Genomic DNA, 57,671 nt, shown 5'->3' with positions numbered 1-57,671 from the left:
CCGCCCCGGGTCGGGCAGTTTGTAGTCGGGGGTGACCTTCGCGAGGACGAGCGCCTTCCACACGGCCAGCACGACGGCCACGGCCACGATGGGCGGCAGCACCTTCTGGACCAGCACCTCGACCGGTGAGACGCGCTTGGTCTGCACCGCGTCCAGGGCGTCCAGACCGGCCTCGAGACCCGCCAGGTCCTGGGCGTTCCCCGGACGCGGCTTCGCCGTGGACTTCTCGATGGGCCGCTCCCCGCCGTCGCCGCCGTCGGCTTCCTCGACCGCGGTGCCGCGGGTGGTCTCACTGCTGGCCATGGCGGCGGATCTCCCCACGCAGTTCTTCGGTGATCTCAACGGACAGGTCGGCGACGTCCGCGTCCTCGATACGGCGCGGCTGCGGAATGTCCACCGTCCATTCGCGGACGACCCGCCCCGGCCGGGAGGACAGCAGCACCACACGCTCGGCCAGCCGGACGGCCTCGCGGACGTTGTGGGTCACGAACAGCACCGAGACGCCGGTCTCGCTCCAGATCCGGGTCAGCTCCTCGTGCAGCACATCGCGGGTGATGGCGTCGAGCGCGGCGAACGGCTCGTCCATCAGCAGCACGCTGGAGTCCTGCGCCAGTGCGCGGGCCAGCGCCACGCGCTGCCGCATACCGCCCGAGAGCTCATGCACCCGCTTGCCGTAGGAGCCGCCGAGCCGTACCAGCTCCAGCAGCCGCTCGGCGTGCGGCCTGCGCTCGGCGCGCGGCACCCCGCGCAGCCGCAGCGCCAGCTCGATGTTCTTCCCCGCGGTCAGCCACGGGAACAGGGCGTGCTCCTGGAACATCAGGGCCGGCCGACCACCGGGGACCTCGATGGCCCCCGTGGTCGGCTTGTCCAGGTCGGCGATCAGATTGAGCAGCGTCGACTTGCCACAGCCGGACGCCCCCAGAATGCAGACGAACTCCCCGGGCCGCACCTGGAGGTTGATGTCCTCGAGAACGGGCTGGGCCGCCCCGGGACGGCCGAAGGACTTGTGCACATGGGCGATCGAGACGGATCCGGTGGCATCGGCGGGGCCGGGGGAGCCCGCCGCCGCGGCGCTCGCCCGGTCGTCCTTCTCGGTGGTCAGTGCCGGGGACATCCGGTCACCTCCTGATGGATGCGTACATGCGTACTCGCGTACCGTGCGTACGGGGACGGACAGGCGGCTACTTGGCGCCGAGACCCGCGTCGGAGACGGTCGGCTTGCCCTCGGCCTTGAGGACCTTGTTCAGCGGGGCCAGGTCGTAGATCCCCTTGAGATCGGGCTTCTCCAGCAGCCCCGCCCGGACCGCGTGGTCCGCCTCGGCGTCCAGCGTCGAGGCCAGCGGGTCGTCGGTGGCCTGGATGGACTTCCACGCCGGGTCGATCACCTCGGCGGGCAGCGGCTTGCCGGTCTCCTCCTTGAGCGTGGCGTTGGCCGCTTCCTTCGCCTGCTCGGGGTTGGCGTTGATGAAGGCGTTGGTCTTCACCGAGCCGCGCAGCACGGCCTCGACGACCTTCGGATGCTCCTTCAGGAACTGCTGCCGGACGATCACATTCGTGATCACGAACTTCTTGTCCGGCCACAGCGAGGACTCGTCGAGCAGCACCTTGGCACCCTCGGCGACCAGCTTGGACGCGGTCGGCTCGGGCACCCACGCGCCGTCGATGGCACCGGACTTGTACGCGTCCGGGGTGACCTTGTTGTCGGTGCGGACCACCGACACATCGCCCTTGCCGCTCTGCGCGTCGACCTTCCAGCCCTTGCTCGCGGCCCAGTTGAGGAAGGCCACGTCCTGGGTGTTGCCCAGCTGCGGGGTGGCGATCTTCTTGCCCTTGACATCGTTCAGCGTCTTGATCTTCTTGGGGTTGACCACCAGCTTGACGCCGCCTGAGACCGACCCGGAGATGATCCTCAGGCTGGAGCCGTGCGACTTCACATAGCCGTTGATGGCCGGTGACGGGCCGATCCAGCCGATGTCGATGGAGCCCGCGTTGAGCGCCTCGATCTCCGAAGGCCCGGCGTTGAAGACGAACGGCGACACCTTCGTGCCGTGCAGCTCCTGCTGGATCTGGCCGCCCTTGCGCAGCCCCACCAGCGCGGTGGCATGGGTGAGATTGGCGAAGTAGCCGACCTTCACCTTGTCCAGGCCGTCGATCTTGTCGCCGCCGGCCGCGGGAACGGCCGAGGACCCCTCGTCGTCGGACTTCTTCTCCGAGCCGTAGCCGCAGGCGCCCAGCGCGCCCATCAGCAGGGGGAGGACGGCGGCCGCCGCCAGGATCCGGGTGCGGCGGTGGGGGTGCTGGGCGGTGCGGCGGACGGCAGATGACACGGGGTGTTCCTCTCGACGGGCCGGGGCGGCGTCAGAGGACGCCCGGCAGATCAGACGGTTTTCGGCGGTGGTGGACAGGGGCGGACAGCGGTGTCAGCCCGCACATCGCCCGACCCCGCCCTGACCGCTGCCGAGCGCGCCGCTGCCAATGCGGCCACCCTCCTTGGCGAACGTCGAGAACACCTCACCGGCCATGGTCAGAAGTCCCATCCCTCGTCGTCCCGCGCGCCCTCGGCACCCTCGGCCGACGCCGCGAAGGAGTCCCCCGCCATCCCGGCGGTGAGCGTGGTGCCGTCGGCCGGGTCGATCAGCAGGAAGGAGCCGGTGCGGCGCGAGGCGTCGTACGCGTCAAGCGCCAGCGGCTCCGAGGTACGGAGCACGACCCGGCCGATGTCATTGGCGGCCAGCTCACCCGGCGCCGGGTGGTGCGACAGATCGGCCAGCGTCAGCCGGGACGGGATGTCCTTGATGATCGCCTTCACCGTGCGGGTGGTGTGCTTGAGCAGCACCCGGTCGCCGACGCGCAGCGGACGGTCGTGCAGATGGCAGACGGTGGCCTCGACGTCCTGGGTGGTCTCCGGGGTGTGGTCGCTCGGTGCGAGCAGATCCCCGCGCGAGATGTCCAGATCGTCGGCGAGGGTGACGGTCACCGACTGCGGGGCCCACGCCACGTCCACCATCGTGCCCAGCGCGTCGATCCCGGTGATGGTGGACGTCCGGCCGGACGGCAGCACGGTCACGGCATCGCCGGTGCGCAGCACACCGGAGGCGATCTGGCCCGCGTAGCCGCGGTAGTCGGGGTGCTCGGCGGTCTGCGGACGGATCACGTACTGCACCGGGAAACGCGCCGGGTCCTGGGACGGATCGGTGCCCACCGGCACGGTCTCCAGGTGCTCCAGCACGGTCGGGCCGCCGTACCAGTCCATGTTCGCCGACGGGGTCACCACATTGTCCCCGGCGAGCGCCGAGATCGGGATGGCGGTACACCAGTTTTCCTGGGGGTTCCCCCCAGACCCCCAGGCGGGTACGCCCAGCGAGGCCGCGTACGTGGTGAACTCCTCGGCGATGGCCGCGAAGACCGGCTCCGCGTAGTCCACCAGGTCCATCTTGTTGACGGCGAGGACCACATGCGGAACCCGCAGCAGGGCCGCGACCGCGGCATGCCGCCGGGTCTGCTCCACCACGCCGTTGCGCGCGTCCACCAGGACGACCGCGAGCTCGGCGGTGGAGGCGCCGGTGACCATGTTGCGGGTGTACTGCACATGGCCGGGGGTGTCGGCGAGGATGAACCGCCGCTTGGGCGTGGCGAAGTAGCGGTAGGCGACATCGATGGTGATGCCCTGCTCCCGCTCCGCACGCAGCCCGTCCGTCAGCAGCGCCAGGTCCGGGGCCTCCTGGCCACGGCTGCGCGAGGCGTGCGCCACGGCCTCCAACTGGTCGGCCAGCACCGACTTGGAGTCGTGCAGCAGCCGCCCGACCAGGGTGGACTTACCGTCGTCCACCGAGCCCGCGGTGGCGAACCGCAGCTGCGAGGTGGCCGCGGACCGCTCCACGGCGGCCGCCGCGGCCTGCTCCCCGGACGTCAGATTGCTCGTCATGGTTAGAAGTACCCCTCGCGCTTGCGGTCCTCCATCGCGGCCTCCGACAGCTTGTCGTCGGCGCGGGTCGCCCCCCGCTCGGTCAGCCGCGAGGCGGCTATCTCATCGATGACCTGCTCGATGGTCACCGCGTCGGACTCGACGGCGCCGGTGCAGGACATGTCGCCCACCGTGCGGTAGCGCACCATGCGCCGCTCCACGGTCTCGTCGTCTTTCGGACCGCCCCACTCACCGGGCGCCAGCCACATACCACCGCGGCGGAAGACCTCGCGCTCATGCGCGTAGTAGATCTCCGGCAGGTCGATCTTCTCCCGGGCGATGTACTGCCATACGTCCAGCTCGGTCCAGTTGGAGAGCGGGAAGACCCGGACGTGCTCACCGGGGGAGTGGCGGCCGTTGTAGAGCTGCCACAGCTCGGGGCGCTGCCGTCGCGGATCCCAGCCGCCGAACTCGTCCCGCAGGGAGAACACCCGCTCCTTGGCGCGGGCCTTCTCCTCGTCCCGGCGGCCACCGCCGAAGACCGCGTCGAAGCGGTTCTTGTCGATGGCGTCCAGCAGCGGCACGGTCTGGAGCGGATTGCGGGTGCCGTCCGGGCGCTCGCGCAGCCGGCCGTCGTCGATGAACTCCTGCACCGAGGCCACATGCAGCCGCAGCCCATGGCGGGCGACGGTGTTGTCCCGGTAGGTGAGGACCTCGGGAAAGTTATGGCCCGTGTCCACGTGCAGCAGTGCGAACGGGACCGGCGCCGGGGCGAACGCCTTGAGCGCGAGATGCAGCATGACGATGGAGTCCTTGCCGCCGGAGAACAGGATTACCGGCCGCTCGAACTCACCCGCCACCTCGCGGAAGATGTGCACCGCCTCGGACTCCAACGCGTCCAGGTGCGCGAGCGCGTACAGGCCCGCGCCCTCGCCCGCGTTGATCGCCGTCACGGTTGTCATGCCGCGCCCCTTTCGTTCGCTCGGCTGCGGTAGTAGCTTCCCGTCCTGTCGGCGGCCTCGCCGTGGGCACCGCCGGGCACTCGGCCCCCGGGTGCGGGGAGCGCCATGGCCCGCGATGCGGCGGCCGCGCGTACATGACTCACAGCAGTCCCCTTTCACTCAACAGCAACCGCACCTCGGCGGCCGACTCCTGCACGCTGTTCCTGTGGGTTTCGATGCGCAGATCCGGGTCGGCAGGGGCCTCGTAGGGGTCGTCAACACCGGTCAGACCCGAAATCTCGCCCGCGGCCTGCTTCGCGTACAGCCCCTTGACGTCCCGCTCCGAGCACACGTCGACGGGGGTGGCGACATGCACCTCCAGATACGCGGTGCCCTCCCGCTGGTGGCGCTTGCGCACCGCCTCGCGGCTGTCCTCGTAGGGGGCGATGACCGGCACCAGCACCGTGACCCCGTGGGAGGCCAGCACCTCGGCCACGAAGCCGATCCGCTGGACGTTGGTGTGCCGGTCCTCGCGGGAGAAGCCAAGCCCCGCGGAGAGGAACTCACGGATCTCGTCCCCGTCGAGCACCTCCACCCGTCGGCCCTCGCCGCGCAGCCGCTCGGCCAGCGCATAGGCGATCGTGGTCTTTCCCGCGCTCGGCAGCCCGGTCAGCCACACCGTGGCACCGGTGGTCGTGGGGGCGCTCATCTCGTTCTCCTGGTCGACAGCCATCAGCCGTGCAGCCCGCATTCGGTCTTGTTGCTCCCCGCCCAGCGGCCGGACCGTATGTCCTCGCCTTCCAGTACCCGACGGGTGCAGGGCGCGCAGCCTATCGACGGATAGCCGTCCATCAGCAGGGGGTTGGTCAGCACGCCGTGCTCGGCGACATAGGCTTCGACATCCGCCTGGGTCCAGCGGGCGATCGGGGAGATCTTCACCTTACGGCGCCGGGCGTCCCAGCCAACGACCGGGGTATCGGCGCGAGTTGGCGATTCGTCCCGACGCAGTCCGGTGGCCCAGGCGTCATACTCCCGCAACCCCTCCTCGAGCGGCCGCACCTTGCGCAGGGCGCAGCACAGATCGGGGTCGCGGTCATGCAGTTTGGGACCGTACTCGGCGTCCTGCTCGGCGACCGTCTGGCGCGGGGTCAGGGTGATGACATTGACGTCCATCACGGCGGCCACCGCGTCACGGGTGCCGATGGTCTCCGGGAAGTGGTAGCCGGTGTCGAGGAAGACCACATCGACACCGGGGAAGGCGCGGGAGGCCAGGTGCGCCACCACCGCGTCCTCCATCGAGGAGGTGACGCAGAAGCGCGATCCGAATGTGTCCGCCGCCCAGCGCAGGATCTCCAGCGCCGGGGCGTCCTCGAGTTCATGGCCCGCCTTTTCGGCGAGCCCTTCGAGATCGGTGTCCTCAAGCCGTGTCGTCATATCGCCGTGCCCCCTTCATCGACCGAGTCGTGCCGCAGGCCCTTGGCCAGCAGCCCGAGGAACGACAGGCGGAACGCGCGATTGCAGGACGCGCATTCCCACGCGCCATGGCCCTCCTCCGAAGGACGCAGATCCTCGTCGCCGCAGTAGGGGCAGTAGAACGGCGCCGCACGCTCGCTCATGTGAAGGCCCCCCTCCGTCTCCCGAAGCGCTCGCTCATGTGAGGGCCTCTTCCTCGGCCCGCGCCGCCCAGGTGGCGAAGCGCTCGCCGTCCTCGCGCTCCTCCTGGAAGCGGCGCAGCAGCCGCTCCACATAGTCGGGGAGCTCGGCGGCGGTGACCTTCAGCCCGCGCACCTTGCGGCCGAAACCGGGCTCGAGGCCCAGGGCGCCGCCCAGGTGCACCTGGTAGCCCTCGACCTGCCGGCCGTTGTCGTCCATGACCAGCTGGCCCTTGAGACCGATGTCCGCGACCTGGATACGGGCGCAGGCGTTCGGGCAGCCGTTGAGGTTGATGGTGATCGGCTCGTCGAACTCGGGCAGCCGGCGCTCCAGTTCGTCGATGAGCGAGGAGCCGCGCCCCTTGGTCTCGACGATCGCCAGCTTGCAGAACTCGATACCGGTGCAGGCCATCGTGCCGCGCCGGAACGGGGACGGCTTGACCTGGAGGTCCAGCGCCTCCAGCCCCGCGACCAGCGACTCCACCTGGTCCTCGGTCACATCGAGCACGATCATCTTCTGCTCGACGGTGGTGGTCAGCCGCCCGGAGCCATGCGCCTCCGCCAGATTGGCGATCTTGGTGAGGGTCGTGCCGTCCACCCGGCCGACACGCGGTGCGAAGCCCACGTAGTAGCGGCCGTCCTGCTGGCGGTGGACACCCACATGGTCCCGCCACCGCTGGACCGGCTGCTCGGGCGCCGGGCCGTCGATCAGCGGGCGCCGAAGGTACTCGTCCTCCAGCACCTGGCGGAACTTCGCCGGGCCCCAGTCGGCGACCAGGAACTTCAGCCGGGCGCGGGTGCGCAGCCGCCGGTAGCCGTAGTCGCGGAAGATGGAGGCGACCCCGGCCCAGACGTCCGGGACCTCCTCCAGCGGGACCCAGGCGCCGAGCCGGACGCCGATCTTGGGGTTGGTGGACAGCCCGCCGCCGACCCACAGATCGAAACCGGGGCCGTGCTCGGGGTGGCGGACGCCGACGAACGCGATGTCGTTGATCTCGTGGACGACATCGAGCACCGGGGATCCGGAGACCGCGGTCTTGAACTTGCGCGGCAGGTTGGAGAACTCCTTGCTGCCGATGTAGCGGCGGTGGATCTCGTCGATGGCGGAGGTGCCGTCGATGATCTCGTCCTCGGCGATCCCGGCCACCGGCGAACCGATGATCACGCGCGGGGTGTCACCGCACGCCTCGGTGGTGGACAGCCCGACGGCCTCCAGCCGACGCCAGATCTCCGGTACGTCCTCGATCCGGATCCAGTGGTACTGGATGTTCTGCCGGTCGGTGATGTCCGCGGTGCCGCGCGCGAACTCCTCCGAGATCTCGCCGACGACCCGCAGTTGCTCGGTGGTCAGCCGGCCGCCGTCCACCCGGACCCGCATCATGAAGTACTCGTCGTCCAGCTCCTCCGGCTCCAGGATCGCGGTCTTGCCGCCGTCGATCCCGGGCTTGCGCTGGGTGTACAGACCCCACCAGCGCATCCGGCCGCGCAGATCGGCGCCGTCGATGGAGTCGAAGCCGCGATGGGCGTAGATCGTCTCAATGCGTGTCCGCACATTGAGACCGTCATCGTCCTTCTTGGTCTGCTCATTGCCGTTGAGAGGGGTGAAGTGCCCCGCGGCCCACTGGCCTTCGCCGCGGTGGCGTCCGGCCTTGCGGCGGGGCGTTGCGCTTGCGCGTTCCGGGGTGGCAGCCATGGGGTGTATGTCCTTCTGAGCGGCTCTGGTGCGGCGGTTGATAGCTTGCGCACACCGTCTGACCTGCGCATGGGCAGGTGGGCAGAGTTGTGCGGCGGTGACCGGTGCGAAATGCGGCGGGGAGTGTCGAGGCATGCGCGCTCGCCCACGTCGTCGGGGGCGACGGAAGATGTGTTGGTGGTGCTGCCCGGGGCCGTCAGGGCCCTGTCGAGGTGCGGGTCAGCCCGCCGGACAGATCGCGCTGGACATGCGGCCGAGGTCGACGTGGCGTCGACTCACCAAGGCGATTCCAGCTCGAGACATGACGGAAGCGTCGCATGGGGGTCTCTGGCGAGTCCACCTTTATCCACTATGCGGACTGATCTGTCTCGCAGCGCAAGACGCTGTGGTGTTGGTCACCCCTCGTCCGACGTCTTGACGTCAAAGACCCGAAAGCCCCGGCGGCGGTAGTTCCCCAGCGCGTACGGCTCGTCCTTGCTGCATGTGTGCACCCACACCCGCTTGGTCGGCATACGGTCCGGCCAGCGGTCGGCCATGTCCCAGGCGCGGGCGGTCCCCCAGGTCAGCAGATGCCCGCCGATACGGCGGCCCCGGAAGGCGGGCACCAGCCCGAAGTACGCGATCTCCACCACGCCCCCGTCCTGGCCCTCCAGCTCGATATACCCGGCCGGGGTGCCGCGCTCGTACGCCACCCACGTCTCCACACCGGGCCGGTGCAGGTACCCCTCCCACGCCTCCCGTGACCACACCAGCCGGTCGGTCCACTCCACGTCCGAGCCCACCGCCGTATAGAGGAAGTGGCTGAACTCGGGGCTCGGCACCTCGGCCCGGACGATCCTCACCTCCGCCGCGGCGGGCGGCTCCTCCGCCGGGCTCAGATCCGACGGAGCGGTCTGCTCCAGGTGCCAGGTGGTCACGGTGATGCCCATGGTGGACAGATAACCATGGACGCCGTTGACTCGCCTTGACGGGTATCGCTCAAGCGGGGAGGGCGGGGGTCGGGGTGTCCGGGAACGGGGATGGGGACGGGAACCGGGATATGGGCGGGAACCGGGATGTGGAGGAGCTCGCCGAGCTGTTGCGCGAGCTCAAGGGGCGGACGAACCGCAGCTACGCGGCGCTGGCCGCCCGCAGCGGGGTGAGCGGCTCGGCACTGCACCGCTACTGCTCGGGGACGAGCGTGCCCGGCGACTACGAGGTGATCGGGCGGTTCGGCAAGGTGTGCGGGGCCGGCAGCGAGGAGCTGCTGGAGCTGCACCGGCGGTGGGTGCTGGCGGACGCGGAGCGGAAGCGGGCCGTCTCGCGGGCCCCGGCCGCGGTGTCGGCCACCGGGTCCGGTGGGCCCGGCTCGCCTGCCACTCCGGACGTCTCACGGGATGAGACGGAGGGTGGGCCGGATGGCGAGACGGCGGTGGGGACGGGGCCCGATGTGGTGGCGGAGGCAGAGGCAGGGCCCGATGTGGAGGCGGAGCCGGAGGCGGTGCCCGGTGTGGCGGCGGAGCCGGGGCCCTTGCGCTCGGCGCCCGCCCAGGGGCCCGGGGCCGCCGTGCCACCGCCGCACCGTCGGCCGCTGATCGCCGTGCTCGCGCTGGCCGTGGTCGCCGCGGCCGGGGTGGCGGCCGCGCTGTTGGGGAAGGTGTTCACGTCCTCGGGCGGCTCGGGCGGCTCCTCGGACGATCGGCTGCTGCTCTCCTCCCGCTGCCCGGTCGTGGTGAGCATGGGGCAGTCGGACGCGTGTGTGCATGAGCTCCAGTCGCTGCTCGCCCGCGCGGGCGGCAAGCTGGACATCGACGGGGCCTTCGGACCCGTCACCCAGATGCGTGTCGTGGTCTTCCAGCTCCGCAGCGGGCTGACGCCGAACGGATCGGTGGACGAGCGCACCAAACGGGCGCTGTACGAGAACGCGGGGAAGCCGCTCGGCACCTGGACGCCCGAGCGGGTCACCCGGCGTATCCGCGAGGTCTTCACCGAGGACCCCGAGCGCGCGGTCGGCATCGCGGACTGCGCCTCACTGCTCGATCCCCTCTATACCCTGCCCAATTCCAACGCCACCCGGAACTGGGGCGTCTTCCAGCTGTACGACGGCACGCTGCGCAAGCTGGGCGGCACCCGCGAGCAGGCGCTGGACCCGGACTGGAACATCCGGGCGGCCCATCGGCTGTGGGCGCTCACCCATGACTTCAGCGCCTGGCAAGCCTGCGACCGCGCCTACCGCGCCGGTTCGAAGGGGGATAAGGGGAGCTGACCACCACCCCCGCGCACCGCCCAGCATCCCACCTGGCGTCCCAGCGCCCGCCGTCCGCGCAGCTCAAAGGCGGTTTCCGATCCCGCTGTCCCGATTTCCCCGGTGGGTCGCCCGCCCGGCACGGAGGGCTGGGATCGTGCTGCCGCCGTCCTCGACGGTCCACCGATCCGCAGACGGACGGTCCACCGATCCGCAGACGGACGGTCCACCGATCCGCAGACGAAGGAGACGAAGACGACCATGGCTGTGACCAGCACCCGGATCAGACTCGGCGCCCTGCTGGGCGGCGCGGTCCTCGCGACCACCGGCGTTCTCACCGCCCAGAGCGCGGCGGCCGCCCCCAGCGCCCCCACGGCCGCCGAGGCCCCTTCCGCCGCCGCGGTGACCAAGCTCAGCCACTCCGACGCGGCGAACCGGCTGCGCGGCGCCGGGGTCTCCTGGACCTCCAGCGGGGGCTGCTCGGACCGCAACACCCCCACCTGTACGTCGTTCGAGCAGATCAACCTGACCACCGTGCAGGGTGCCATCACCCTGAAGGGGGCCACCGGCTGCGCGCTCACCATCACCGGCGGTACGGAGACCGGGCACGCCTCCGGTACGTACAGCCACTGGAACGGCTACAAGCTGGACTTCAGCCCCACCAGTTGCCTCAGCAACTACATCACCGGCACCTTCACCAACATCGGCCCGCGCCCGGGTGACGGCGCCCAGCAGTACAAGTCCGGCTCGGGCAACGTCTACGCCCGTGAGAGCAACCACTGGGACGTGACCTACTACAACTGCGGAGGCTGCTGACCCACGGCCCCACGGCCCCGCGGCCCCAGCGGCCCCAACGTTCCCGCCGACCGTCCGGACGGCCGCGACGCCACTGCAACGCGGCGCAACCTTTGCGCATGGCTGTATCCGGCACGGACAGTGGGCCCGGCGGGCGGAGGGTGGTGCCGAGTCGGCGCGGCATCCCCTCCGCCAACGCCTTTTGCGGCGATTCGGCCTGGTCACCGGGTGAGCGGCGGTGAAAACCCCCGATACGGTGAGAAGGTGCAGCCAGCAAATGAAACACCGAAGCCGCCCGGCCGGCTCCGCAAAGCCCGCGCCCTGTACCGCAATGTGTCCAAGCGCAGGACGGCCTGGCTGCTGCTCAAGGACACGGTCAATTCCTGTATGGAGTACCGGGTCACCGGGCTCGCCGCCGAAGCGGCCTTCTTCACCCTGCTGTCGCTGCCGCCGCTGCTGCTCGGCCTGATCGGGCTGCTCGGCTACTTCGACGCCTGGACCAGCACGGACACGGTGGCCACCATCCGGCAGAACATCCTCGACGCCTCCGCGACCGTGCTGTCCGACCGGGGCGTCAAGGAGATCGCCCGGCCCCTGCTGGACGACGTCATCAAGGGCGGCCGCCCCGATGTGATCTCGCTGGGCTTCGCCATCGCCCTGTGGTCCGGCTCCCGCGCGGTGAACGTGTTCGTGGACACCATCACGATCATGTACGGACTGGAGGGGCGGCGCGGGATCGTCAGGACCCGGCTGCTGTCCTTCCTGCTCTATCTGGTGGCGCTCCTGGTCGGGGCGGTGGCGCTGCCGCTGATGGTGGTCGGTCCGGAGGCCGTGGTGGGCCTGCTGCCGTCCAGCGGCGACCTCGTACGGGTGCTGTACTGGCCCGTGGTGATCGTGCTGTCCATCGCCTTCCTCACCACGCTCTACCACGTGTCCGTGCCGGTGCGCTCGCCGTGGCGGGAGGACATCCCCGGGGCGCTGGTGGCCCTCGCCATATGGGTGCTGGGCAGCTTTCTGCTCCGGATCTACCTGGTCCATACGGTCGAGGGGCCGACGATCTACGGCTCGCTTGCCGCGCCCGTCGCGGTGCTGCTGTGGATCGGCGTGTCCGCCTTCGCGGTGCTGGTCGGGGCTGCGGTCAACGCGGCGATCGACCGGGTCTGGCCCTCGGTGGCCACGGCCGCCGGGCGTGCGGAGCGCGCCGCCCTCGCCCGGGAGGAGGCGGCCCGGCTGCGGGCGAGGGAGCAGCGCACGGCGGACGACGGCGCGGCGGAGATCACCCCGCCGTCGGAGTTCCCCGAGCGCTGGGCCCAGTTCCTGCCGCACGGGGACATACGCTCCCGGCTGCACGCGAGGCGCGAGGCCGGGGAGAAGGCCGCCGGGAAGCCCACGGGGAAGCAGGGGAAGCCCGGGAAGCCGGGGGAGCAGGGGGATTCCGCGAAGCAGGGGGAGCGGTCGGCGGACGGGGGCCAGGGGAGGCCCCCGGGGACGTCGGCAGGGAACTCCGCTGGTCAGCCCGCGGGGAACTCCGGGAATGCCCAGCCCCCGGGGCAGGCGCGGCCCTCGGGGAAGGGTGCCGGGGAGCCCCGGACGCCCCGGCAGGGGCCGAGGCGTCCGGAGGTACGGTCCGCGGCGGACGGCGCGAGCGGCACCACGGACAGCACCGCCATCGACGACACCGCCACCGGGGCCACCGCCGCCGACGACACCGCGGCCCCGGACGATCCCGCCGTCAGGGACGACACCGCGGCGGACGACGACCACCGGGTGCGCTGACGCGCCCTACCCCGCCGGGGCGAACCGCACCGGCAGCCGCAGCAGGCCGCGCATCATGCTGGGGCGCCAGACCAGGGTGTCCGGATCGGTGTCCAGGGCCAGGTCCGGGCACCGCTCGAGCAGGGCCCGCAGCGCGATGGTGGCCTCCAGCCGGGCCAGCGGCGCGCCCAGACAGTGATGGACACCGTGGCTGAAGCCCAGGTGGCCCCGGGCGTCCCGGTGGATATCGAAGCGGTCGGGGTCGGTGAAGCGCTTCGGGTCGCGGTTGGCCGAGCCGAGCAGCACCAGCACGGGCTCACCGGCGGGGATCTTGGTGCCTGCGATCTCCATGGGTTCGGTGGTGAAGCGGTGCGCCGTGGACTGCGACGGGCCGTCGTAACGCAGCATCTCCTCGACGGCGCCGTCCAGCAGCGTCTGGTCGGCCCGGAGCGCGGCCAGCTGCTCGGGGGCGCGCAGCAGCGCACAGGTGCCGTTGGAGAGCAGGTTGACGGTTGTCTCATGCCCGGCGACCAGCAGCAGGAAGGCCATGCCGAGCATCTCCTCGGACGAGAGCCGGTCGCCGTCCTCGTCCATGGTGCGCACCAGGGCGGACAGCAGATCGTCGCCCTCCGCCTCCCGCTTGGCCTCGATGAGCCGGGCCAGATAGCCGGTCATGGCGGCCACGGCGGCGCCCGCGGCCTCCGGGCCGCTGGGGAAGACGATCTCGCTGGACCAGCCGCGGAAGTCGGCCCGGTCGGTCGCCGGAACGCCGAGCAGTTCGCAGATCACCGCCATTGGCAGCGGCATCGCGAACGACTCCACGAGATCGGCCCGGCCGAGCGGCAGCATGGCGTCCAGCAGCTCATCCGCGATCTGCCGGATGCGCGGCCGCAGCGCCTCGATGCGGCGGGCGGTGAACTCGCGCGCCACCAGCTTCCGCAGCCGGGTGTGGTCCGGCGGATCGGTCTGGAGCATGTTCAGGCCGATGGCATTGCCCCCGTCGTCCTTCCAGGACGAGGAGTGGCGGATGTCATTGCTCAGCCGGGGGTCGGTCAGCGCGGCGCGCGCCTCCTCATGGCCGACGATCAGCCAGACGTCGTCCGCGCCGTGGCTGGGCACCCGGTGCACGGGGCCCTGCTCCCGCAGCAGGGCGTAAAGCTGGTACGGGTCGGCGACGATGTCCGTACCGGGCGGGACGAGTCTTTCGAAGGCGGGCAGGGTCACGGCGTAGGTCCCTTCGTCGTCGGGTTTACGGGGTGTCCGGCGGGCTGTTCCCTCCCCGCCCCTCCCCGCGGCACCTATATGCGGTTCCGCCGCGTGGCAGGGGCTTCGCCCCTGGACCCCCGGGGTCTGGGGCGGAGCCCCAGTTGTGGGAAGGGGCGGGGCGGGGAACAGCCCGCCGCGGACGTGGTCGGTCACAGACCGCGTTCGGCGAGCCAGCCCTCGATGGCCTCGCTGGTCCGGGGGAGGTGGTGCTCCATGATCGTGAAGTGGTCTCCCGGGGTGGCCTTCGCGGTGTGCGGGAAGGGCCAGGACGCGCGCCACGCGTCGCCCTCGAACCCCTCGTCCTGGTGGGGCATGGGTTCTGCCGCGCTCAGGAAGAACGTCGGGCTCTCGACGGGCCGTAGCACGCACTCCTCCATCAGCAGGGCGTTGTAGCGCCCGCTCGCCGAGAGCTTCGCGCCGGTCAGCGCGAAGTCGCCCAACAGCTGCTCCCGGGAGTCCAGGCCCTCGTTCAGCGCGATATGGGTCTTCTCGGAGAACTGGTGGGCGGCCTCGAAGGTGTCGAGCAGCACGACCGCGCCGGGCGGCAGCCCCGCCCGCTCGGCGCGCTCCGCCAGGGCGTAGGCGAGCAGCCCGCCCATGGAGTGGCCGACCAGGACATAGCGCTCGGTGCCGATGGCCGCGCGCAGCTGGTGGAGGTGCAGCTCGATCAGGGCGTCGAAGCTGTCGGCCACCAACTCGCCTTCGAGATAACCGGGGTTGACCAGCGAGAGGACATCCCGCCTGCCCTCGAACATCTGCGCCATCATCCCGTACTGGATCGGCCCGGCGGTGGCGGTGATGGCGGGCAGACACACCAGCGTCGCCCGGGTGCCGTCGCCACCGGCCATCTTCACCGGCTGGAGGACGTGCCCAGCGGCGTCCTCGGCGGTGAAGGACGGCCGGAGCCGGCCCGCGGCCTGGATGAGCGCCATGCCCACCGACTGGGCCCGACCGCTGGCGTACGCCTGGTGGTAGAGGGTGGTGAGGCTGTCGTACGGGTCCGACGCCGGGGCCGCGGTGGCCTTCGCCAGCTCCAGCTCGACCGCGGACGGGGGTGCGGAGGCGTCGGGCGCGGTGTCCGGGGCCGTATCCGGGGAGGGCCCCGGGGCGGTCTCCGGGGTGGACCGCTCCGGCGCGGCTCGCTCCAAGGGCGCGGTGTCCTCCGCCGCGGGGGCGCTCGGCCGGGTGGCGGCCCGGCTGTCCAGCAGGGTGGCCAGATGCCCGGCGAGCCGGTCCACCGTCGAGTGCTCGAACGTCGCCGTGGCCGACAGCCGCAGCCCGAGCAGCGTGGCGAGCCGGTCGCGCAGATCGATCCCGCGCACCGAGTCCATGCCGAGCGCCAGGAACTCGGTGTCCGGGCCGAGGTCCGCGCCCGCCTCATGGTGGAGCACCGCGCGCAGCTGCTCCCGGACGAGGTCCGCCAGCAGCCGCTCCCGCTCCATGGGCGCGGCGTCCAGGACGCGTTGGGCGGCGGCGGTGTCCTGCGGCCGGGGGCGCGGCCGCCCGCGTCGTACGGGGCGGGCCACACGCTCCTCCGCGGCCGTCTGAAGCCGGTCTACGGACACCGGCCGCAGCGTCAACTCTTCGATATGCGCAAGCGGTTGGCCGTCAACGCCCGCGAGATGGACGTCGATGGCATCCGGGCCGACGGCGGACAGCCGCACCCGCACGGTGGCGGGCGAGGTGGCGGATGGAGTGGCTCCCGGGGTGACTCCCGGGGTGGAGTGCAGCCGGAGACCACTCCAGGAGAACGGCATCCGGATCCGCCCGCCCGCCGACTCCGCCGGGTCGAAGAACCCGCCGAGGCCGACCGCGTGCAGGGCGGCGTCGAGCAGCGCGGGATGCAGCGCGAAACCGTCCACCGGGCCGCTACCGGTCCCTTCGGGCCGCTCGTCCAGGGCCACTTCCGCGAAGACGTGCCCGTCGCGTCGCCACGCCGACCGCAGCCCCCGGAAGGCCGGGCCGTAGTCGAAGCCGTCGGCCGCCAGCCGGTCGTAGTGGCCCGTCAGGTCGACGGCGCGGGCACCGGGCGGCGGCCAGGCGGCCGCCAGCTCCGCGAACGCGGCCGCGCCGGAGCCGTGCTCGCCATTCACCGGGACACCCGCCGGGCCGCCGTCCGAGCCCACCGGATCCGGTGCCACGAGCGCCCGCACGTGGCAGGTCCAGCCCGTCGCCGTGTCCCCGGCCGCCGGCTCGGGGCGGGAGTGCGCGGTGAGCTCCCGGCGGCCCTCCGCATCGGGCCCGCCCACCTGGATCTGGAGCTGCGCCGCGTCGGTGGCGGACAGGAACAGCGGCTCCTGGAGGGTGAGTTCGGGCAGATACGGGCAGCCGACGGCACGGCCCGCGTACAGCGCCCAGTCGAGGAACACACTGCCGGGCAGCACCACACCGCCCAGCACCGCATGGTCGGCGAGCCAGCGGTGAGTGGTCTGCGAAAGCCGCGCCGTGAACAGCACCGTGTCGCCACCGGCCGGGGCCACCGCCCCCGCGAGCAGCGGATGGTCCACCGCCGTGAGCCCGGCGCCGCCCGCGTCCCCGGTGTGCTCGGGCGCGTCCAGCCAGTACCGCCGCGCGCGGAAGGCGTACGTCGGCAGATCCACCGGCCGCCCGCCCTCCAACGCGGTCGACCACTCCACCGCGCCCCCGGCCACGAACAGTTCGGCCAGCGCGGTGAGCAGCCGCTCCCGGCCGCCCTCGTCCCGGCGCAGCGTGCCCACCGCGACGGCGTCGCGGGCCGCCGAGGTGTTCCGCGGTGTCCGCTCGACCGTCTGCTCGATCCCCGGGATCAGCACGGGGTGCGGGCTCACCTCGATGAACACCGTGTGCCCGGCGTCGGCCAGGGCACGTGTCGCCTGCTCGAACCGCACGGTCTCACGGAGGTTCCGGTACCAGTACTCGGCGTCCGTGCTCGCGCCGTCGAGGAGGGCGCCGGTCACCGTCGAGTACATCGGCAGCCCGCCGGGGCGGGGCGCGATGGGCGCGGCCAGTTCGAGCAGCCGTGCACGGATCCGTTCGACCTGCGGAGTGTGCGAGGCGTAGTCCACCGGGACCCGGCGCGCCCGTACGCCGTCCCGTTCACACGCCGCCATCAGCTCGTCCAGCGCCGCCGCGTCCCCGGCGACCACGGTCGAGGCGGACCCGTTCACGGTGGCCACGCAGAGCCGCTCGCCCCAGGGCGCCACCAGGCTCTCCGCCTCGTCCACCGGCCGGGGCAGCGAGACCATGCCGCCCCGCCCGGCCAGTTCGCCGCCGATGAGGCGGCTGCGCAGGGCGACGAGACGGGCGGCGTCCTCCAGCGAGAGCACCCCCGCGACACACGCCGCCGCCAGTTCGCCCTGCGAATGCCCCACCACGGCGGCGGGTTCGACACCATGGGACCGCCACACCCGGGCCAGGGACACCATGACCGCCCAGAGCACCGGCTGCACCACATCGACCCGGTCCAGCGACGGCGCGCCCGGACGTCCGCGCACCACATCGAGCGGCGACCACTCGACATACGGGGCCAGCGCTTCGGCGCAGGCGGCGAAGGACTCGGCGAACACCGGTGAGGCGTCGAGGAGTTCGGCCGCCATCCCGGCCCACTGCGAGCCCTGTCCTGGGAAGACGAACACCGGCCCCGACCGGTCGGCGGACACGCCCCGCACCACACCGGTGGCAGGTTCGCCACGGCCGAGTGCCGCCAGCCGGTCCAGGAAGTCCTCCCGGGTGCGGCCGATCACCACGGCGCGATGGCCGAAGACGGCCCGGGACAGCAGCGAGCGGGCCACATCGACGGGCGCCAGGTCCGGGTCGGCGGCCAGCCGCTCCAGCAGCCGTCGAGCCTGGTCGCGCAGGCTGTCGGCGGTCTTCGCCGAGAGCGTCCACGGCACCGTCACCGCCACCGGCGTCGGTTCGTCGGGAGTGCCGTTGTCCGGTGCCTCCTCCAGGATCACATGGGCGTTGGTGCCGCTGATGCCGAACGACGACACCGCACCGCGGCGCGGCCCACCGGCCGTGGGCCAGGGCTCGCTCTCGGCGGCCAGCCGTAGCGCCCCGGCCGTCCAGTCCACCTGCTCGGTGGGGTGTTCGGTGTGCAGGGTGCGGGGCACGACGCCGTGGCGCAGGGCCAGCACCATCTTGATGACGCCCGCGACCCCGGCGGCGGCCTGGGTGTGGCCGATGTTGGACTTCACCGAGCCCAGCACCACCGGCCGGTCGGCGGGCCGGTCCCGGCCGTACGTGGCGAGCAGGGCCTGCGCCTCGATCGGGTCGCCCAGCGGTGTCCCGGTGCCGTGTGCCTCGACCACGTCCACATCGGCCGCCGTGAGGCCCGCGTTGCTCAACGCCTGCCGGATGACGCGCTGTTGGGCGGGGCCGCTGGGCGCGGTGAGGCCGTTGGACGCGCCGTCCTGGTTGAGCGCGGAGCCCCGGAGCAGTGCCAGCACCCGGTGGCCGTGGCGGCGGGCGTCGGACAGCCGCTCGACCACCAGCATGCCGACGCCCTCGGCGAAGCCCATCCCGTCGGCCTCGGCGGCGAACGCCTTGGAGCGGCCGTCGGGGGCGAGCCCGCCGACCCTGCTGAACTCGACGATCGGCCGCGGGGTCGACATGACCGTCACGCCACCGGCCACCGCGAGGCTGCATTCGCCCTGCCGGACCGCCCGCGCGGCCAGGTGCAGCGCCACCAGGGACGAGGAGCACGCGGTGTCCACGGTGATGGCCGGGCCTTCGAGCCCGAGGGCGTAGGCGACCCGGCCGGTGGCCACGCTGCCCGCGCTGCCGTTGCCGAGATAGCCCTCGAAGCCGTCGGCCAGCTGCTCGGGGAAGCGGGTGGCGTAGTCGTGGTAGATCAGCCCGGCGAAGATCCCGGTCGGGGTGGTACGCAGCGCGGTCGGGTCGATGCCCGCGTGTTCGAACGCCTCCCATGTGGTCTCCAGCAGCAGCCGCTGCTGCGGGTCCGTGGCCAGCGCCTCTCGGGGCGAGATACCGAAGAACTCGGCGTCGAAGTCGGCCGCGTCGTACAGAAAACCACCGGCCGGTGTGTAGTCCCCGGAGCCGCCGGAGCCGCCGGAGCCGCCGGAGCCGCCGGAGCCGCCGGAGCCGTCGGAGCCGCCGGGGCGGCCCAGCTCGGCGTGCCAGCCGCGGTCGTCGGGGAAGGGCCCGATGGCGTCCCGCCCCTCGGCGAGCAGCCGCCACAGCTCCTCGGGCGAGCGCACCCCGCCGGGGAAACGGCAGCTCATCCCGACGATCGCGATCGGGTCGTCGTCATGGGCGGCAGTGGCCACGCGGTCCGGGACGGCGGGTCGGGCCGCGGTGGCCTCTCCGTCCGGTACGAGCAGTCGCAGCAACTCGGCCACCAGCGCGGCCACGGTCGGATGGTCGAAGACGGTGGTCACCGGAAGCCGCAGCCCGGTGGCCGTGCCGAGCCGGTTGCGCAGCTCCACGGCCGTCAGCGAGTCGAAGCCCAGGTCCCGGAAGGAGCGGTCCCCGGCCACCGGGTCGCCGTCCGCGTGCCCCAGCACCACGGCGGCCTGGGTCCGTACGAGGTCGCTCAGCGTGCGCTCGCGGTCCGCCGGGGGCAGCGTGGCCAGCCGATCCCGCAGACCGCCCCCGCCCGTGGCGGTGTTGGCGGCGGCGCGCCGGACCGTCGTACGGACCAGCCCGCGCAGCAGTGGCGCGGGCTCGCCGTGGCGGCGCAGGGCTGCCATATCCAGCCGTACCGGGACGCTGAGCGCGCGGGGCGCCCGTATGGCCGCGTCGAAGAGCGCGAGGCCCTGCTCGGCCGTGAGCGGCCGCACACCGAGACGGCGCATCCGGTCGAGGTCGATGGCGCCCAGGCCACCGGTCATCCCGCCGCGTTCGCCCCACAGCCCCCAGGCGAGCGCGTGTGCGGGCAGGCCCTGGTCACGGCGGTGTCGGGCGAGGGCGTCCAGAAACGCGTTGGCGGCCGCGTAGTTGCCCTGGCCGGCGGAGCCCAGCACCCCGGCGGCGGACGAGAAGAGAACGAACAGCGCCAGATCCCGGTCCCAGGTCAGCTCATGCAGATACCAGGCCGCGTCCGCCTTGGGGCGCAGCACGGTGTTCAGCCGCTCGGGGGTCAGCGCGGAGACCACCCCGTCGTCCAGCGCCCCGGCCGCGTGCACCACACCGCGCAGCCGCGGCAGGCCGTCCAGCAGCGTGGCCAGCGCCGCACGGTCGGACACATCACATGCCACCACCCGGGCCGTGGCGCCCAACTCGGCCAGCTCGGCGATGAGTTCGGGCGCACCGGGAGCGTCCGGACCCCGGCGGCCGGCGAGGACGAGATCGGTGACGCCATGGCCGATGACCAGACGCCGCGCCACCGCCGAGCCGATGACCCCCGTACCACCGGTGATCAGCACGGTGCCGTCGATCGTCTCCCGGGGAGGGGTGAGCACCACCTTTCCGGTGTGGCGCGCCTGGCCGATGTGGCGGAACGCCTCCCGCGCCCGACGGGTGTCCCACGCCGTCACCGGCAGCGGCGACAGCACACCCGCCTCGAACAGCTCGGCGAGATGGGCCAGCATCGCACCCAGCCGCTCCGCCCCGGCCTCGCCGAGGTCGAACGCCCGATAGTCCACGCCCGGCCACCCCGCCGCCACCTCATCGGCGTCCCGCACATCCGTCTTGCCCATCTCGATGAACCGGCCGCCGCGCGGCAGTAGCGCCAGCGATGCGTCCACGAACTCCCCGGCCAGACAGTTCAGAACCACATCGACGCCCCGGCCATCGGTCGCCGTCAGGAAGCGGTCGGCGAACTCCAGGGTGCGTGACGACGCCACCCGCCCGGCCGGAATCCCCATGCCGTGCACCACGGGCCACTTCGGCTCGCTGGCCGTCGCGTACACCTCGACCCCGAGATGGCGCGCCAGCCGCACCGCCGCCATCCCCACACCACCCGCGGCGGCGTGCACCAGCAGCGACTCGCTCGCGCGCACCCGGGCCAGCTCCACCAGGGCGTAGTACGCGGTCAGAAACGCGGCGGGCACCGACGCCGCCTGCGAATACGTCCAGCCGCCGGGCATCCGTACGACCATCCGGGCATCGGCCACCGCCACGGGGCCGGCATACGCGCCCGACACCAGCCCCATCACCCGGTCGCCCACCGCGAGGCCGTCGACACCGGGGCCGACCTCCAGCACCACACCGGCGCCCTCGGCCGCGAAGAGCCCCTCACCGCCGGGCACCACGCCCAACGAGGCGAGCACATCACGGAAGTTGACGCCCGTGGCACGTACCGCGATCCGCACCTGGCCCGGGGCCAGGGGCCCCTCGACAGCCGGGGCGGGCACCAGCCGCAGCCCCTCCACGGTGCCCCCGGTGTCCAGGTCCAGACTCCAGGCCCGGGTCCCCTCGGGGACGGCCAGCACCCCGGCGTCCGACGGCGCGACCCGGCCCAGCCGTGGCACGGACACCGCTCCGGCGCGCACCACGAGTTCGGGCTCACCGGTGGCGAGAGCGGCGGGCAGCGTCGCGGCGGACTCGGGCGCACCGTCCAGATCCACCTGCGCGAACCGGCCCGGGTGCTCCGAACACACCGAACGCCACAGCCCCCGCACCCCGGCCGACACCAGATCCGCCCGCTCACCGGGAAACGCCGCCACCGCGCCGTGCGTCACCAACGCCAGCCGGACGGCGTCGAGTTCGGGATGGTTCAGCCACTCCCGCACCGTCCCCAGCACGGCCGCCAGCCGCTCCCGGCTCGCGGCGGGCACATCGGTGACGCCGTCCGGCGCCGGGGGAGCGGGCAGTACGACCAGCGGTGGGAGCGGTGCGCCCGAGCGCACGGCGGCGAGGAGCGCGGCCACGTCCGGATGGACAGGGGCATCCACACCGGGCAGGGCGGCGCCGAGCACCGCCGTGTCCTCGGTGGCCTCGGAAGGGCGGAGGTTCAGCGGTGTCCACACGACCTCGAAGAGGCCGTCCGGGACGGCCCCGGCGGCCGCCGTCAGCGCGCCGGCCGCCAGGGGACGTGAGACCACCTCATCGACGGTGAGGATCGGCAGACCGGCGAGGTCCGTCATCCGCAGCGAGATTCCACCCGGCCCCGCTGGGCCAGTTGGCGACGTCGGCGACGTTCGGACCCGGGCGACGGTCGCGCCCGTGGCATGCAGCCGTGCCCCGGAGAACGACAGCGGCATCATCCGCTCCGAATCGCCGTCCAGCAGCGCCACCAGCCGCGTCTGAAGCGCCGCGTCCACCAGCGCCGGATGCACACCGAACCGCCCCGCGTCACCGGCGGCCGACTCCGGCAGCCGCACCTCGGCGAACATCTCCTCGCCCCGGCGCCACACCGCGCGCACGCCCCGGAACACCGGGCCGTAGCCATAGCCGTGGTCCGCCAGCCGCTCGTAGAACGCGTCGATGTCCACCGGCACCGCGCCGGTGGGCGGCCACTGGGCCTCCGGCGCGGCGTCCATGAGCTCATCGCCCGGCGCCGCGGACGCCGTCAGCGTTCCCGTGGCATGACACACCCAGTCCGCCGGGTCGTCGTCCCGCTCCGGCCGGTGCGGCCGGGAGTGCAGCCGGACGGCATACGTGCCCCGCTCGTCCGCCGCGTCGATGCCCACCTGGATGTCGAGGGCGGTGTCATCGGACGGCACGGTCAGCGGGGTGTGCAGGACGAGCTCGTCGAGCCGTTCGGCGCCCATGTGCTGCCCGGCCCCCAGTACGAGCTCCAGCAGGGCCGCGCCCGGCACCAGCACCCGGTCCAGGACCGTGTGGTCGGCCAGCCAGGGGTGCGTACGCGTGGAGATCCGGCCGGTGCACACGAACCCGCCGCCCTCGGCCATGCTCACCCCGGCCGCCACCAGCGGATGACCCACCACGGACAGCCCCGCCCCCGCGAGATCCCCGACCCGGTCGGCAGCCGAAAGCCAGTAGTGGCGGCGTTGGAAGGGGTAGGTGGGGAGGTCGGCGGGGGCGGGGGTGTTCGGGGTGAGGAGGGCCGACCAGTCGGGGGTGAGGCCGTGGGTCCAGAGGGTGGCGAGGGAGGTGAGCAGTTGCCGGTTGCCGCCGTGGTCGCGGCGGAGGGTGCCGGTGGCGTGGGCGCCGGTTTCCTCGATGGCGGTGGTGAGGACGGGGTGAGGGCTGGTTTCCAGGAAGAGGGCGTGGCCGTCGGCCTGGAGGGCCTGGAGGGTGTGGTGGAAGCGGACGTGTTCGCGGAGGTTGCGGTACCAGTACTCGGCGTCGAGGGCCTCGCCGTCGATGGGGGCCGCGGTGACGGTGGAGTACAGGGGGATGTCGCCGGCGCGGGGGGTGATGGGTGCGGCGAGTTGGCGGAGCTGTTCCCGGATCCGTTCTACGTGGGGCGTGTGCGATGCGTAGTCGACCGGGATGGTGCGGGGGCGCAGTCCGGCGGTCTCGGCCGCGGCGGTCACCTCGGCGAGCCCGGTGGGGGTTCCGGCGATGACGGTGGTGGTGGGGCCGTTGACGGCGGCGATCCACACCTCGTCGTGGCCGGTGAGCAGCTCGTGTGTCCGCTCGGCTGAGGTGGCGAGGGAGACCATGCCGCCGTGTCCGGCCAGTTCCTCCGCGATGAGGCGGCTGCGCAGGGCGACGAGCTGTGCGCCGTCTTCGAGGGAGAGCACACCGGCTACGCACGCGGCCGCGATCTCGCCCTGTGAGTGGCCGATGACGGCGGCGGGCTCGATGCCGAGCGAACGCCACACCTGGGCGAGGGACACCATCACGGCCCAGAGGGCGGGCTGGACGACATCCACCCTTTCCAGTGCGGTCTCGTCCGAGGTCTCGCGCAGAACGTCCAGGAGGTCCCAGTCGATATGCGGGGCGAGGGTTTGGGCGCATTGGCCGATGGATTCGGCGAATACGGGGGAGGTGGCGAGGAGTTCGGCGGCCATGCCGACCCACTGCGACCCCTGCCCTGGAAAGACGAACACCGCGCCGGAAGGCGGCTCTTCAGGGGCTGTTCCGCTGATCACGTGGGTGGCGGGTTCGCCGGATGCGATGGCGTCCAGCCCGGTCAGGAAGGTGTCGCGGTCGGTGGCGATGACCACCGCTCGGTGTTCGAGTGCGGCCCGGTGCCGTGCGAGCGTCCAGCCGATGTCGGCGAGAGGCTGGTCGCCCGTGGCGGCGTACGTACGCAATTGCGCTGCCTGGGCCCGTAGCGCGGCTTCGGAGCGCGCGGAGATCACCCACGGCAGCACACCCTCCGTGGGTGCGGATTCCTCCGACACGGTCTCAGTCGGTGGTGCCGCTTCGAGGATCACATGGGCGTTCGTGCCGCTGACTCCGAATGAGGACACCGCCGCGCGGCGGGCCCGTTCGGCTTCCGGCCACTGTGCGTTCTCCGTCACCAGCCGCACCGCACCCGAGGCCCAGTCCACATGCGGGGTCGGCTCGTCCACATGCAGGGTGCGCGGCACCATGTCATGGCGCATCGCCATGACCATCTTGATCACACCGGCCACGCCCGCCGCGGCCTGCGTATGGCCGATGTTGGACTTCACCGAGCCCAGCAGCGCGGGGCGGTCGGCGGGCCGGTTCTGGCCGTACGTGGCGAGCAGGGCCTGTGCCTCGATGGGGTCGCCCAGCGCCGTACCGGTCCCGTGTGCCTCGATCGCGTCGACCTCGGACGAGGCCACGCCCGCGTCGGCCAGCGCCTCCCGGATCACCCGTCGCTGGGCGGGGCCGTTGGGCGCGGTGAGGCCGTTGGAGGCGCCGTCCTGGTTGACCGCCGTGCCACGGATCACGCCGAGCACCTGATGGCCGTTGCGGCGGGCGTCGGAGAGCCGTTCCACCAGCAGCAGCCCCACGCCCTCCGCCGCGCCCATGCCGTCCGCGGCGGCGGCGAACGCCTTGCACCGGCCGTCCCCGGCCAGCCCCCGCTGCCTGCTGAACTCGGTGAACAGATCGGGTGTGGACATCACGGCGACACCGCCGACGACCGCCATCCCGCATTCGCCGTTGCGCAGCGCCCGCACCCCCAGATGCAGCGCCACCAGCGAGGACGAACACGCGGTGTCCACGGTGAGGGCCGGGCCGGTCAGCCCGAAGGTGTAGGCGATACGGCCCGAGACCACGCTTCCCGCGACACCGGTCATGGCATGGCCCGCGACCTCCTCCGGGACCGCGGGCAGCCTGCTGCCGTAGTCATGGAAGCTGGCGCCGATGAACACCCCGGTCCGGCTGGAGCGCAGCGACGCCGGATCGATGCCCGAGCGCTCGAACAGCTCCCAGGAGGTCTCCAGCAGCAACCGCTGCTGGGGGTCCATCGCCAGCGCCTCACGTGGTGAGATGCCGAAGAAGTCGGCGTCGAACTCGCCCGCGTCATACAGGAATCCACCCTCGCCGGTGTACGAGGTGCCCGGCCGTTCGCCGTCCGGATCGACCAGCCCCGCCAGATCCCAGCCACGGTCGGCCGGGAACCCGGAAATCGCGTCCCCACCTGCGGCGACAAGCTCCCACAGCGCCTCGGGCGAGGCCACTCCGCCGGGGTAGCGGCAGCTCATCCCGACGATCGCCACCGGCTCGGCGGCCGCCGCCTCCGCGACCCGCAGCCGCGTCCGTGTCTCCTTGAGCTCCGCGGTGACCCGGGTCAGATAGTGGCGGAGCTTGTGCACATCGTCCATGTAGGGGCTCCATGCGAAGAGTCGGCGGTGCGAGGTGGGTACGCCGGAACGGCGCGGCTGGTGAGCGGGCCGGGCGGAGCGGGGTCAGGAGATCCCGAATTCCTTCTCGATGTAGTCGAAGAGCTCGTCGTTGGTGGCGGCTTCGAGATCCTCGGACGTCGCCGGCTCGTCGGCGGTGTCCATGGCGTCCGTGCTGTCCACGGCGGACCGGAGCAGTCGGCGTAGCCGGTCGGCGATCTCGGAACGGGCGGGGGCATCGCTCGGCAGCATGCCCAACAGCCCTTCCAGGCGGTCGAGTTCGGCCTTGCCATCGCCCGTGGCCGCTGGGGCGTTGCCGTGCGGGCCACTGCCGTGCGGGCCACTGCCGTCCGGTCCGTCGCCGATGCCGGTGAAGAGCTGTGTGCTCAGATAGCCGACGAGTTCGGTCACGGTCGGGAAGTCGAAGATCAGGGTGGCGGGCAGCCGGAGCCCCGTGATGTTTCCCAGCCGGTTGCGCAGCTCCACGGCGGTGACCGAGTCCAGGCCCAGCTCCAGGAACTGCCGCCTGGTGCCCACGTCGTCGGCCGAGTCATGGCCGAGGACGGCGGCCACCTGGCCGCGTACGGCATCGAGGAGCCGCCGTTCGCGCTCCTCGGGCTTCGCGTCGACGAGCCGGGCGCGCAGATTCGCCACCGCACCGCCCGCACCGCCTGTACCGCCCGTACCGCTCATACCGCCGCCCGGGGCCCCGGCCCCCGCACCGTCGACCGTGCCGAGCGCCCGCCGGGCCTCGGGGATCTCATCGAGCAGCGGGCTGGGGCGGGCTGCGGTGTAGGCGTGGGCGAAGCGGTCCCAGTCGATATCGGCGATCACCAGGGCGGTCTCGTCGTCGGCCAGCGCCGCCTCCAGCGCGAGGATCGCCGACTCCGGCGGCAGCAGCGGTACGCCATGGCGCAGCCGCAGCTCCGTCACCGCGTCCCGTTCGGCCATACCGCCCTGCGCCCAGGAACCCCAGGCCACGGAGGTGGCCACCAGCCCCCGTGCGCGGCGGTGACGGGCCAGGGCGTCCATATAGGCGTTGGCGGGCGCGTAGTTGCCCTGGCCCACCATGCCCACGGTGCCCGCCAGCGAGGAGAACAGCACGAAGGCCGACAGCTCCAGGCCCTGGGTCAGCTCATGCAGCCGCCACGCCGCGTCGGCCTTGACCCGCAGCACGCGGTCCACCTGCTCGGGGGCGACCGAGCCGATGGCGGCGTCGTCCAGAACGGCCGCCGTGTGGAACACCGAGGTCAGCGGGTACGCGGACGGAATCGACCCCAGCAGCGCGCGTATCGCGTCGGGGTCTCCGACGTCGCAAGCCGCCACCGTGGCCTTGGCCCCCGAGGCGGTCAGCTCCGCCACCAGCTCGGCCGCTCCCGGCGCGGTGTCGCCCCGGCGGCTGACGAGCAGCAGATGCTCGGCGCCACGGGCCGCGAGCCGACGGGCCACCTGGCTGCCGAGGGCCCCGGTGCCACCGGTGATCAGGACCGTGCCGGGGCCGGGGGTCCAGCCGTCGTCGGGCACCTCAGCGAGGCGTGGCGCCCTGACGATACGGCGTCCGAGCACCCCGGCGGCGCGGACCGCGACCTGGTCCTCATGGGCCGCGACTTGGCCCTCGTGGCCCGTGGCCTGGTCCTCGTGGACCGTGCCCTCGTCCTCATGGCCATCGGCGGCCAGCACGGCACACAGCCGGGTCGTCGTCCGTTCGTCCAGCTCCCGCGGCAGATCCACCAACCCGCCCCAGCGGGTGGCGAGTTCCTGCGCCGCCACCCGGCCCAGACCCCATACCAGCGCCTGCGCCGGGCCGGTCAGCGGATCGTGGTCGCCGACGGACACCGCGCCCTGGGTGACACACCACAGCGGCGCGGACACACCCGCCGCCTCCAGGCCCTGGATCAGCCGCACGGTGTGGTGCAGCCCGGCCGCCTCGTCGCGGGCGAGCAGCGAGAGCACGCCGGTGACGGGCGCCGTGGCGTGAGCCGTCAGGGAGTCGGCCCAGTGGCGCGGATCGTCGGGCGCCACGACCACCGTCTCCACCGTGGCCCCGTGCCGGACAAGGGCCGTGGCGATCGCCTCATGCGGCGCACCGCCCCTCTGGTCGGGCGCCAGGACCACGAGCCAGATGCCGGACAACGCGGGCGCGGTGGTCTCCGGCAGTGGCCTCCAGCCCTCGCGATACCGCCACGCGTCCATCGTGGCCGCCGCGCTCTGCCGTCGATGCCACGCCGACAGCGCGGGAAGCAGCGTCGTCAGCTCCGCCTGTGACTCCTCCAGCCGCAGCGTGCGCGCCAGCCCCTCCACATCCTCGCGCTCCACGACCTCCCAGAAACCGGTGTGCGCGTCCGGGCCTGCCGTGGCGCGGTGGCGGCCCGGGGCCGCGGTGTTCAGCCAGTAGCGGTGGCGTTGGAAGGGGTAGGTGGGGAGGTCGGCGGGGGCGGGGGTGTTCGGGGTGAGGAGAGCTGACCAGTCGGGGGTGAGGCCGTGGGTCCAGAGGGTGGCGAGGGAGGTGAGGAGTTGCCTGATGCCACCGTTCTCGCGGCGGAGGGTGCCGGTGGCGTGAGCGCCGGTTTCCTCGATGGCGGTGGTGAGGACGGGGTGGGGGCTGGCTTCGAGGAAGAGGGTGTGGCCGTCGGTGACGAGCGTGCGGATGGTGTCGTGGAAGCGGACCCGTTCGCGGAGGTTGCGGTACCAGTACTCGGCGTCGAGGGCCTCGCCGTCGATGGGGGCCGCGGTGACGGTGGAGTACATCGGCACATCCCCGGCGCGGGGGGTGATGGGTGCGGCGAGTTGGCGGAGCTGTTCCCTGATGCGTTCGACATGGGGCGTGTGGGACGCGTAGTCGACGGCGATCGCTCGGGCCCTGATCCCGGTGGCTTCCGCTTGTGCCATGACGTCGGTGAGTGCGGCGGGATCTCCGGCGATGACGGTGGTGGTGGGCCCGTTGACGGTGGCGATCCAGATGTCATCGCGGCCGGTGAGCAGCTCGTGTGTCTGGTCGGCGGAGGTGGCGAGGGAGACCATGCCGCCGTGTCCGGCCAGTTCCTCCGCGATGAGGCGGCTGCGCAGGGCGATGAGTCGTGCGCCGTCTTCGAGGGAGAGCACACCGGCTACGCATGCGGCCGCGATCTCGCCCTGGGAGTGGCCGATGACGGCGGCGGGCTCGATGCCGAACGCACGCCAGACCCGTGCCAAGGACACCATCACGGCCCAGAGCGCGGGCTGGACCACATCCACCCGCTCCAGCGCGTCATCCCCGGTCGCCCGCAGCACATCGAGGAGATTCCACTCGATATGCGGGGCGAGGGCTTGGGCGCATCGGTCGATGGATTCGGCGAATACGGGGGAGGTGGCGAGGAGTTCGGCGGCCATGCCGACCCATTGCGACCCCTGTCCCGGAAAGACGAACACCGCGCCGGAAGGCGGCTCTCCGGGGGCTGTCCCGCTGATCACGTGGGTGGCGGGTTCGCCGGAGGCGATGGCGTCCAGCCCGGTCAGGAAGGTGTCGCGGTCGGTGGCGATGACCACCGCTCGGTGTTCCAGCGCGGCCCGGTGCCGTGCGAGCGTCCAGCCGATGTCGGCGAGATGCCGGTCGCCCGTGGCGGCGTACGTACGCAGCTGCGCAGCCTGGGCCCGTAGCGCCGCCTCGGTACGCCCGGAGATCACCCACGGCAGCACACCCTCCGTGGGCGTGGCTTCCGACACGGTCTCAGCCGGTGGTGCCGCTTCGAGGATCACATGGACATTCGTGCCGCTGACTCCGAATGAGGACACCGCTGCCCGGCGGGCCCGTTCGGCCTCGGGCCAGGGCGCGTTCTCCGTCACCAGCCGCACCGCACCCGAGGCCCAGTCCACATGCGGGGTCGGCTCGTCCACATGCAGGGTGCGGGGAACGACACCGTGGCGCAGGGCCAGCACCATCTTGATGACGCCCGCGACCCCGGCCGCCGCGCCGGTGTGGCCGATATGGGCCTTCATCGACCCGAGCAGTGCGGGGTGTTCGGTGGACCGGCCCTGACCGTAGGTGGCGAGCAGGGCCTGTGCCTCGATGGGGTCGCCCAGCGCCGTACCGGTCCCGTGCGCCTCGATCACATCCACATCGGACGGGGTGAGCCGCGCGTTCGCCAACGCCTGCCGGATGACCGCCTGTTGGGAGGGGCCATTGGGTGCGGTGAGGCCGTTGGAGGCGCCGTCCTGGTTGATCGCCGAGCCGCGGATGACGGCCAGCACCTGGTGGCCGTTGCGGCGGGCCGCCGACAGCCGTTCGACCAGCAGCACGCCCACGCCCTCCGCCCACGCGGTGCCGTCCGCCGCCGCCGCGAAGGGCTTGCAGTAGCCGTCGGGGGCCAGCCCGCGCTGATGGCTGAACTCGGTGAACACACCCGGTGTGGACATCACCGAGACGCCGCCCACGAGCGCCATCCCGCATTCGCCGTTGCGCAGCGCCTGTACGGCCAGATGCAGCGCCACCAGCGAGGACGAACACGCCGTGTCCACGGTGACGGCCGGGCCGGTCAGCCCGAGGCTGTAGGCGACCCGGCCGGATGCCACGCTTCCCGCGGCCCCGGTGAAGAGATAGCCCTCGGCGCCCGTGGTGTCGGGGCCCTCACCGCCGTAGCCGTGCGGTACGAGGCCGATGAACACCCCGGTGCGGCTGCCGTGCAGCGACAGCGGGTCGATGCCCGCGTGCTCCAGGGCCTCCCAGGAGGTCTCCAGCAGCAGCCGCTGCTGTGGGTCCATCGCCATCGCCTCGCGTGGCGAGATGCCGAAGAAGGCGGCGTCGAAGTCGGCGGCGTCTTGGAGGAATCCGCCCTGGTGGACATAGCTGCTGCCGGAGCGTTCCGGATCGGGGTGGTACAGCGCGTCGAGATCCCAGCCGCGGTCCGCCGGGAACGCGGAGAGCGTGTCCTGCTCGGACAGCAGCAGCCGCCACAGCTCCTCGGGCGACCGTACGCCCGCGGGGAAACGGCAGCTCGTCGCCACGATCGCGATCGGCTCGTCCAAAGCGGCCGCCACATCCGCAACGACGGCACCGGTCGCGTACGGGCCCACTCCGGCGGTGTCCCCGCCCGTGATCCGGTCCAGCAGATGCCCGGCCAGCGCCAGCGGCGTCGGATAGTCGAAGACGGCGGACGGCGCGAGCGCCGCGCCCGTCGCCACGGCCAGCCGGTTCCGTAGCTCCACGGCGGTCAGCGAGTCGAAGCCGAGGTCCCGGAAGACCTTGCGCGTCTCCACCTCGTCCACCGAGGACAGCCCCAGCACCGCGGCCGCGTGGCGGCGCACCTCGTCCAGCGCCACCCGCAGCCGCGGCGCGCCCTCGGCCGTGTCGGCCACCCGGCGTGCGAAGCCGTCGAGCGCCTCCGTCGTTACGACGGACGGCAGATCGACCCGTACGGCGGAGGCGGGGCCGACGGGCGCGAGCCAGTAGCGCTCGCGCTGGAAGGCGTAGGTGGGCAGATCGACGGCTGTGGCGCCGCCGGGCGTGAACACCGCCGTCCAGTCCGGGTCCACCCCATGGGCCCACAGGGTGGCGAGGGCGCCGAGAAGCTGACGGACGCCACCGTGGTCACGGCGCAGGGTGCCGGTGGCGAGGATGCGCTGATCGGTGACGTGGCCGGTCTCCTCGACTGCGGTGGTCAGGACCGGATGCGCGCTGGATTCCAGGAAGAGGGCGTGGCCGTCGGCCAGGAGCGTCTGGAGGGTGTCCTGGAAGCGGACCTGTTCGCGCAGGTTGCGATACCAGTACTCGGCGTCCAGCGCCTCGCCCGCGATGGGTGCGGCGGTGACGGTCGAGTACATCGGCACCTCCCCGGCTCGGGGCGTGATGGGCGCGGCGAGCTGGAGGAGCCGCTCCCGGACGCGTTCGACGTGCGGCGTGTGCGAGGCGTAGTCGACAGGGATCGTACGGGCCCGGACGCCCATGGCCTCGGCGTGTGCCGTGATCTCGGCGAGCCCGCTGGGGGACCCGGCGATGACGGTGGCGGCGGGCCCGTTGACGGCGGCGATCCAGATGTCATCGCGGCCGGTGAGCAGCTCGTGTGTCCGGTCGGCGGAGGTGGCGAGGGAGACCATGCCGCCGTGTCCGGCCAGTTCGCGCGCGATGACGCGGCTGCGCAGCGCCACCAGCCGTGCGCCGTCCTCCAGGGAGAGCACACCGGCCACACACGCGGCCGCGATCTCGCCCTGGGAGTGGCCGACAACAGCCGAGGGTTCAACGCCCCACGCACGCCAGACCCGCGCCAAGGACACCATCACGGCCCAGAGGGCGGGCTGGACCACATCCACCCGTTCCAGCGCCGTGTCATCCCCGGTCGCCCGGAGCACATCGAGCAGATCCCAGTCGATATGCGGGGCCAGCGCCTGGGCGCATCGGTCGATGGATTCGGCGAACACCGGGGCGGAGTCGAGGAGTTCGGCGGCCATGCCGACCCACTGCGACCCCTGCCCCGGAAAGACGAACACCGGACCGGTGCCCGGCGCACCCCGCACCGCGCCGCCGATCACCTGGTCCGCGGGCTCACCGGAGGCGAGGGCGTCCAGCCCGGCCAGGAACTCGTCCCGGTCCCCGGCCACCACCACCGCACGGTGCTCCAGGGCGGCCCGCCGCGTCGCCAGCGCCCATCCGATGTCCGACGGAGTGGCATCGCAGACGCCGGCGAACGCACGCAGCCGGGCCGCCTGCGCCCGCAGCGCGGCGGGCGACCGGCCCGACACCACCCACGGCAGCACCCCCTCCACGCGTATGGCCGAAGTGGCGGGACGGACTCCAACGGAGGGGACGGCGGCCGGTGGGGCCTCTTCCAGGACCACATGCGCATTGGTCCCGCTGATGCCGAACGACGAGACTCCGGCCCGCCGCGCCCGTCCGGCCTCCGGCCACGGACGCCCCTCCGTCACCAGTTCCACACCGCCGCGGGCCCAGTCGACGTGTGGGGTCGGCTCGTCCACGTGCAGCGTGGCGGGCACGACCCCGTGCCGCATCGCCATGATGGTTTTGATGACGCCCGCGACTCCGGCCGCCGCCTGGGTATGGCCGATGTTGGACTTCACCGACCCCAGCAGCGCGGGCCGGTCGGCGGGCCGGTTCCGGCCGTACGTGGCGAGCAGCGCCTGCGCCTCGATCGGATCGCCGAGCGCCGTGCCCGTGCCGTGTGCCTCGACCACATCCACGTCGGAGGCCCCCACCCCCGCGTCCGCCAGCGCCTGCCGTACCACCTGCTCCTGGGAGAGGCCATTGGGCGCGGTGAGGCCGTTGGAGGCGCCGTCCTGGTTGACCGCCGTGCCACGGATCACGCCGAGCACCCGGTGGCCGTTGCGATGCGCGTCGGACAGCCGCTCCACCAGCAGCATGCCGACGCCCTCCGCCATTCCGGTGCCATCGGCCCCGGCCGCGAACGCCTTGCACCGGCCGTCCCGGGCCAGCCCGCCCTGGCGGCTGAACTCGGTGAAGATCCCCGGGGTGTTGAGGACGGTCACGCCGCCGACGAGGGCCAGCGAGGACTCGCCCCGCCGCAGCGACTGCACCGCCAGGTGCAGCGCCACCAGCGATGACGAGCAGGCGGTGTCCAGGGTGATGGCGGGCCCGGTGAGCCCGAGCAGATAGGCGATACGGCCGGAGGCCACACTCGCGGTCTTGCCGGTGAGGAGATAGCCGTCCACCGCCTCCGGCGCCTCGTGCAGCCGTGGCCCGTACTCCTGGTCCATCGTGCCGACGAACACACCGGTCCGGGTGGCGCGCAGCGCGCCGGGGTCGATGCCCGCACGCTCCAGCAGCTCCCAGGAGGTCTCCAGCAGCAGCCGCTGCTGTGGGTCCATCGCCAGGGCCTCGCGCGGGGAGATGCCGAAGAAGCGGGCGTCGAAGTCCGTGGCCCCGTCGATGAATCCACCGCCCTGGGCGAAGCTGCTGCCCGCGCCCTCGGTGCCGTGCAGCCGTTCGAGGTCCCAGCCGCGGTCGTCCGGGAACGGCGAGATGGCGTCCCGTCCGTCCGCCACCAGCCGCCACAGGTCCTCCGGGGACCCCACACCACCGGGGAGACGGCAGCTCATCGCGATGATGGCGATCGGCTCGTCGGTGGTGGTGGCCGTGGCCGGTTCTGAGGGCCTGTCGAACGCCGCGGGCCCGGCGGCGGCGAGGTGCTCCGCGAGCCTGGCCGGGGTCGGATGGCTGAAGAGCGCGGCGGGGGAGAGGCGGGTGCCCAGCGCGGTGTTGACGCGGCTGCACAGATCGCTCAGCGAGATCGAGTCGAAGCCGAGGTCCTTGAAGGTACGTCCGGTGTCGAGTTCGGCCGCCGTCGTATGTCCGAGGACGGCGGCGGCCTGGGCCCGGACCTGATGGGCCACATCGAGGCCAGAAGCGCCGGGAGTGCCCGGGGCTCCCGGGGCTTCCCTACCTCCCGTGGCTCCCGGTGCGGCGTCCGCGGCCGCCCCGGTGGCCATGGTGTCGAACCAGTGGCGCCGCCGCTGGAAGGCACGGCCGGGCAGTTCGGTCCGGCGGGCGCCGGTCCCGGCGAACACCTTCGCCCAGTCGGGGGCCGCTCCGTGCACCCACAGCTGGGCCAGGGAGAGGAGCAGCCGCCGGGTGCCGCCCTCGCCCCGGCGCAGGGTGCCGACGGCGAGGCCGCCCGTCTCCTGGACGGCGGCGGTGAGCACGGGGTGCGAACTGCTCTCCAGGAAGAGGGAGTTGCCGTCCGCGATCAGGTTCTGGACGGTGTCGTGGAAGCGGACCTGTTCGCGGAGGTTGCGGTACCAGTACTCGGCGTCGAGCGCCTCGCCCGCGATGGGCGCGGTCGTGACGGTGGAGTACATCGGCACATCCCCGGTGCGCGGGGCGATCGGCGCCGCGAGCCGCAGGAACTCCTCGCGGATCGCCTCGACATGCGGGGTGTGCGAGGCATACGCGGTGGCCACCGTGCGGTGGCGCAGCCCTGCGGCCTCCGCCCCGGCCGTGACCTCGGCCAGCCCTTCCAGATCGCCCCCGACCACGGTCGCGCCGGGGCCGTTGACGGCCGCGAGCCATACGTCGTCCCGGTCCGCGAACAGCTCGGCCGTCCGTTCCGCCGACGCGCCGATGGACACCAGACCGCCCCGGCCGATCAGCGCCTCGGCGAGCCGGCTCCGTACGGCGATCAGCCGGGCACCGTCCTCCAGCGACAGCGCTCCGGCCGCGCAGGCGGCCGCGATCTCGCCCTGGGAGTGGCCCACCACGGCCGACGGGACGACGCCGAGCGAACGCCACACCCGCGTCAGCGACACCATCACGGCCCAGAGCGCGGGCTGCAACACCTCCGCGCGCTCCAGCGCGGCGCCGTCCTCGGTCTCCCGCAGCACGTCGAGGAGATCCCAGTCGGTGTGCGGGGCCAGGGCCCGGGCGCACCGGTCGATGGATTCGGCGAACACGGGTGAGGCATCGAGCAGTTCGGCGGCCATGCCCACCCACTGCGACCCCTGCCCCGGGAAGACGAACACCGGACCCGGGACCGGCTCGGCGGCCACACCGTCGATCACATGGGCAAAGGGCTCACCGGAGGCCAGCGCGTCCAGCCCGGCCAGGAACCCCTCGCGGTCCCCGGCCACCACCACGGCGCGGTGCTCCAGGGCCGTCCGGTGCTCGGCGAGCGACCATCCGATGTCGGCCGGGGAGCTCTGACCGTCCGCCGCGAACTCCCGCAACCGCGCCGCCTGCGCTCGCACCCCGGCCGCGGACCGGCCCGAGACCACCCACGGCAGCGGTACCCGCACCTCATCGCCACGCGCACCCGCGACCGCAACGCCTTCGGCCACGTCCCGGCCGACGTCCTGGCCGATGTCTTGGGCAACGTCCCGGCCCGTGTCCCGGCCCATGCCCTGGGGCACATCGACAGCGCCCTTCGCGGGGCGCGCCACCGGCGCCTGCTCCACGACCACATGGGCGTTGGTCCCGCCCACGCCGAAGGACGACACCCCGGCGATCAGCGGCGCATCCGGGCGTGGCCACGTCGAGAGCCCGGTCTGCACCCGCAGATGCCACTCCTCCAGCGGAATCGCGGGGTTGGGGGAGCGGAAGTTGAGGCTGGGCGGGAGGTGCGCCGCCTCGAGGGAGAGCAGGACCTTGATCAGGCCGGTGATCCCGGCGGCCCCTTCCAGATGGCCCACGTTCGTCTTGGCGGACCCCACCAGCAGCGGATGGTCCTTCGTACGCGCGGCGCCGATCACCTCGGCCAGCGCCGCCGCCTCGATGGGGTCGCCGACGGCCGTGCCGGTGCCGTGCAGTTCGACGTACTGCACCTCGTCGGGGCCGACCCCGGCCGCCGCGTACGCCTGGCGGAGCACCTCCGCCTGGGCGGTCCGGCTGGGGGTGGTGAGGGTGTCCCCGCCGCCGTCGTTGTTGACCGCGCCGCCGCGCAGCACCCCATGGATCCGGTCGCCGTCGGCGAGCGCGCGGGCGAGGGGTTTGAGCAGTACGAGACCGCCGCCCTCGCCCCGGACGAAGCCGTTGGCCCGTGCGTCGAAGGCGAAGCACCTGCCGTCGGGCGAGAGCCCGCCGAAGCGTGCGGCGCTGAGCGCGCCGTCGTACGCGAGATTGAGGTGGACACCGCCCGCGAGCGCGGTGTCGCATTCGCCGCTGCGCAGGCTCTGGGCGGCCGTGTGCACCGCGACCAGCGAGGACGACTGGCCCGAGTCCACCACCATGCTGGGGCCGCGGGTGCCCAGCAGATACGAGAGCCGGTTGGCGATCATGCCGCGCTGGAGACCGGTCAGGGTGTGGTGGGTGACCGCGGAGTCGTCGTGCCGCCGCAGCAAAGTGGCGTAGTCGTCGTTGATGGCGCCGACGAACACCCCCGTACGCCCTTGGGCGATCCGGGCCGGTGTGAGGCCCGCGTCCTCCAGGGTTTCCCAGCCCAGTTCGAGCATCAGCCGCTGCTGGGGGTCCATGGCGCCGGCCTCGCGCGGCGATATGCCGAAGAAGTCGGCGTCGAAGTGGTCGACCCGGTCCAGGAAGGCGCCGAATTCCATCCCCGCTTCGGCTCCGGCCCCTGACCGGCCACCGGATTGACGCGGAGTCCATCGATCTTCCGGTACGGAAGTGATGGCGTCCTCGCCGTCGCTGAGCAGACGCCAGAATTCACCGGGCGTCGCGGCCCTCGGTAAACGACAAGAGAAACCGATGACCGCTATCGAATCATGGACAGCGTGCTGCCATGGCGAATCGGCGACTGTGGACAACTAGGTACACTCCCCCGTGACCTGGTGACCTGACCCATTTATCGCATCGCGAAAACAAAGATCAACTGTCGCGAAGGTACCTCAGCGTCCGACAGCGGCGCAAGCATGTTCGGGGACCGCCGCTCGGGGTCATGTTCCGCTGGTCACAAGGGCGTTGATTGCGGCCCTCCGTTTTCGACGAAAGAAAATGGATGGCGCCTCGGACGGGGATGGGCTACGGTTTCCCCGTTCCGCGTCGGCCCGTGTTGCTACGCGTTGAGGAAAGCAGGAGGTGAGGACATTGATGACGGTCACGGTGGCGAGCGCCGCTCGCGTTCAGGAGTTCCTCATTTCCATCCCCGCGGCCTCCGGCTGACACCTCTTCGGAGGCCGCCCCTCGAAGGGTTTCCTCCGTGTTCAACACTTCCATCGAGTCCTCCGACTCTTCTGGCTCCGGGTCTCCGCACGCCCTCACCGCCTATGGCTGGGACGACGGCTGGGCGGACGCGTTCGCCCCGTACGCGGCACAGGGCCTGGTGCCCGGCCGGGTGGTCCGCGTGGACCGTGGCCTGTGCGACGTGGTCACGCCGAGCGGCACGGTACGGGCCGACACCGAGCTGGTGACGCCGCGCGATCCGATGCGGATCGTGTGCACCGGCGACTGGGCCGCCGTGGACGCCGAGGGCGATCCGGCCTACGTCCGTACGCTGCTGCCGCGCCGTACCGCCCTCGTACGGTCCACCTCGTCCAAGCGCTCGGACGGCCAGGTGCTGGCGGCCAACGCCGACCACGCGGTCATCGCCGTGTCCCTCGCCGCCGAGCTCGACCTGGGCCGGGTGGAGCGGTTCACCGCACTGGCCTGGGAGAGCGGCGCCCAGCCGCTGCTCGTCCTCACCAAGGCCGATCTGGTGTCCGATCCGGCTGCCCTGGCCCATCTGGTGTCCGACACCGGGACGGCGGCGCCCGGTGTGCGGGTGCTGCCGGTCAGCTCCGCGACGGGGGAGGGCCTGGACGAGCTCCGCGCCCTGCTCGCCTCCGGCACCTCGGTGCTGCTCGGCCAGTCCGGCGCGGGCAAGTCCACGCTGACGAACGCGCTGGTGGGCCGGGCCGTCCAGGACGTACACGCGATCCGCGACAGCGACGGCAAGGGACGGCACACCACGACCACCCGCGATCTGCTCCCCCTGCCCACGGGCGGGGTGCTGATCGACACCCCGGGGCTGCGCGGGGTGGGGCTGTGGGACGCGGAGGGCGGTGTCGCCCAGGCGTTCGCCGAGATCGAGGAGCTCGCCGAACGCTGCCGTTTCCCCGACTGCGCACACCGGGCCGAACCGGGGTGCGCGGTGCTCGCCGCGATCGACGACGGCTCGCTCCCGGAGCGGCGGCTGGAGAGCTACCGCAAACTGCTGCGCGAGAACGAGCGGCTCGCGGCCCGTACGGACGCTCGGCTGCGCGCCGAGATGCGGCGGGACTGGAAACAGCGGCAGGCGCTCGGCCGCCACATGATGGAGCGCAAGCGGGGGCCGATGCGCAAGCCGTAGCGGTACGCGGCAGAGCCTTCGACGCCCGCCGGAACACGGCCGCCGACCGGGTGGCCGGGTTGCGGCGGGCGGGGGCCCGGCCGTTACATCCGGAAGCCCGCGGGTCCGCGCACCGTGGCGGCGGCGAGCTCCCGGACCCGGGCGGCGGATACGGGCACGCCGGGCGCCTGCTGGACCCAGGCCACCAGGTCCTTCGGGGCCAGGCCGGATGGCGGCCGGCCCACGTACGGGAAGGCGTACAGCGGTGTGTTGGGCTCGCTGAGCCAGCTGTCGGCCAGCGAGCCGAGGTCCACCGCGTCGAAGCCCAGCACGTTCAGGAGGTCGACCACCTCCTTCTTGGCGTCCGGGTCGTCGCCGGACAGCGGCAGCGCGGTGCGGTCGGGGGCTCCGGCCGGGCGGTACAGGTCCAGCAACTGCTTGGGCCCGATGGAGTGCAGCGCCTTCACCACCCGGGCGCCGGTGAGATGCCGCTGCACCAGTTCGCTGGAGGTCAGCTCGTCGCTGTCGAGCTCCGGGAGGCTCCAGTCGGGATTCGGCGCGTAGTTCATCGGGTCGATCACGGTCTTTCCGATGAGCTCCGCCCGGGGCAGCCGCTCGTGGGTGGCCAGCGGGACGGATGCGATGACCAGGTCACCGGCGCTCGCCGCTTCCGCCGGGGTGGCCGCGCGCGCCCGTCCGCCGAGCCCGGCGACGAGATCGGCCAGTGTTTCCGGGCCGCGTGAATTGCTCAGGACGACGTTCAGACCGGCGTCGACGGCGCGACGGGCGACCCCGGCGCCGACCATGCCGGTGCCGATGATGCCGAGAGTTGTCGTGGTCACTTCTGTTCTCCGTTCGGATGTCCCCGCGGTCTTCCCGCGTCCTTCCCCGCGCCGGGGCGGCGGCGGGGCAAGGCCGCTTCGGCGGGCCCGTACTCATCACAGCCGGGCTGACCTGGGCGAACAATGACCACATACGCTCAGCATCGATCACATCCTGTGATAGATCTGAGAGATGGAACTGAGAGCGCTGCACTATTTCGTGACCGTCGCCGAGGAGCTGCACTTCGGGCGCGCGGCGCAGCGGCTGCGTATCGTGCAGCCGGCGGTGAGCCAGCAGATCTCCCGGCTCGAGCGTGAGCTCGGCGTGGTCCTGCTCGAACGCACCTCACGTCGGGTACGGCTCACCCCGGCCGGTGAACGGGTGCTCACCGCGGCCCGTGAGACCCTCGCCGCGGCGGCCCGGGTACGGGTGGTCGCCGGAGAACCCGCGGCCGCTCTGCGGATCGGAGTGGCGTCCTGCGTCACCCAACGGCTCGACCGGGCGCTGGACCGCCTGCGCGACAGCGAACGCCCCGCCGAGCCGGAGCTGATCGACCTGCCGGTGACCGCGCGCCTCGACGCCGTCCGCGACGGCGTGCTGGACCTGGCGCTGGTACGGGGCGCGGTGACGGCCGCGGCCGTGACCGTGGCGCGCGCGTGGTCCGAGCCGCTGCACGCGGTGGTCGCGCGCACCCACCACGCCGCCGGGAAGCCCGCGGTCGGCCTGGACGACCTCGACCCGCGCGGGCTGCGGCTCCCCGCCCGTGACAGTGACCCGCCGCTGCACGACGCGATCCTCGCCGTCCTGCCCGTGGCTCCGGTGCGGCCGCCCGCAGGGGATCTGCTCAATGTGCTGTTCGAGGTGGGCCGGGACCCCGAGGGCTGGACACTGATACCGGCCGAGCAGCTCACCGGGGCCCATTCCGAGCGACTGCTCCAGGTGCCGCTCGACCCGCCGATGACCGTGGACGGCCATGTCATTACATCGCTGACGACACCGGGGCGGTGCGTGGCGTCGTACGTGGCCGCGTTCGCGGACTGAACTCCCGCCCTCGGGGCAGCCGGGCGGCTGCCCCATTCGGCCCGGCCCTTCCCGGCATCGGCTTATCGATTCATCGGTGCTGGTCAGTCCACGGTCCGGCTCATCGCACGGGGGACGTCCTCCAGGCCCCAGCTGTACACCCAGCGCGGATGGATCCGGATGACCTCCTGGCTCAAATGGGCGCCCAGGGTATGCGGCCCCGTGCGCCGCTCCGCCTCCCCGCGGATCTCCACCCCGCACACCAGCCACGGCTGCTCGCTCACCAGGCTGTCCACGACCAGCGCCACCTTCGGATTCGTCTCCGTGTTGCGCCACTTCTTCGTCCTGCCCATGGCGAAGCCGCCGATGTCGACCGTGCCGTCCTCGTTGAGGAAGAACGCCACCGGGTTGGCCTGCGGCTGGCCGTGCTCGTCCACGGTGGCCAGCCGGCCGATCCGCTGCGATCCGAGATATCCGGTCTCGGGTTCCGTGAAAACAGTCATGCGTTCACTGTCGCGCTGCCGCGCCCCGTGCGCATGAGACGACGGAACCGGCACCGCCCGCGCCGGGAGCGGTCGGCCGAAACGCCGATTGGGGTGGCTGCGCGCGGTAACTCGACGCCACGATGACCCTGAGACGGTGATGGACACGGAGCGAGAGAGCGGGTTGCGATGAACCAGGCCACGGACGAGTACGACGTCATCGTGCTGGGCGCGGGCCCGGTCGGCGAGAATCTGGCCGATCGGACCCGGGCCGCCGGGCTTTCCACGGTGATCGTGGAGCATGAGCTGGTCGGCGGTGAATGCTCGTACTGGGCCTGTATCCCCAGTAAGGCACTGCTGCGGCCGGTGCTCGCGCGGGCCGAGGCACGCCATGTGCCGGGGCTGCGGCAGGCGGTCGACGGGCCGCTGGTGGCGGCCGATGTCCTCGCCCACCGCGATGAGGAGGTCGGCGACTGGAAGGACGACGGCCAGATCTCCTGGCTGGAGTCGGTCGGGATCGACCTGGTGCGCGGCCATGGGCGGCTGGTCGGGCCGCGGCGGGTCGCGGTGACGCCTGCGGTCGGACCGGACGGGGCGGACGGGGCGGACGCATCCGGTGGTGAGGAGCGGATCCTCACCGCCCGGCACGCCGTGGCCGTCTGCACCGGAACCGGCGCCGCGCTGCCCGATCTGCCCGGGATCGCCGAGGTCCGCCCCTGGACCAGCCGGGAGGCCACCAGCTCCGGCACGGTGCCGAAGCGGCTGATCATCATCGGCGGTGGTGTGGTGGCCTCCGAGATGGCCACGGCCTGGAACGGACTCGGCTCACGCGTCACCGTGCTGGTGCGCGGCTCCGGGCTGCTGGGCCGGATCGAGCCGTTCGCGGGCGAGCTGGTGGCCGAGACGTTGAAGGAGGCGGGGGTCGAGATCCGTACCGGTACGTCGGTGAAGGGCCTCGCCCGGCCGGGCGGAGCCGAGGGCCCGGTCACGGTGACCCTCGAGAGCGGGGAACGGCTCGAGGCGGACGAGGTGCTCTTCGCCACCGGGCGCACCCCGCACACCGCGGACCTGGGCCTGGAGACGGTGGGGCTCGAACCGGGCGGCTGGCTGACGGTCGACGAGACCTGCCGGGTGCGGGACGTAACGGACGGCTGGCTGTACGCGGCGGGCGACGTCAACCGCAAGGCGCTCCTCACCCACCAGGGCAAATACCAGGCTCGGATCGCGGGCGCGGCGATCGGCGCACGCGCGCGGGGCGCCGGGCGGCTGGACACCGGCCGCTGGGGCGAATACGCGACCACCGCGGACGAGGCGGCCGTACCGCAGGTCGTCTTCACCGACCCGGAGGTCGCCGCGGTCGGGCTGACCGCCGAGCAGGCCGAGGCCGAAGGCCGCAACATCCGCGTCGTCGACTACGACATGGGCCATGTCGAGGGCGCAGTGCTGTACGCGGACGGCTACCGCGGCCGGGCCCGGATGGTCGTCGACCTGGACCGCGGCCATCCGATCGGCGTCACCTTCGTGGGCCCGGGGGTCAGCGAACTGCTCCACTCGGCGACGGTCGCGGTGGCGGGCGAGATCCCCATCGAACGCCTGTGGCACGCGGTCCCGTCGTTCCCCACGATCAGCGAGGTATGGCTCCGGCTACTGGAGACATACCGCGGCTGACGCCGCGGGGCTGCCCCTGGCTCCGCCATAGCTCCGGGCTTGGCTCCGGCTTGGGCTCGGGGCATGGCTCGGGCCCAAGCCCCGGCTTGGGCTGAGGGGCCTGGCCCAGGCTTCGGGCCTGGCCCGGCCCTGGCCCGGTCTTGGCCCCGGCCCGCCCCGGCCCCCGGTACTCGGCTCCCGGGGGACAGGGAATGCGCCGCGGCACGGGTGGCTCGTCGTCCGGCGCTCCCATCTGGGCTCAGGGGCGGACTGCGGGGCCTGGCGCCTGGAGCGCAACGCCTGGCGCGCTCGGGCTGGCTTGAGCGGATCTTGGGCGGGCCTCGTGCCGGTCATCGCGTGGTGTTCCCGTAGAGCCTCCCTGTGGACAATGTGGGGATGAGCCAGCAGGGCGACCGACGCCGTCATGAGGACGACTGGTGGGGCGAGTTGTACGACCCGCGGCGTGCCGACGCGGGGCCCGCGTCGGCCTCGGACTCCGTGGACGACCGGTTCGATTCGGCCTCCCGCACGCTCGCCGGCGGCGGGGACGCCGGTAACCAGAGACCGGCCGCGGGCGCCCCCTGGGGCCCGCGGACGGGGGAGTCGGGCGGTGGCGCCCCGGGCTCCGGCGCCGATGCGGAAGGTGGCCCGCAGGGGTGGCGATCTCCCGCCGGCGAGGGGCCCGGCGCCGCACTGCCCTCACAGGGCGGCACGGGAGCCGATGCCGCAGAGGGCGGCACCGGAGGCTCCGGTGCCGCCCAGGGTGGCATAACAGGTTCCGGCATCCCGCAGGGTGGCATTGCGGGTTCCGGTGCCGCCCAGGGGGGTTATGCGGGTTCCGATGCCGGGTCAGGACGCTCTGGTTCCTCGGGGCCGGGCGCCGGATGGGGCGAAGCGGACTCGGGGGCCGGGCCGGGCGACGAGACCCCCGGGGCCGCCTCGCCCACACAGGGCGGCGCGGGTTCCGGCGCCCGGCAGGGTGGCTACGCGGGGTTCGGCGCCACACCGCCCTCCCAGCGCCAGCGTGACAACGCTGGATCCGGCCCGGCGGAGGGCCGCACGGGAGGCGGTGCCGCAGAGCGCGGCGCGGGTTCAGCGGGGTCAGGGGACGCTCCTGGGCCTGCGGGTTCATGGGATGCTCCCGGACGCTCCGGCCCTGGGAACGCCCCGGGGCGCCTGGGCCCGGAGAACGAGCCCAGGCGCACCGGTCCGGAGGGTGCCCCTGGGCGTAGTGGCCCGGGGAGCATGCCTGGCCCCACGGGCTCGGAGGGTGCCCCTGGGCGTACTGGCCCGGAGGGTGCCTCCGGCCGTACTGGCCCGGGAAGCGCCCCCGGCCGCACGGGCCCGGAAGGTGACCCTGGACGTACCGGTCCCGGGAGTGTGCCTGGCCGCACCGGCCCGGACAGCGCCCCCGGGCGCAGCGGCTTCGAGGGTGCCTTCGGGCGCACGGGTCCCGATGGCTCCCCTGGACGCTCCGGCCCAGAGCGCGCCCCCGGCCGCACCGGCCCGGAGAGCGTGGCCGGGCGCGCCGGTCCCGGTGATGCGCCCAGCCGCGTCGGGGGCTCGGCGGTGCCGTCCTCGTCGCCATCTCGCAGCCCCGGGCCGTCCGTTCCGCCTCGTTTCGCCGGGGGCGTCGGCCCCGATCCCTCTCGGCCCTGGCGGGCCGCGGCGGCTTCGTATGTGGGGGACGAGCCGCCCACGTACGAGGCCGAGCCGACCACACTGCCCGTCGCCGATCCCGAGGATCTTCGGGATCTGGTGCCCGACACCGTGCTGGAAGGGGCCCGCTACGGCACGCTGACGCTCCGGGCCGTCTCGCTGCGTGGCGATGCGGCACGCTATCGGGGCGAGCCGCGGCGGGACGCGTTGCTCGCGGTGCGGTTCGGGACCGGGGACAGCGCGCTCATCCTGATCGCCGTGGCGACCGGGCAGCGGGCGGTTCCGGGGGCGCACCGGGTGGCCCGCGAGCTGTGCGAGTGGATCGCCGGGGCGGTCGGCAGCAATCAGCAACGGCTGACCGAGGACATCCACACCGCCAACCGCGGCGCGCTCAGCTCCGGGCTGAATCGGCTCACCGGCCGTGCCTACGGGCGGCTGCGCGCGGGCGCGACCGTACGCGGCCTCGCGCCCGCCGACCACACCGCGTCGTTGCGCTGTCTGCTGCTCCCGGCGCATCCGGCCTGCCGTACCCGGGTGTTCTTCGGCGTCGGTGACGGCGGGCTGTTCCGGCTGCGTGACGGCGTCTGGCAGGACCTGGAACCCGAAGGGGGCGAGCGGGACACCGTGGGCGGCCCCGTCCTCGGCTACGGCGGCCGCCCGCCCGTCCAGCGGCCGTCCCACGACCCCAATCCGAGCCGGGAACCGAACCCCGATCCTGACCCCGACCCCGCCCCCGCCCACGGGCCCTTCCGTTTCCGCGCCTCCGTCGCCCGACCGGGCGACACGCTTCTGCTGTGCAGCGCGGGCCTCGCCGACCCCCTGCGCGGCGAGGCGGCCCTCGCCGGCCGCTTGGCCGAACGCTGGGGCACGGCGGAGCCGCCGGGCCTCGCCGCGTTCCTCGCCGACGCCCAGACCGGGGTGAAGGGATACGCCGACGACCGTACGGCGGCCGCCGTCTGGGAGGCGTAAGCGTGCCGTCCATGGGTTGATGGACAAAAGGTGGGTGACGGGCAAACGTCACCCACCCCATCCACCCGGGACGAAAAGGATGAGGGCGCGCGATGGCCAAGCAGACCGTGGCGGAGCAATACGTGGACATCCTGGTGCGCGCCGGGGTGCGGCGGATGTACGGGGTGGTGGGCGACAGTCTCAACCCCGTGGTGGACGCGATCCGCCGCAACGCCGCGATCGAGTGGATCCAGGTGCGGCACGAGGAGACCGCCGCGTTCGCCGCCGGTGCGGAGGCGCAGCTCACCGGGTCCCTCGCCGCCTGCGCGGGCTCCTGCGGCCCCGGGCATGTCCATCTGATCAACGGGCTCTACGACGCCCACCGCTCCATGGCCCCGGTCCTCGCCCTCGCCTCGCACATCCCCAGCAGCGAGATCGGCACCAGCTACTTCCAGGAGACCCACCCCGAGCGGCTGTTCCAGGAGTGCAGCCACTACTGCGAGCTGATCTCCCACCCCCAGCAGATGCCCCGCGTCGTGCAGACCGCCGTTCAGCACGCGATCGGCCGCAGCGGGGTCAGCGTGGTGGCCCTCCCCGGCGATATCGCCGCCCGCCCGGCGCCCGAGCGTGCCGAGGAGCACGCCCTGGTGACCTCCCGGCCCACCGTGCGCCCGGGCGACGCGGAGATCGACCGGCTGGCCGCCATGGTCAACCGGGCGGAGCGGGTGACCCTCTTCTGCGGCAGGGGCTGCGCCGGGGCACACGATGAGGTGATGGCCTTCGCCGAGCTGGTGAAGGCGCCGGTGGGGCACGCCCTGCGCGGCAAGGAGTGGATCCAGTACGACAACCCGTACGACGTCGGCATGAGCGGTCTGCTCGGCTACGGCGCGGCCTACGAGGCCACCCATGAGTGCGATCTGCTGATCCTGCTGGGCACCGACTTCCCGTACGGCGCCTTCCTGCCCGCCGATGTGCGGACCGTGCAGGTGGACGTACGCGCCGAACACCTGGGCCGCCGCTCCAAGCTGGACCTGGCCGTCTGGGGCGATGTCCGGGAGACGCTGGGCTGTCTGACGCCGAAGGTGCACCCCAAGGCCGACCGCCGCTTCCTCGACCGCATGCTGAAGAAGCACGCCGACGCGCTGGAGGGCGTGGTCAAGGCGTACACCCGCAGGGTCGACCGGCATATCCCGATCCACCCGGAGTACGTGGCCTCGGTGCTGGACGAGGAGGCCGCCGACGACGCGATCTTCACCGTGGACACCGGGATGTGCAATGTGTGGGCCGCGCGCTATCTGTCCCCCAACGGCCGCCGCCGGGTGATCGGCTCCTTCACCCACGGTTCGATGGCCAACGCGCTGCCGCAGGCGATCGGCGCCCAGTTCATGGACCGCCGCCGCCAGGTGATCTCGATGTCAGGCGACGGCGGATTCACCATGCTGATGGGCGACTTCCTCACCCTCGTCCAGTACGACCTGCCGGTGAAGGTGATCCTCTTCAACAACTCCGCGCTGAGCATGGTCGAGCTGGAGATGCTGGTCTCGGGCCTGCCCCCGCACGGCACGGCCTACCGCAACCCCGACTTCGCCCAGATCGCCCGCGCCGCCGGGGTGTACGGCGAGCGGGTGGAGAAGCCCAAGCGGCTGCGGTCCGCGCTGCGCGCCGCGTTGCACCACAAGGGGCCCGCGCTCCTGGACATCGTCACGGACCCCAACGCGCTGTCCATCCCGCCGAAGATCAAGGCGGAGATGGTGACCGGCTTCGCGCTCTCGGCCAGCAGGATGGTGCTGGAAGGGGGCGTCGGCAAGATGGTCCAGATGGCCCGCTCGAACCTCCGCAACGTGCCGCGTCCCTGAACATGAGCAGTCTCCGGGCCCCCGGTCGGCCGGGGCTCGACTTCCGAGCCCCGGCCGGCCGGGAAGCCCCGGCCGTCAGTCCCTCAGCGCACCGGCCGCAGCCGCAGCGTGAGGATCTGGTGCGGGCGCAGGGCCAGGGTCAGCCCGCCCGGGCCCGTGGCCGCCTCGTGGAGTGGCCGCTCCAGTAGGTCCGTCACATCAGCCCCGAGCACCGGGAAGCCGGTGACCAGCGTGCCCGCCGCCCGGCCGCCCTGGGACTCGTACAGCCGCACCACCACATCGCCGCTGCGGTCCTCGGCCAGCTTGACCGACTCGATCGTGATCGCGGGGTTGTCCACCGACACCACCGGCGCCCGCTCGGCCGGTCCGGCGGGTACGGTGCGCAGCGGCAGGTTGAGGGCGAGCCCCTCGGCCACCGCCTCGGCGACGCCCGCGCCCGGCAGCAGGGCGTAGCGGAAGCGGTGGACGCCCAGGTCGGTCTCCGGGTCGGGGCTGTGCGGGGCGCGCAGCAGGGTGAGCCGCACGGTGGTGCCCAGCACCTCGCCCGCGCCGTCGGTGCCCTCGCCCGTGCCGTCGTCCGTGTCATGCGCCGTACGGGTCACATCGTGGCCGTACGTGGAGTCGTTGAGCACCGCCGTCCCGTACCCGGGCTCGGCGACCCGCAGCCAGCGGTGTGCGCAGATCTCGAACCGGGCCGCGTCCCAGCTGGTGTTGGTGTGGGTGGCGCGGTCCACATGGCCGAACTGGATCTCCGCGGTGGACACCTTGGCGTGGATGTCCAGCGGGAACGCCGCCTTGAGGACCTTCTCCGACTCCTGCCAGTCCACCTCCGTGGCGATGTCGAGACGCCGGTCGCCCGCGGCCAGCGTCAGCTCCTGGGTGATGCGGGAGGCGCCGAAGGACCGTATGACCCGGACCGTGGCGCGCAGCGGGCCGGACTCGATCAGCTCGACGGACTCGGCGCCGGTCAGATCGGTGTGGGAGCGGCGGTAGTGCCGGTCGATGTCCCAGGCGTCCCAGTGGTTGGGGTGGTCGGGGTGAAGCTGGAGGAGGTTGCCGCGGGAGCCCGGGGCCAGCACCTCACGGCTCGCGTCCAGGTCCAGTACCGAGGTCAGCAGCCCCTCGGCGTCGATGGTCACCCGCAGCCGGTCGTTGTCCAGGACGATGGACTGGCCGTCGCTCAGGGCGGTCACCGGCGGTGCCCCATGGGGTGCGCCACTGGTGGCGGCCGCGGCCCGCGGGGCGGCGCCCAGGGGTGCCGCGCCCAGCCCGGCGACCCGCACCGCGACCGCCGTACGGCCCTCGTCCAGCGGCTGGACCGGGGCCCCGGAGGGCAGGGCGGCCGCGGTCTCCGCGTCCAGGACGGCGATCTCCTCGCGCTCGTACGGCGAGGCGTTGAGCACGGTCGGTCCGGCGCCGCCCAGCGCCGCCACCGCCTCCGCGACGATCCCCTCCAGCTCGGCGAAGACCATCTCGTAGGTGTCCCGCGCCTCGCGGTGCACCCAGGCGATCGACGAGCCGGGCAGGATGTCGTGGAACTGGTGCAGCAGCACCGTCTTCCAGATCCGGTCCAGGGCGTCGTACGGATAGGCGTAGCCGGGTGTGTGCAGCGCGGCGGCGGTGGCCCACAGCTCGGCCTCCCGCAGCAGATGCTCGCTGCGCCGGTTGCCCTGTTTGGTCTTGGCCTGGGTGGTGTACGTGGCCCGGTGCAGCTCCAGATACAGCTCGCCCGACCACACCGGCGCCTTGGCCCCGTACTCCCGCTCGGCCTCCGTGAAGAACGCCGAAGGCGGCTGGATCTCGACGGTCGGCGAGCCCTCCAGGGAGGCGAGCCGCCGCGCCTTCTCCATCATCTCGCGGGTCGGGCCGCCACCGCCGTCGCCGTAGCCGAAGGGCACCAGCGAGCGCGTGGCCAGCCCCTTGTCGGCGAAGTTCCGCTCGGCGTGGGCGAGTTCGGCGGCGCTGAACTGGGCGTTGTAGGTGTCCACCGGCGGGAAGTGGGTGAAGACCCGGGTGCCGTCGATGCCCTCCCACCAGAAGCTGTGGTGCGGCATCTTGTTGGACTGGTTCCACGACAGCTTCTGGGTGAGGAACCACCTCACCCCCGCCAACTTGGCGAGCTGCGGGAAGGCGGCGGTGTAGCCGAAGGAGTCCGGCAGCCAGATCTCCTCGGTGTCCACCCCCAGCTCCTCCAGGAAGAACCGCTTGCCGTGCACGATCTGCCGGGCCAGCGCCTCACCGCCGGGCATATTGGCGTCCGACTCGACCCACATCGAGCCCACCGGTGCCCAGTTGCCGTCCGCCACCGCCTTCTTGATCCGCTCCCAGATATGCGGCTGGTTCTCCTTCACCCAGGCGTACTGCTGCGCCTGTGAGCAGGCGAAGACCAGCTCCGGGTACTCGCCCGCGAGCGCGGTGACATTGGCGAAGGTGCGGGACGCCTTGCGCACAGTCTCGCGCAGCGGCCACAGCCACGCCGAGTCGATATGGGCGTGCCCGGCCGCCGAGACCCGGTGCGCGCTCGCGTGCGCGGGACGGCTCAGCACCTCGGTCAGCTCGGCGCGGGCGGCGGCCGCGGTGGCGGGGACATCGTGCAGATCGAGCGCGTCCAGCGCGTTCTCCAGGGCGCGCAGGACCTCATGGCGGCGCGGCCGGTCCCGCGGCAGCTCGCGCATCAGCTCCGACAGCACCTCGATGTCCAGGACCAGATGCCAGACGGTCTCGTCGAGGACGGCCAGCTCGGCCGAGGCGAAGCGGTACAGCGGCTCGTCCCCGGCGGTCAGCACATCGCCGAGCCGGGTCGGGGTGAAGCCGTCGCGCAGCACGGACGGATTGGCGGCGGCCTCCAGCAGCAGCCGTACGGGCTCGCCACCGGCCGCCGGGGCCGCGACCGGGATATGGCGGTTGCGCGGATGGATGCCCTTGATCGGCACCCCCTCCGCGTCGTACACCAGCCCCTCGGCCTGGAACCCCGGGCCGTCGTCGGTGAAGCCCGGGTCGATGACGGCCTCCACCCGCCGCCCCGCCCACTCCTCGGGCACCGCGCCCTCCAGCCGGAACCACCAGGTCGACCACGGACTGCCCCAGTCCGTGCCGGTGGTGAACGGCTCGTACGTGCCCGCCAGCGCCTCCGCGACCGGCACCGGCTCACCGGGGGTGCGCCATGCGGAGAGGGTCAGCGGCACCCGGGCCGTGTACTGGGCGGGCCTGATGAACTGGCGCAGCGCGCGGTCCAGGCGCCCCTCCACCAGTGGTCGGTCGTCGTGCATCACGGCTCCTCGGCTCGCGCTCGATGGATCACTCAGCGGATCACATCGAACATTTCCCTCGGTGTGTAGGGGGCAACACGCGGGCATGCATTTCCGTGAGCGTGTTCGACGACATTCGACGCTGGCCGTCACCTCGGGGCGGCCGGGGCGGGGGAGGATGAAGCGTCAGCCTGTACGGTCGGGCCGGGGGAGCGGCAGACCGGATGCGAGACCGAAGGCCGCGGGGGCTGTTCCCGGATCCGCGGACGCCGTTCGGCAAGCAGCGGGGGTCGCCCCGGAGACCGCGGGGGCCGTTCCGGCGGAGCGTGGCCCGGCGCTGACCAAGCGATTGGCGCGCGGCGACCTCGCGGCGGTGGCGCGGGTCCGCGCGGAGCTGCGCGAGATGCTGCGGCACTGGGGCGGGCCCGGCCGCGCCGATCTGGCCGAGCTGCTCACCAGCGAGCTGGTGACCAACGCGCTGGTGCACACCGACCGGGGTGCGCGGATCACGGCCGCGCTGGGGGACGGGCCGGGCGCGCGCGTCACCGGGCGATTACGGGTGGAGGTGCGGGACTTCGTGTCCCGGCACCCGACGCTGCGCGACCGGCCCGCCGAGGACAGCACATCCGGGCGGGGACTGCTGTTGGTGCATACGCTCGCGGACGCCTGGGGCGTGCGGGCGCACGGGGTGGGCAAGGTCCTGTGGTTCGAACTCGAAGCCGAAGGCGTTCCGTAGCCGCGCCCCGCGGAGGTGCGGTGCGATGGCGCGTTCACGGATCCGCCGGGCGGCGGGCGGGGACATGTGCCCCCGCCCCGGCCACCCGCTCGGCCCGCTCAGCCGAAGGCGCGCTCGATCTGCGCCAGCTTCTCCTCGAGGGAGTCCAGCCGCGGGATGGTGAGGGTGTCGTCCTCGGCGGTGAGATCGATGGTACGGGGACTGTCGGCCTCGGCGTCCTTGTCCTTCTCACCGAAGCCGAAGCTGAAATCCCGTTCGCGGCCCTTGTCCCGGTCATGGCCCAGGTCGCCGGTGGCGGACTCGGCGCCGCGCGCGGACCGCAGAGCGGGCCGGGCGGAGGCCCCGGCCAGCTGGGCCTGCTCCGGGACCCCGGCGGTCTCCAGCATGTTCTCGCCCATGGCAGGCTCCGAACCGAGCTGCGCGGGCGGCGGGGTGGCGGCGGTGACCTCCACCTGACGGCCGCCGCGACGGCCCCATATCCGGTGCTGCCGGTTGATCGCCCGGATCCGGGCCCGGTCCAGCTTCTCCTGATCGCGCCGGCGGGCGCGGTTGTCTTCCTTCTCGCGCCGGTCCTCGCGGACCTCCTCGACCGCCTCGTCCAGCGTCCGCACGTTCTCCAGCAGCATCAGCGACCATGCGGCGAAGGTCTCGCGCGGAGCGCGCAGCCAGCGGACGACGCGGATCTGCGGCAGCGGCCGCGGCACCAGGCCCTGCTCGCGCAGCGCCGCCCGGCGGGTCTGCTTCAGGGCCCGGTCGAAGAGGACCGCCGCCGAGAGCGACATGCCCGCGAAGAACTGCGGGGCGCCCGCGTGGCCCATGCCGCGCGGTGCGTGCACCCAGTTGAACCAGGCCGCCGCGCCCGCGAACAGCCACACCAGCATGCGCGAGCCCAGCGCCGCGTCACCGTGGCTGGCCTCCCGCACCGCCAGCACCGAGCAGAACATCGCCGCGCCGTCGAGACCGAACGGCACCAGGTACTCCCAGCCGTTGGTCAGCGCCAGGTTCTCCCGTCCGAAGCCCACCAGGCCCTGGAAGGAGAGCGCTGCGGCCACCCCGGCGCAGCAGAACAGCAGAACATAGGCGGCCATCCCATAGATGGCCTCCTTACGGCGCCGACGCTCCTCGCTGCGCTCCCATGAGTCGGTCGTGACGCTCTCGTCCTTCTTCCGTCGGCCGCGCGCGAGGACAACCGCCGCCCCCACGACGCCGGCGAGCGCTACGACGACTGGCAGGACCAGCGATATGTCGGTCAGTCTCATCCGGTGCCCCTTGATTGGCTTCCATGAAGTTCCGGCCGCAGTGCGGCCTACCGCGCGCGACATCCTGGCGGAATCCTGCCGGGCCTCGAGCGGTTTTGGGACAAGAGGCCGCCAAGTAGGCGGGGGGACACGCGTATAGGTGCGATGCGATCCGAACACTCGCGCTGTGCAAGCGGCTTGATTCTATTCACGGAACCCGATCGCGGGTAATCCGACCGATCGGCATGGCGGTCGGCATACTGTCCGTGCACACGGAGCAACGTTACTGCGACCTTAAATGATGTTTACGGGCTTTGCCCCGGGGCGGCCTCCGCATATCGTTCGATGGGATGTCAGGAGGACCGGAGTGGAGCAGTCCGAAGCACACGTGGCGATGGAGCGGCCGCCCTCCTGCGGCGCGCCCTCGGCACGCAGGTCCCCGCGCCGCCACTCGGTGCGCGGCCAGATCCTGGACGCCCTGCGGGACGCGCTGGCCGGCGGTGAGCTGATCCCGGGCGAGGTGTACTCCGCCCCGGTCCTCGCCGAGCGCTTCGGCGTCTCCCCCACCCCCGTACGGGAGGCCATGCAGCAGCTCGCGGGCGAGGGCGCCGTCGAGGTCGTGCCCAACCGGGGCTTCCGGGTCGCCCGCCGCAGCGAGCGCGAGCTGGCCGAGCTGGCCGAGGTGCGGGCGCTGCTCGAGGTCCCGGTGTTGCTCAGCCTGGCCGAGGTGGTCGCGCCCGAGCGCTGGGCCGGGCTGCGGCCCTTCGCCGAGGCCACGGCCGCGGCCGCGGTGAGGGGCGACCGCGCCGCCTACCTGGAGTCGGACCGCACCTTCCACCAGACCGTGCTCGGTTTGGCCGGAAACCAGCAGCTCGTGATCGTCACCGACGATCTGCACCGCCGCGCCCAGTGGCCCCTGGCCTGCGGCCGGACCACCCGCACCGCCGACCTGGTCGCCGACGCGGAGGAGCATATGGCCCTGCTCGACGCCCTCGTCGCCCGCGACCTCGACACGGTCGAGTACCTCACCCGCGCCCACTTCGCCCCGACGGTCTGAGGGCCGCCGGGCCCCGGCCGTCCGAGGGGTGCGGTGACGGCGTACGAGCCCCGCGTACGGCCCCGGGCCATCTCAGCACCACCTCGACCCCACCCGAGCGACCTCCCTCGGCCACCTCTTCGGCCTGAGCCGGAGCGCCCCGGGGCGCGGTGTGCTCGCCCCGGGGCCGGGCCGGGTCAGTCGACGGTGTCCGCCGGGGCCAGCTGTTCCGCGAGCCAGACCGGGACGCCGCCCAGGAGGCGGACCAGACGGCCCGCCTCGGTGCGCAGCCGGGTGGCCTCCTCCGGGTCGGGTTCGACATCGGCCAGGGCGGCCAGGGCCGGGGCGATGCCGACCAGATAGCCCAGCTCCTCCCGGATCCGCAGCGACTCGGCGAAGCCGTGCCGGGCGTCCGGCAGATCGCCGTCGGCCTCCGCCATGGCGGCCAGATGGCGCCAGGTGAACGAGCGGAGCAAGGTGTCGCCGTGGGCCGCCGCGCCCGCGTGGGCGCGCTGGAAGGCGGCCGTCGCGCCGGTCGGATTGTGGGCGAGGTGCTGGGAGATCAGCCCGCGCCGGAAGTCCAGCAGCGGCCGGATCGCGGAACCCGGTGAGAGCAGCGCGGCGGCGCGGCCCAGCGCGGTCCGCGCCTCGTCGGCCCGGTCCCGCACCCCGAGCAGCGTGGACGCGTACGCCAGATAGCCCCGCTCGCACGCGGTCGCGCCCCGCTCGGTGTCGGTGAGCGCGAGCGCCTCGGCCGCCCGCAGGGCGTCCTCGGCCGCGTCCCAGCCCGTGGAGGTGTACATGCACCGTTCGATCAGGACGGCACTGCGCTTGAGCGCCGCCGAGGCGTCGTCCACCGCGTGTGGTGTCAGCAGCTCGGCGGCGTCCTTCCAACAGCCGCGCGAACGCAGCCGCCATACCGCCGTGTCGAGTGGGTCGTCCACGAGCGGGTCGAGCCCGCGCCCCGTTCGTACCTCGGAATGGGGATCTGACGATCCAGGTGGTGACATGGCGGTGTCCGCCACATTGCCCTCCCCAAGCGCGCCATCGAGCCGGAAGCTGTGGGCGAATCTCAGCATGAATGCGAGCGCCCGGCCAAGAGGTTGGTGTGAATGAATTCACAAACCCCTGGCAAGGGTGACGCCGCACTGGGGGCAGATGGGGTGTTCTCGGGGCGCTTTCGCGGCGCGTCAGCTCATGCGCAGCGCGAGGAAGAAGTCCAGTTTGTCCTCGAGGCGTGACAGGTCGCGCCCGGTGAGCTGCTCGATCCGGCCGACCCGGTAGCGCAAGGTGTTGACGTGCAGATGCAGCCGGGCGGCGCAGCGCGTCCAGGAGCCGTCGCAGTCCAGGAACGCCTCCAGGGTCGGGATCAGCTCGGCCCGATGGCGCCGGTCGTACTCGCGCAGCGGATCCAGCAGCCGGGCGGTGAAGGCGCGCCGCACATCGTCCGGGACGAAGGGGAGCAGCAGAACGTGCGAGGCCAGCTCCTGGTGGCCGGCCGCGCACACCCGCCCGGGGCGCGCGGCGGCGACGCGCCGGGCGTGCCGGGCCTCCTCCAGGGCGCCGCGCAGCCCGTCGGCGGAGTGGACGGCGGCGCTCACGCCGAGGGTCAGCCGGCCGTCGCCGTCCAGGCCACGGGAGAGCGGCTCCCGGACGGCGGCCAGCAGCGCGTCGGCGTGCAGCCCCTCGGCGTCCACGCCGCCGTCGTACGGGCCGTCGGCGAGTGCCGGGAGCGGGACCAGCGCCACCGCCTCGTCGCCGGTGTACGCCACGGCGATCCGGTCCGAGGGCTCGGGCCCGGACGCATACGGGTCGACCAGGATCTCCTCCAGCAGCGACTGGGCGACCCGGCCGCCGGGGGCGCCCCCGCCGCCCGGCGCCGAGCCCGTCCTGCCGCCCTCGCGTACGCCGCTCTGCCGCGCCCCGCTCTCCCGTGCCACACCCTCCCGCGCCCCGCCGCCCCCGTCCTCCGCCGCGGTGACGCCCCACTGCACCCGGGCCACCACCACCTGCCAGTGCGGCGCCGTGCCGAGCCCCGGCAGCAGCACCGGGGCGGCCACCCGCAGCCTGGCCGCCACCTCGGCGGGCGGCGCGCCCGTCTGGACCAGCTCCAGCACCTCCTGGGCGAGTCTGCGCCGCACCGTGCGGGACGCGTTCCGCCGGTCGCGCTCGACCGCGATCAGCTGGGTGACCCCATGGAGCAGATCCAGCCGCTCCTCCGGCCATTCGTCGGCGTCCGCGCCGACCACCAGCAGCCAGTCGGACAGCACGGTCTCGCGCACATCGTCGCCGGTGTCGCCGCTGCGGATGGGGAAGAGGGAGTACGTGACGCCGTCCGCGCCGGTCATCCGGTGCGGGCCGCGCCGCCCCTCGCGCAGGGCGGCCAGCTGCTCGCCCGCCAGCTGGGCGCGGACCTCCGCGGGCGGCTCGGGGGCCGCTCCGGCGGCGGTGGGCCCGGCGATCCGGCGGCCGGTGGAGGAGAGCACCCACGCGGCCAGGTCCAGGTCCGAGCGGAGCAGATCCAGGACCACCTCGGGGCCGCCGCCCGCGGGCCCGGACGTCATCAGCCGGCGGTGCCGGTCGACGACCGCCGCCAGATCCCCGGCCCGCTCACCGGAGACCTGGCGCACCACATGCTCGGTGATCGTGGCGAACGCGACATCCTCGACCACGGAGAACAGCGGCAGCCGATGCCGTCCGCAGGCCAGCACCAGATCCTCGGGCACGGCGCCCAGCTCGGCCTCGCCCGCCGCCAGCCCCGCCACCCCGGCCGCCGCGAGGATGCGGACGAACCGCTCGGAGTCCTCCGGTTCACGTCGCCAGGCGAGCCCGGTCAGCACGAGCTCACCGCCGGAGAGATAGCGGCTGGGGTCGCGCAGATCGGTGGTCATCACGCCGCGTACGGTGCGGTCCAGCTCGTCCTCGCCGCCGAGCAGCCGCAGTCCCAGGCTGTCGTTCTCCAGCAGTGCGCGCAGCCGCATGTGATGCCAGCCGATCTTGTTCCGTGTTGCCGGTCGAATACCGCGAGGTTTCCGGTCCCCGCCGTTCGTTCGAATCTACAAGACCCGCCGCCTGGCCAGCCAATTGCTTCATGTCTTCGGTGACTGCACCAGGTGGCCCACACCTCGGTCTACTGGCGGTGAGCCGTGTGCAGAGTTCTGGGAGGGCGCTCCCTCCCGCCCACGCCACGCCGACGATTCGAGAAGAGAGACCCATGGACTTCCTGCGCCCCGCCGGCTGGGAGGAGGCGCTCGCCGCGAAGGCCGAGCACCCCACCGCCGTGCCCATCGCGGGCGGCACCGATGTGATGGTCGAGATCAACTTCGATCATCGGCGGCCCGAGTACCTGCTCGATCTGACCCGCGTCGCCGAACTGGCCGAATGGGAGGTCACCGACCGTACGGTCCGGCTGGGCGCCGGGGTGCCGTACACCCGGATCATCGAGGAGCTCCGGGCCGAGCTGCCGGGGCTGGCGCTCGCCGCGCACACCGTCGGCTCACCGCAGATCCGCAACCGCGGCACCGTCGGCGGCAACCTCGGCGCCGCCTCGCCCGCCGGGGACGCCCATCCCGCGCTGCTCGCGGCCGGGGCCGAGGTGGAGGCGGCGTCGGTGCGCGGCACCCGGCTCATCCCGGTGGAGGAGTTCTTCACCGGGGTCAAGCGGCATGCCCTGGCGCCCGATGAGCTGATCCGGGCGGTGCACATCCGGAAGGCGGACGGTCCGCAGCAGTTCTCCAAGGTCGGCACCCGCAACGCGATGGTGATCGCGGTCTGCGCCTTCGCCGTCGCGCTCCATCCGCGCACCCGCACCGTGCGCACCGGCATCGGATCGGCCGCGCCCACGCCCGTACGGGCCCGGGAGGCCGAGGAGTTCCTGGGCGGGGCGCTCGAGGAGGGCGGCTTCTGGGACAGCGGCGCGCCCCTCGCCCCGTCGGTCGCCCGGCGGTTCGCCGAGCTGTGCGCCGGGGCGTGCCGTCCGATCGACGACGTACGCGGCACCGCCGCCTACCGCCGCCACGCGGTGGGGGTCATGGCGCGCCGCACGCTCGGCTGGACCTGGGAGGCGTATCGCGAGGGAGACGGGAGGACCGCACAGTGCGCGTGAACATGACGGTCAACGGGCGGCCGTATGCGGCCGATGACGTCTGGGAGGGCGAGTCCCTGCTGTACGTGCTGCGCGAGCGGATGGGGCTTCCCGGTTCGAAGAACGCCTGTGAGCAGGGCGAATGCGGTTCCTGCACGGTCCGCCTCGACGGGGTGCCGGTATGTGCGTGCCTGGTGGCGGCGGGGCAGGCCGAGGGCCGCGAGGTGGTCACCGTCGAGGGGCTCGCCGACCACGCCCGGCAGCGGTCCGCGCAAGCGGCTGGAGCCGTCTGCCCCGGTGAGCCCGAGGAGGGTCACCCGGGGGCGCCTGGGGCGACCCGCCCCGTGGAGCCCGA

29 protein-coding genes and 3 pseudogenes (1 of these 32 running past the window's edge) are annotated in these 57,671 nt (G+C 72.8%); 12 read left to right on the top strand and 20 right to left on the bottom strand.

Translation table 11 applies throughout. From position 1 onward, the window contains the following. The 11 genes from AB0E24_RS11455 to AB0E24_RS11405 form a co-directional block, all read right to left on the bottom strand. On the bottom strand, window positions 1-303 hold the 5' portion of the coding sequence (locus tag AB0E24_RS11455) for an ABC transporter permease (RefSeq protein ID WP_202543365.1). 666 nt of this gene lie to the left of the window's left edge; 303 of the gene's 969 nt are visible here — the first part of the coding sequence; the start codon lies at window positions 301-303; its stop codon lies beyond the left edge, outside the window. Then, a complete protein-coding gene (locus AB0E24_RS11450) occupies window positions 290-1,114 on the bottom strand; it encodes an ABC transporter ATP-binding protein (protein ID WP_173963192.1) in 825 nt (274 codons plus the stop codon). Before AB0E24_RS11450 ends, AB0E24_RS11455 begins: the two co-directional genes overlap by 14 nt. Before the next feature lie 67 nt (window positions 1,115-1,181). Then, window positions 1,182-2,243 carry an aliphatic sulfonate ABC transporter substrate-binding protein gene (locus AB0E24_RS11445; RefSeq protein WP_232637394.1) on the bottom strand — a complete coding sequence of 354 codons (1,062 nt, stop codon included), beginning with the start codon at window positions 2,241-2,243 and terminating at the stop codon, window positions 1,182-1,184. Window positions 2,244-2,524: 281 nt separating this feature from the next. Then, a complete protein-coding gene (locus AB0E24_RS11440; RefSeq protein ID WP_069867127.1) occupies window positions 2,525-3,925 on the bottom strand; it encodes a sulfate adenylyltransferase subunit 1 in 1,401 nt (466 codons plus the stop codon). A 2-nt stretch (window positions 3,926-3,927) separates the two neighbouring features. Next, the gene (gene cysD, locus AB0E24_RS11435; RefSeq protein WP_069867126.1) at window positions 3,928-4,866 is read right to left on the bottom strand and encodes a sulfate adenylyltransferase subunit CysD; all 939 of its coding nucleotides are present in this window, start codon (window positions 4,864-4,866) and stop codon (window positions 3,928-3,930) included. A 139-nt stretch (window positions 4,867-5,005) separates the two neighbouring features. Then, window positions 5,006-5,596: an adenylyl-sulfate kinase gene (gene cysC / locus AB0E24_RS11430; RefSeq protein WP_173963191.1), complete on the bottom strand. Its 591-nt coding sequence runs from the start codon at window positions 5,594-5,596 to the stop codon at window positions 5,006-5,008. Beyond that, window positions 5,578-6,279 (bottom strand): phosphoadenylyl-sulfate reductase, encoded by a 702-nt coding sequence (locus AB0E24_RS11425; protein ID WP_069867125.1) that lies wholly within the window; start codon window positions 6,277-6,279, stop codon window positions 5,578-5,580. Before AB0E24_RS11425 ends, cysC begins: the two co-directional genes overlap by 19 nt. Beyond that, window positions 6,276-6,461: a hypothetical protein gene (locus tag AB0E24_RS11420; protein ID WP_069867124.1), complete on the bottom strand. Its 186-nt coding sequence runs from the start codon at window positions 6,459-6,461 to the stop codon at window positions 6,276-6,278. Before AB0E24_RS11420 ends, AB0E24_RS11425 begins: the two co-directional genes overlap by 4 nt. Window positions 6,462-6,495: 34 nt before the next feature. Beyond that, complete coding sequence (locus tag AB0E24_RS11415) at window positions 6,496-8,190, bottom strand: nitrite/sulfite reductase (RefSeq protein WP_079259338.1); 1,695 nt, start codon at window positions 8,188-8,190, stop codon at window positions 6,496-6,498. Between the two features lie 219 nt (window positions 8,191-8,409). Next, window positions 8,410-8,493 (bottom strand): putative leader peptide, encoded by an 84-nt coding sequence (locus tag AB0E24_RS11410; RefSeq protein ID WP_309471194.1) that lies wholly within the window; start codon window positions 8,491-8,493, stop codon window positions 8,410-8,412. A 92-nt stretch (window positions 8,494-8,585) separates the two neighbouring features. Next, the gene (locus AB0E24_RS11405; protein WP_359376245.1) at window positions 8,586-9,119 is read right to left on the bottom strand and encodes a GNAT family N-acetyltransferase; all 534 of its coding nucleotides are present in this window, start codon (window positions 9,117-9,119) and stop codon (window positions 8,586-8,588) included. A 110-nt stretch (window positions 9,120-9,229) separates the two neighbouring features. Between AB0E24_RS11405 and AB0E24_RS11400 the strand changes: the two genes are divergently transcribed. From AB0E24_RS11400 to AB0E24_RS11390, 3 genes and pseudogenes are all read left to right on the top strand, one after another. Continuing rightward, entirely contained in the window at window positions 9,230-10,435 is a 1,206-nt protein-coding gene (locus AB0E24_RS11400) for a helix-turn-helix domain-containing protein (RefSeq protein WP_359376243.1), read from the top strand. A gap of 240 nt (window positions 10,436-10,675) precedes the next feature. After that, complete coding sequence (locus tag AB0E24_RS11395; protein WP_069867121.1) at window positions 10,676-11,230, top strand: hypothetical protein; 555 nt, start codon at window positions 10,676-10,678, stop codon at window positions 11,228-11,230. A gap of 243 nt (window positions 11,231-11,473) precedes the next feature. Beyond that, window positions 11,474-12,562: pseudogene (locus AB0E24_RS11390) on the top strand (YihY/virulence factor BrkB family protein); the annotation flags it as partial. Window positions 12,563-12,991: 429 nt separating this feature from the next. On the opposite strand, the gene AB0E24_RS11385 reads toward AB0E24_RS11390, so the two are convergent. The 3 genes and pseudogenes from AB0E24_RS11385 to AB0E24_RS11375 all read right to left on the bottom strand — a co-directional run bounded on the left by AB0E24_RS11385 (window position 12,992) and on the right by AB0E24_RS11375 (window position 37,041). Further along, on the bottom strand, window positions 12,992-14,182 hold the full coding sequence (locus AB0E24_RS11385; RefSeq protein ID WP_435865266.1) for a cytochrome P450 family protein: 1,191 nt from the start codon (window positions 14,180-14,182) through the stop codon (window positions 12,992-12,994). A gap of 230 nt (window positions 14,183-14,412) precedes the next feature. Next, a pseudogene (locus AB0E24_RS11380) lies at window positions 14,413-25,815 on the bottom strand (SDR family NAD(P)-dependent oxidoreductase); the annotation flags it as partial. Window positions 25,816-25,908: 93 nt separating this feature from the next. Beyond that, the gene (locus AB0E24_RS11375; protein WP_359376234.1) at window positions 25,909-37,041 is read right to left on the bottom strand and encodes a type I polyketide synthase; all 11,133 of its coding nucleotides are present in this window, start codon (window positions 37,039-37,041) and stop codon (window positions 25,909-25,911) included. A gap of 392 nt (window positions 37,042-37,433) precedes the next feature. On the opposite strand from AB0E24_RS11375, the gene rsgA reads away from it, so the two are divergent. Beyond that, window positions 37,434-38,561 carry a ribosome small subunit-dependent GTPase A gene (gene rsgA, locus AB0E24_RS11370; protein WP_359376232.1) on the top strand — a complete coding sequence of 376 codons (1,128 nt, stop codon included), beginning with the start codon at window positions 37,434-37,436 and terminating at the stop codon, window positions 38,559-38,561. A gap of 83 nt (window positions 38,562-38,644) precedes the next feature. Here the strand turns inward: rsgA and AB0E24_RS11365 are convergent. Continuing rightward, window positions 38,645-39,391, bottom strand: a pseudogene (locus tag AB0E24_RS11365) (NADPH-dependent F420 reductase); the annotation flags it as partial. A gap of 163 nt (window positions 39,392-39,554) precedes the next feature. On the opposite strand from AB0E24_RS11365, the gene AB0E24_RS11360 reads away from it, so the two are divergent. Beyond that, window positions 39,555-40,403, top strand: coding sequence for a LysR family transcriptional regulator (locus tag AB0E24_RS11360; RefSeq protein ID WP_079259344.1), 849 nt, complete (start codon window positions 39,555-39,557; stop codon window positions 40,401-40,403). Window positions 40,404-40,486: 83 nt separating this feature from the next. Here AB0E24_RS11360 and AB0E24_RS11355 read toward each other — a convergent pair whose 3' ends face one another. Continuing rightward, window positions 40,487-40,885: a PPOX class F420-dependent oxidoreductase gene (locus tag AB0E24_RS11355; RefSeq protein WP_069867115.1), complete on the bottom strand. Its 399-nt coding sequence runs from the start codon at window positions 40,883-40,885 to the stop codon at window positions 40,487-40,489. A 168-nt stretch (window positions 40,886-41,053) separates the two neighbouring features. On the opposite strand from AB0E24_RS11355, the gene AB0E24_RS11350 reads away from it, so the two are divergent. The 3 genes from AB0E24_RS11350 (at window position 41,054) to AB0E24_RS11340 (ending at window position 46,974) form a co-directional block, all read left to right on the top strand. Next, the gene (locus AB0E24_RS11350) at window positions 41,054-42,532 is read left to right on the top strand and encodes a dihydrolipoyl dehydrogenase family protein (RefSeq protein WP_359376229.1); all 1,479 of its coding nucleotides are present in this window, start codon (window positions 41,054-41,056) and stop codon (window positions 42,530-42,532) included. 1,659 nt (window positions 42,533-44,191) lie between these two features. Then, the gene (locus tag AB0E24_RS11345) at window positions 44,192-45,139 is read left to right on the top strand and encodes a protein phosphatase 2C domain-containing protein (protein ID WP_359376226.1); all 948 of its coding nucleotides are present in this window, start codon (window positions 44,192-44,194) and stop codon (window positions 45,137-45,139) included. A gap of 92 nt (window positions 45,140-45,231) precedes the next feature. Then, a complete protein-coding gene (locus AB0E24_RS11340; protein WP_069867113.1) occupies window positions 45,232-46,974 on the top strand; it encodes a pyruvate dehydrogenase in 1,743 nt (580 codons plus the stop codon). 83 nt (window positions 46,975-47,057) lie between these two features. On the opposite strand, the gene AB0E24_RS11335 is transcribed toward AB0E24_RS11340, so the two are convergent. Then, window positions 47,058-50,243 (bottom strand): alpha-mannosidase, encoded by a 3,186-nt coding sequence (locus AB0E24_RS11335; RefSeq protein WP_359376222.1) that lies wholly within the window; start codon window positions 50,241-50,243, stop codon window positions 47,058-47,060. Between the two features lie 328 nt (window positions 50,244-50,571). Between AB0E24_RS11335 and AB0E24_RS11330 the strand changes: the two genes are divergently transcribed. After that, on the top strand, window positions 50,572-50,958 hold the full coding sequence (locus tag AB0E24_RS11330) for an ATP-binding protein (RefSeq protein ID WP_370685055.1): 387 nt from the start codon (window positions 50,572-50,574) through the stop codon (window positions 50,956-50,958). A gap of 98 nt (window positions 50,959-51,056) precedes the next feature. Here the strand turns inward: AB0E24_RS11330 and AB0E24_RS11325 are convergent, their stop codons facing one another. Then, on the bottom strand, window positions 51,057-52,217 hold the full coding sequence (locus tag AB0E24_RS11325) for a DUF2637 domain-containing protein (protein ID WP_069867111.1): 1,161 nt from the start codon (window positions 52,215-52,217) through the stop codon (window positions 51,057-51,059). A 346-nt stretch (window positions 52,218-52,563) separates the two neighbouring features. Between AB0E24_RS11325 and AB0E24_RS11320 the strand changes: the two genes are divergently transcribed. Further along, window positions 52,564-53,253 carry a GntR family transcriptional regulator gene (locus AB0E24_RS11320; RefSeq protein WP_102937019.1) on the top strand — a complete coding sequence of 230 codons (690 nt, stop codon included), beginning with the start codon at window positions 52,564-52,566 and terminating at the stop codon, window positions 53,251-53,253. A gap of 176 nt (window positions 53,254-53,429) precedes the next feature. Here the strand turns inward: AB0E24_RS11320 and AB0E24_RS11315 are convergent, their stop codons facing one another. After that, window positions 53,430-54,311 carry a hypothetical protein gene (locus tag AB0E24_RS11315; RefSeq protein WP_093703273.1) on the bottom strand — a complete coding sequence of 294 codons (882 nt, stop codon included), beginning with the start codon at window positions 54,309-54,311 and terminating at the stop codon, window positions 53,430-53,432. Window positions 54,312-54,422: 111 nt separating this feature from the next. Continuing rightward, a complete protein-coding gene (locus AB0E24_RS11310; RefSeq protein WP_359376217.1) occupies window positions 54,423-56,213 on the bottom strand; it encodes a PucR family transcriptional regulator ligand-binding domain-containing protein in 1,791 nt (596 codons plus the stop codon). Between the two features lie 233 nt (window positions 56,214-56,446). Here AB0E24_RS11310 and AB0E24_RS11305 point away from each other — a divergent pair, with 233 nt between their 5' ends. Both AB0E24_RS11305 and AB0E24_RS11300 read left to right on the top strand, forming a co-directional pair. Beyond that, complete coding sequence (locus AB0E24_RS11305) at window positions 56,447-57,337, top strand: FAD binding domain-containing protein (RefSeq protein WP_069867107.1); 891 nt, start codon at window positions 56,447-56,449, stop codon at window positions 57,335-57,337. Continuing rightward, the coding region (locus AB0E24_RS11300) for a (2Fe-2S)-binding protein (RefSeq protein WP_359376214.1) at window positions 57,328-57,671 on the top strand (344 nt) is incomplete at its 3' end. The genes AB0E24_RS11305 and AB0E24_RS11300, both read left to right, overlap by 10 nt.

This window comes from Streptomyces malaysiensis subsp. malaysiensis (assembly GCF_040653035.1).
Taxonomy (GTDB): domain Bacteria; phylum Actinomycetota; class Actinomycetes; order Streptomycetales; family Streptomycetaceae; genus Streptomyces; species Streptomyces malaysiensis.
This window is presented reverse-complemented; position numbering and strand designations above follow the sequence as displayed.

Coding starts and splice junctions, on each gene's coding strand:
- AB0E24_RS11450 (WP_173963192.1), bottom strand. CDS start 1,114: ATGTCCCCGGCACTGACCACCGAGAAGGACGACCGGGCGAGCGCCGCG.
- AB0E24_RS11445 (WP_232637394.1), bottom strand. CDS start 2,243: ATGGGCGCGCTGGGCGCCTGCGGCTACGGCTCGGAGAAGAAGTCCGAC.
- AB0E24_RS11440 (WP_069867127.1), bottom strand. CDS start 3,925: ATGACGAGCAATCTGACGTCCGGGGAGCAGGCCGCGGCGGCCGCCGTG.
- cysD (WP_069867126.1), bottom strand. CDS start 4,866: ATGACAACCGTGACGGCGATCAACGCGGGCGAGGGCGCGGGCCTGTAC.
- cysC (WP_173963191.1), bottom strand. CDS start 5,596: ATGCGGGCTGCACGGCTGATGGCTGTCGACCAGGAGAACGAGATGAGC.
- AB0E24_RS11425 (WP_069867125.1), bottom strand. CDS start 6,279: ATGACGACACGGCTTGAGGACACCGATCTCGAAGGGCTCGCCGAAAAG.
- AB0E24_RS11420 (WP_069867124.1), bottom strand. CDS start 6,461: ATGAGCGAGCGTGCGGCGCCGTTCTACTGCCCCTACTGCGGCGACGAG.
- AB0E24_RS11415 (WP_079259338.1), bottom strand. CDS start 8,190: ATGGCTGCCACCCCGGAACGCGCAAGCGCAACGCCCCGCCGCAAGGCC.
- AB0E24_RS11410 (WP_309471194.1), bottom strand. CDS start 8,493: ATGTCTCGAGCTGGAATCGCCTTGGTGAGTCGACGCCACGTCGACCTC.
- AB0E24_RS11405 (WP_359376245.1), bottom strand. CDS start 9,119: ATGGGCATCACCGTGACCACCTGGCACCTGGAGCAGACCGCTCCGTCG.
- AB0E24_RS11400 (WP_359376243.1), top strand. CDS start 9,230: ATGGGCGGGAACCGGGATGTGGAGGAGCTCGCCGAGCTGTTGCGCGAG.
- AB0E24_RS11395 (WP_069867121.1), top strand. CDS start 10,676: ATGGCTGTGACCAGCACCCGGATCAGACTCGGCGCCCTGCTGGGCGGC.
- AB0E24_RS11360 (WP_079259344.1), top strand. CDS start 39,555: ATGGAACTGAGAGCGCTGCACTATTTCGTGACCGTCGCCGAGGAGCTG.
- AB0E24_RS11355 (WP_069867115.1), bottom strand. CDS start 40,885: ATGACTGTTTTCACGGAACCCGAGACCGGATATCTCGGATCGCAGCGG.
- AB0E24_RS11350 (WP_359376229.1), top strand. CDS start 41,054: ATGAACCAGGCCACGGACGAGTACGACGTCATCGTGCTGGGCGCGGGC.
- AB0E24_RS11340 (WP_069867113.1), top strand. CDS start 45,232: ATGGCCAAGCAGACCGTGGCGGAGCAATACGTGGACATCCTGGTGCGC.
- AB0E24_RS11335 (WP_359376222.1), bottom strand. CDS start 50,243: ATGCACGACGACCGACCACTGGTGGAGGGGCGCCTGGACCGCGCGCTG.
- AB0E24_RS11325 (WP_069867111.1), bottom strand. CDS start 52,217: ATGAGACTGACCGACATATCGCTGGTCCTGCCAGTCGTCGTAGCGCTC.
- AB0E24_RS11315 (WP_093703273.1), bottom strand. CDS start 54,311: ATGCTGAGATTCGCCCACAGCTTCCGGCTCGATGGCGCGCTTGGGGAG.
- AB0E24_RS11310 (WP_359376217.1), bottom strand. CDS start 56,213: ATGCGGCTGCGCGCACTGCTGGAGAACGACAGCCTGGGACTGCGGCTG.
- AB0E24_RS11305 (WP_069867107.1), top strand. CDS start 56,447: ATGGACTTCCTGCGCCCCGCCGGCTGGGAGGAGGCGCTCGCCGCGAAG.